At 69.8% G+C, this 55,986-nt stretch carries 54 protein-coding genes and 2 pseudogenes (1 of these 56 only partly in view); 27 read left to right on the top strand and 29 right to left on the bottom strand.

The genetic code is table 11. The features are described 5' to 3' along the window. Positions 1-18, top strand: partial view of a hypothetical protein gene (locus tag ACZ499_RS36655; RefSeq protein ID WP_468681080.1) — the 3' end only. 264 nt of this gene lie to the left of the window's left edge; only the last 18 of its 282 coding nucleotides appear in the window; its start codon lies beyond the left edge, outside the window; its stop codon occupies positions 16-18. A gap of 422 nt (positions 19-440) precedes the next feature. On the opposite strand, the gene ACZ499_RS36650 is transcribed toward ACZ499_RS36655, so the two are convergent. Continuing rightward, complete coding sequence (locus tag ACZ499_RS36650; protein WP_468681078.1) at positions 441-716, bottom strand: DUF6207 family protein; 276 nt, start codon at positions 714-716, stop codon at positions 441-443. 678 nt (positions 717-1,394) lie between these two features. On the opposite strand from ACZ499_RS36650, the gene ACZ499_RS36645 reads away from it, so the two are divergent. Beyond that, on the top strand, positions 1,395-1,763 hold the full coding sequence (locus tag ACZ499_RS36645) for a hypothetical protein (protein WP_468681077.1): 369 nt from the start codon (positions 1,395-1,397) through the stop codon (positions 1,761-1,763). 71 nt (positions 1,764-1,834) lie between these two features. Here ACZ499_RS36645 and ACZ499_RS36640 read toward each other — a convergent pair whose 3' ends face one another. The 6 genes from ACZ499_RS36640 to ACZ499_RS36615 form a co-directional block, all read right to left on the bottom strand. Next, positions 1,835-2,524 (bottom strand): hypothetical protein, encoded by a 690-nt coding sequence (locus tag ACZ499_RS36640; protein WP_468681075.1) that lies wholly within the window; start codon positions 2,522-2,524, stop codon positions 1,835-1,837. Positions 2,525-2,693: 169 nt separating this feature from the next. Continuing rightward, positions 2,694-3,500, bottom strand: coding sequence for an SCO4651 family lipoprotein (locus ACZ499_RS36635; RefSeq protein WP_468681073.1), 807 nt, complete (start codon positions 3,498-3,500; stop codon positions 2,694-2,696). A 154-nt stretch (positions 3,501-3,654) separates the two neighbouring features. Next, on the bottom strand, positions 3,655-4,320 hold the full coding sequence (locus tag ACZ499_RS36630; RefSeq protein WP_468681071.1) for a DUF4328 domain-containing protein: 666 nt from the start codon (positions 4,318-4,320) through the stop codon (positions 3,655-3,657). A gap of 430 nt (positions 4,321-4,750) precedes the next feature. Beyond that, the gene (locus ACZ499_RS36625) at positions 4,751-6,160 is read right to left on the bottom strand and encodes an IS701 family transposase (protein ID WP_468681069.1); all 1,410 of its coding nucleotides are present in this window, start codon (positions 6,158-6,160) and stop codon (positions 4,751-4,753) included. A gap of 91 nt (positions 6,161-6,251) precedes the next feature. Next, positions 6,252-7,055 (bottom strand): IS3 family transposase, encoded by an 804-nt coding sequence (locus tag ACZ499_RS36620; RefSeq protein WP_468681068.1) that lies wholly within the window; start codon positions 7,053-7,055, stop codon positions 6,252-6,254. Further along, complete coding sequence (locus ACZ499_RS36615; RefSeq protein WP_468681066.1) at positions 7,052-7,351, bottom strand: transposase; 300 nt, start codon at positions 7,349-7,351, stop codon at positions 7,052-7,054. Before ACZ499_RS36615 ends, ACZ499_RS36620 begins: the two co-directional genes overlap by 4 nt. Before the next feature lie 366 nt (positions 7,352-7,717). Here ACZ499_RS36615 and ACZ499_RS36610 point away from each other — a divergent pair, with 366 nt between their 5' ends. After that, complete coding sequence (locus tag ACZ499_RS36610; RefSeq protein ID WP_468681064.1) at positions 7,718-9,910, top strand: ATP-dependent nuclease; 2,193 nt, start codon at positions 7,718-7,720, stop codon at positions 9,908-9,910. Then, positions 9,903-11,390, top strand: a complete 1,488-nt coding sequence (locus tag ACZ499_RS36605; protein ID WP_468681063.1) for a UvrD-helicase domain-containing protein — start codon at positions 9,903-9,905, stop codon at positions 11,388-11,390. The genes ACZ499_RS36610 and ACZ499_RS36605 overlap by 8 nt, the downstream gene beginning before the upstream one ends. Positions 11,391-11,501: 111 nt before the next feature. Here the strand turns inward: ACZ499_RS36605 and ACZ499_RS36600 are convergent. The 7 genes and pseudogenes from ACZ499_RS36600 to ACZ499_RS36570 form a co-directional block, all read right to left on the bottom strand. Next, a pseudogene (locus ACZ499_RS36600) lies at positions 11,502-12,738 on the bottom strand (IS3 family transposase). A 720-nt stretch (positions 12,739-13,458) separates the two neighbouring features. After that, positions 13,459-14,067, bottom strand: a complete 609-nt coding sequence (locus tag ACZ499_RS36595; protein ID WP_468681061.1) for a hypothetical protein — start codon at positions 14,065-14,067, stop codon at positions 13,459-13,461. Positions 14,068-14,156: 89 nt separating this feature from the next. After that, the gene (locus ACZ499_RS36590) at positions 14,157-16,415 is read right to left on the bottom strand and encodes a hypothetical protein (RefSeq protein ID WP_468681058.1); all 2,259 of its coding nucleotides are present in this window, start codon (positions 16,413-16,415) and stop codon (positions 14,157-14,159) included. 54 nt (positions 16,416-16,469) lie between these two features. Then, positions 16,470-17,285: a hypothetical protein gene (locus tag ACZ499_RS36585; protein ID WP_468681056.1), complete on the bottom strand. Its 816-nt coding sequence runs from the start codon at positions 17,283-17,285 to the stop codon at positions 16,470-16,472. Positions 17,286-17,387: 102 nt separating this feature from the next. Then, a complete protein-coding gene (locus tag ACZ499_RS36580) occupies positions 17,388-18,047 on the bottom strand; it encodes a Crp/Fnr family transcriptional regulator (RefSeq protein WP_468681054.1) in 660 nt (219 codons plus the stop codon). A gap of 45 nt (positions 18,048-18,092) precedes the next feature. After that, positions 18,093-18,584 (bottom strand): Pycsar system effector family protein, encoded by a 492-nt coding sequence (locus tag ACZ499_RS36575; RefSeq protein WP_468681082.1) that lies wholly within the window; start codon positions 18,582-18,584, stop codon positions 18,093-18,095. A gap of 287 nt (positions 18,585-18,871) precedes the next feature. Continuing rightward, a pseudogene (locus ACZ499_RS36570) lies at positions 18,872-19,018 on the bottom strand (IS1380 family transposase); the annotation flags it as partial. Between the two features lie 81 nt (positions 19,019-19,099). On the opposite strand from ACZ499_RS36570, the gene ACZ499_RS36565 reads away from it, so the two are divergent. Then, positions 19,100-21,763, top strand: a complete 2,664-nt coding sequence (locus tag ACZ499_RS36565) for an ATP-dependent DNA helicase (protein ID WP_468681052.1) — start codon at positions 19,100-19,102, stop codon at positions 21,761-21,763. After that, on the top strand, positions 21,760-22,164 hold the full coding sequence (locus ACZ499_RS36560; RefSeq protein ID WP_468681051.1) for a hypothetical protein: 405 nt from the start codon (positions 21,760-21,762) through the stop codon (positions 22,162-22,164). The genes ACZ499_RS36565 and ACZ499_RS36560 overlap by 4 nt, the downstream gene beginning before the upstream one ends. Positions 22,165-22,170: 6 nt before the next feature. Here ACZ499_RS36560 and ACZ499_RS36555 read toward each other — a convergent pair whose 3' ends face one another. Then, positions 22,171-22,632, bottom strand: a complete 462-nt coding sequence (locus tag ACZ499_RS36555; RefSeq protein ID WP_468681049.1) for a hypothetical protein — start codon at positions 22,630-22,632, stop codon at positions 22,171-22,173. A gap of 344 nt (positions 22,633-22,976) precedes the next feature. Between ACZ499_RS36555 and ACZ499_RS36550 the strand changes: the two genes are divergently transcribed. Then, entirely contained in the window at positions 22,977-24,260 is a 1,284-nt protein-coding gene (locus ACZ499_RS36550; RefSeq protein WP_468681048.1) for an MFS transporter, read from the top strand. An 89-nt stretch (positions 24,261-24,349) separates the two neighbouring features. Here the strand turns inward: ACZ499_RS36550 and ACZ499_RS36545 are convergent, their stop codons facing one another. Further along, a complete protein-coding gene (locus ACZ499_RS36545) occupies positions 24,350-25,120 on the bottom strand; it encodes a nucleotidyltransferase domain-containing protein (RefSeq protein WP_468681046.1) in 771 nt (256 codons plus the stop codon). A 378-nt stretch (positions 25,121-25,498) separates the two neighbouring features. Between ACZ499_RS36545 and ACZ499_RS36540 the strand changes: the two genes are divergently transcribed. From ACZ499_RS36540 to ACZ499_RS36530, 3 genes are all read left to right on the top strand, one after another. Further along, positions 25,499-25,657, top strand: coding sequence for a hypothetical protein (locus ACZ499_RS36540; RefSeq protein ID WP_468681045.1), 159 nt, complete (start codon positions 25,499-25,501; stop codon positions 25,655-25,657). Between the two features lie 261 nt (positions 25,658-25,918). Next, the gene (locus ACZ499_RS36535) at positions 25,919-26,122 is read left to right on the top strand and encodes a hypothetical protein (RefSeq protein WP_468681044.1); all 204 of its coding nucleotides are present in this window, start codon (positions 25,919-25,921) and stop codon (positions 26,120-26,122) included. Positions 26,123-26,331: 209 nt separating this feature from the next. Continuing rightward, complete coding sequence (locus ACZ499_RS36530) at positions 26,332-26,886, top strand: hypothetical protein (protein WP_468681042.1); 555 nt, start codon at positions 26,332-26,334, stop codon at positions 26,884-26,886. An 18-nt stretch (positions 26,887-26,904) separates the two neighbouring features. Here the strand turns inward: ACZ499_RS36530 and ACZ499_RS36525 are convergent, their stop codons facing one another. Then, complete coding sequence (locus tag ACZ499_RS36525) at positions 26,905-27,261, bottom strand: hypothetical protein (RefSeq protein WP_389897262.1); 357 nt, start codon at positions 27,259-27,261, stop codon at positions 26,905-26,907. 736 nt (positions 27,262-27,997) lie between these two features. On the opposite strand from ACZ499_RS36525, the gene ACZ499_RS36520 reads away from it, so the two are divergent. The 5 genes from ACZ499_RS36520 to ACZ499_RS36500 all read left to right on the top strand — a co-directional run bounded on the left by ACZ499_RS36520 (position 27,998) and on the right by ACZ499_RS36500 (position 32,497). Further along, entirely contained in the window at positions 27,998-28,999 is a 1,002-nt protein-coding gene (locus tag ACZ499_RS36520) for a hypothetical protein (RefSeq protein WP_468681040.1), read from the top strand. Between the two features lie 84 nt (positions 29,000-29,083). Next, positions 29,084-29,620 (top strand): XF1762 family protein, encoded by a 537-nt coding sequence (locus ACZ499_RS36515; RefSeq protein WP_468681038.1) that lies wholly within the window; start codon positions 29,084-29,086, stop codon positions 29,618-29,620. Further along, positions 29,607-30,884 carry an ATP-grasp domain-containing protein gene (locus tag ACZ499_RS36510; protein ID WP_468681037.1) on the top strand — a complete coding sequence of 426 codons (1,278 nt, stop codon included), beginning with the start codon at positions 29,607-29,609 and terminating at the stop codon, positions 30,882-30,884. The genes ACZ499_RS36515 and ACZ499_RS36510 overlap by 14 nt, the downstream gene beginning before the upstream one ends. Continuing rightward, positions 30,884-32,023, top strand: a complete 1,140-nt coding sequence (locus tag ACZ499_RS36505; protein WP_468681035.1) for a GNAT family N-acetyltransferase — start codon at positions 30,884-30,886, stop codon at positions 32,021-32,023. The genes ACZ499_RS36510 and ACZ499_RS36505 overlap by 1 nt, the downstream gene beginning before the upstream one ends. Positions 32,024-32,179: 156 nt before the next feature. Then, positions 32,180-32,497 (top strand): hypothetical protein, encoded by a 318-nt coding sequence (locus tag ACZ499_RS36500; RefSeq protein WP_468681033.1) that lies wholly within the window; start codon positions 32,180-32,182, stop codon positions 32,495-32,497. A 51-nt stretch (positions 32,498-32,548) separates the two neighbouring features. On the opposite strand, the gene ACZ499_RS36495 is transcribed toward ACZ499_RS36500, so the two are convergent. The 3 genes from ACZ499_RS36495 to ACZ499_RS36485 all read right to left on the bottom strand — a co-directional run bounded on the left by ACZ499_RS36495 (position 32,549) and on the right by ACZ499_RS36485 (position 34,912). Next, positions 32,549-33,487: a hypothetical protein gene (locus ACZ499_RS36495; RefSeq protein WP_468681032.1), complete on the bottom strand. Its 939-nt coding sequence runs from the start codon at positions 33,485-33,487 to the stop codon at positions 32,549-32,551. 6 nt (positions 33,488-33,493) lie between these two features. Beyond that, positions 33,494-33,916 (bottom strand): hypothetical protein, encoded by a 423-nt coding sequence (locus ACZ499_RS36490; protein WP_468681031.1) that lies wholly within the window; start codon positions 33,914-33,916, stop codon positions 33,494-33,496. 480 nt (positions 33,917-34,396) lie between these two features. Then, on the bottom strand, positions 34,397-34,912 hold the full coding sequence (locus ACZ499_RS36485; RefSeq protein ID WP_468681028.1) for an SMI1/KNR4 family protein: 516 nt from the start codon (positions 34,910-34,912) through the stop codon (positions 34,397-34,399). Positions 34,913-35,357: 445 nt separating this feature from the next. Here ACZ499_RS36485 and ACZ499_RS36480 point away from each other — a divergent pair, with 445 nt between their 5' ends. Both ACZ499_RS36480 and ACZ499_RS36475 read left to right on the top strand, forming a co-directional pair. Then, on the top strand, positions 35,358-35,963 hold the full coding sequence (locus ACZ499_RS36480; protein ID WP_468681027.1) for a hypothetical protein: 606 nt from the start codon (positions 35,358-35,360) through the stop codon (positions 35,961-35,963). 251 nt (positions 35,964-36,214) lie between these two features. Then, positions 36,215-36,721, top strand: coding sequence for a hypothetical protein (locus ACZ499_RS36475; RefSeq protein WP_468681025.1), 507 nt, complete (start codon positions 36,215-36,217; stop codon positions 36,719-36,721). Between the two features lie 341 nt (positions 36,722-37,062). On the opposite strand, the gene ACZ499_RS36470 is transcribed toward ACZ499_RS36475, so the two are convergent. Continuing rightward, positions 37,063-37,899: a hypothetical protein gene (locus ACZ499_RS36470; protein WP_468681024.1), complete on the bottom strand. Its 837-nt coding sequence runs from the start codon at positions 37,897-37,899 to the stop codon at positions 37,063-37,065. A gap of 287 nt (positions 37,900-38,186) precedes the next feature. Between ACZ499_RS36470 and ACZ499_RS36465 the strand changes: the two genes are divergently transcribed. The 5 genes from ACZ499_RS36465 to ACZ499_RS36445 all read left to right on the top strand — a co-directional run bounded on the left by ACZ499_RS36465 (position 38,187) and on the right by ACZ499_RS36445 (position 42,687). Then, positions 38,187-38,975, top strand: coding sequence for a hypothetical protein (locus ACZ499_RS36465; protein WP_468681021.1), 789 nt, complete (start codon positions 38,187-38,189; stop codon positions 38,973-38,975). 134 nt (positions 38,976-39,109) lie between these two features. After that, positions 39,110-40,195, top strand: a complete 1,086-nt coding sequence (locus ACZ499_RS36460) for a nucleotidyl transferase AbiEii/AbiGii toxin family protein (protein WP_468681019.1) — start codon at positions 39,110-39,112, stop codon at positions 40,193-40,195. 476 nt (positions 40,196-40,671) lie between these two features. Then, on the top strand, positions 40,672-41,154 hold the full coding sequence (locus ACZ499_RS36455) for a peptidylprolyl isomerase (protein ID WP_468681015.1): 483 nt from the start codon (positions 40,672-40,674) through the stop codon (positions 41,152-41,154). Positions 41,155-41,622: 468 nt separating this feature from the next. Further along, entirely contained in the window at positions 41,623-42,051 is a 429-nt protein-coding gene (locus ACZ499_RS36450; protein WP_468681014.1) for a hypothetical protein, read from the top strand. A 144-nt stretch (positions 42,052-42,195) separates the two neighbouring features. Next, positions 42,196-42,687, top strand: coding sequence for a hypothetical protein (locus tag ACZ499_RS36445; protein ID WP_468681012.1), 492 nt, complete (start codon positions 42,196-42,198; stop codon positions 42,685-42,687). A gap of 34 nt (positions 42,688-42,721) precedes the next feature. On the opposite strand, the gene ACZ499_RS36440 is transcribed toward ACZ499_RS36445, so the two are convergent. From ACZ499_RS36440 to ACZ499_RS36430, 3 genes are all read right to left on the bottom strand, one after another. Next, complete coding sequence (locus ACZ499_RS36440; RefSeq protein ID WP_468681010.1) at positions 42,722-42,925, bottom strand: hypothetical protein; 204 nt, start codon at positions 42,923-42,925, stop codon at positions 42,722-42,724. A 27-nt stretch (positions 42,926-42,952) separates the two neighbouring features. Further along, positions 42,953-43,192: a hypothetical protein gene (locus tag ACZ499_RS36435; RefSeq protein ID WP_468681009.1), complete on the bottom strand. Its 240-nt coding sequence runs from the start codon at positions 43,190-43,192 to the stop codon at positions 42,953-42,955. Positions 43,193-43,580: 388 nt separating this feature from the next. Continuing rightward, positions 43,581-43,742: a hypothetical protein gene (locus ACZ499_RS36430; protein WP_468681007.1), complete on the bottom strand. Its 162-nt coding sequence runs from the start codon at positions 43,740-43,742 to the stop codon at positions 43,581-43,583. Positions 43,743-44,841: 1,099 nt separating this feature from the next. On the opposite strand from ACZ499_RS36430, the gene ACZ499_RS36425 reads away from it, so the two are divergent. Continuing rightward, the gene (locus ACZ499_RS36425) at positions 44,842-45,339 is read left to right on the top strand and encodes a hypothetical protein (RefSeq protein ID WP_468681005.1); all 498 of its coding nucleotides are present in this window, start codon (positions 44,842-44,844) and stop codon (positions 45,337-45,339) included. Positions 45,340-45,369: 30 nt separating this feature from the next. Here ACZ499_RS36425 and ACZ499_RS36420 read toward each other — a convergent pair whose 3' ends face one another. The 4 genes from ACZ499_RS36420 to ACZ499_RS36405 form a co-directional block, all read right to left on the bottom strand. Next, complete coding sequence (locus tag ACZ499_RS36420) at positions 45,370-45,672, bottom strand: hypothetical protein (protein ID WP_468681003.1); 303 nt, start codon at positions 45,670-45,672, stop codon at positions 45,370-45,372. A gap of 88 nt (positions 45,673-45,760) precedes the next feature. Next, the gene (locus ACZ499_RS36415) at positions 45,761-46,105 is read right to left on the bottom strand and encodes a hypothetical protein (RefSeq protein ID WP_389898229.1); all 345 of its coding nucleotides are present in this window, start codon (positions 46,103-46,105) and stop codon (positions 45,761-45,763) included. Between the two features lie 578 nt (positions 46,106-46,683). After that, a complete protein-coding gene (locus ACZ499_RS36410) occupies positions 46,684-47,481 on the bottom strand; it encodes an SCO4651 family lipoprotein (protein WP_468681001.1) in 798 nt (265 codons plus the stop codon). 815 nt (positions 47,482-48,296) lie between these two features. Beyond that, the gene (locus ACZ499_RS36405) at positions 48,297-48,467 is read right to left on the bottom strand and encodes a hypothetical protein (protein ID WP_468680999.1); all 171 of its coding nucleotides are present in this window, start codon (positions 48,465-48,467) and stop codon (positions 48,297-48,299) included. 1,149 nt (positions 48,468-49,616) lie between these two features. On the opposite strand from ACZ499_RS36405, the gene ACZ499_RS36400 reads away from it, so the two are divergent. The 4 genes from ACZ499_RS36400 to ACZ499_RS36385 all read left to right on the top strand — a co-directional run bounded on the left by ACZ499_RS36400 (position 49,617) and on the right by ACZ499_RS36385 (position 55,014). After that, positions 49,617-49,868 (top strand): hypothetical protein, encoded by a 252-nt coding sequence (locus ACZ499_RS36400; RefSeq protein ID WP_468680997.1) that lies wholly within the window; start codon positions 49,617-49,619, stop codon positions 49,866-49,868. 1,057 nt (positions 49,869-50,925) lie between these two features. Next, positions 50,926-51,882, top strand: a complete 957-nt coding sequence (locus ACZ499_RS36395) for a DUF6461 domain-containing protein (RefSeq protein ID WP_468680996.1) — start codon at positions 50,926-50,928, stop codon at positions 51,880-51,882. 968 nt (positions 51,883-52,850) lie between these two features. Next, entirely contained in the window at positions 52,851-53,057 is a 207-nt protein-coding gene (locus ACZ499_RS36390) for a hypothetical protein (RefSeq protein ID WP_468680994.1), read from the top strand. A 739-nt stretch (positions 53,058-53,796) separates the two neighbouring features. Continuing rightward, entirely contained in the window at positions 53,797-55,014 is a 1,218-nt protein-coding gene (locus ACZ499_RS36385; protein WP_468680992.1) for a Fic family protein, read from the top strand. A gap of 742 nt (positions 55,015-55,756) precedes the next feature. Here ACZ499_RS36385 and ACZ499_RS36380 read toward each other — a convergent pair. Next, positions 55,757-55,986: hypothetical protein (locus ACZ499_RS36380; protein ID WP_468680990.1), on the bottom strand; the 230-nt coding region annotated here is incomplete at its 5' end.

Here is a 55,986-nt window from a genome sequence, read left to right as displayed (position 1 = left end):
GAACGCATGCGGGCCTAACCATTCCTCAGCGCCGAGCTCAGACTGCAGGACGCCCACGCGCCGCTCCCTGGCGACGGGCAACAGGGCAGCCGCGTGCAGTGCTGCGGCGCATGGCCACCTCGTAGCGGTGCACGTTCAAGGCTGCCCCGGCCCAGCGGCCGGCGTGACCTTCACTGACGGGAGGATGCCCCCCCGGCCCGGGGCTCGTTCTTCGGTCGTGCGAGGCTAGCTGGCCGGGGCCCGGTGGACGTGGTGCGCGCACCCGCGCGGACCATGGTCGTGACGGAACGCCGGGCCCCGGCACAGCCCTTGAACCAATCGCGCCGCTGGACGGACCTTCAGTGCGGCTTCGTGAGCAGCTGGTCGTAGCCTACGCGGCTGAGGCGGTCCAGCGTTTGCTGAAGCGTCAGGCCCGGCTGCACCCGCACGAGCATGACGTCCTAGGTCACCGGCTGAATGTATGCAACCCGGGGCTGACTCGCTCTTGGTGATCCAAACGAACCGGCGTAGTCGACGTTGGGTTGCCGTCTGGTATCGGCGTAGACCCGGGCGCGGACGCCGGACTCGCCAGGGACGCGCGAGGTGTGGGTGATGCCGGAGGTCGCCCACTGCTGCTGGAGCTGGTCCATCACGGCTCGGACGGTTTCCTCGTCGGCGCCCGTGACGTCCAGGACGACCAGGCCTGGCTCCGAGATGTGCACCTCGCCGATCAGCATGCTCTCAAAGACGGCTCCGGCCGGCCGCGGGGTTGTCTCGCCGGGACAGAAGCATCCGTACGGGGGAACGCATCGCACTGACGTGCCCCGCCCAGTCGCGCGGACTGGGACGGGGCCGTAGACATGGAAGGGGCAGCCGCGTCCGCTGACAGGCCGGCCCGGTCTGCTCCCTTAGGGGGAGCCGTGACAGCCCCGAGCGTCACGGCTCCCTGCCCAGAGCAGGTCCGCCGGCTGACTGCCGCGCCGCGCTCACGCTGGTGCAGACGCCCACGCCCCGTTCCTTGGTGAACGGGTCACCCAGGACACCATCAACTCGACGATCAGCGTGTCCCGCTAGACCTCCACGGTGCGCCCGCCGACCCGCTACACCAACCCTCTCCGGGGCTGATCGCCGCCTACGGCGACAGCGATACCTCCACCGCTAGGAGAGGACCACCTGGTTCCGCTGGAGCTCGGCGCCGAGCCTCAGGTTCGCCATAGCCTGTGGCCCGAGCCGCGGTACAGCGCCGGCGGGATGAGCGCGGAGATCAGGGACATGGTGGAGAACCGGCTCAAGAGCGCTGGGATGCCGCCGGGCACGCGATCGCTGCCGACTGGATCACCGCGCTGGCCGCTGCTTTGAGGTGAGTAGTGTGGTGGCTGCCCGGAAGCCGGAAGATACATGGAGAGGCCCGCGTCATGCCCACCGCGAGATTCTTCTTCGACGCGGGTTCAGGCCGTGTCCTGTGGACGGTTCCGGAGGACCGGGGGGCGTGGGGCTATGCGGTCGACCTGGATCGACTGCCCATAGGTGAGGACCTCCGACGCGACCTGGTGGCGCTCATCGCGCGCTACGACACGTCGTTGAACTGGGACTACCCTCCACACCCGGGACCGTGGCGCGAAGCGGAGTGCGCCGACTTCAACGAGGCCGTACACGAAGCGCTCGGCCGGCTGCGCGCCGAACTCCGATCGGAATGGCAGATTTACAACGAGTTCCACGCGCTTCACGAGGACCCGGACCTCGACCGCTATCTCGCCAACCCCACCGGATTCGTTCGCACCTGACCGGAGTGGACCCAGTCGCCACGGGCGCCCCCGTCTTCGGAGTGTTGGCTCAAGGTCCGGCCGGGGGCGGTCTACTGGGAGTAGTACGCCTTGATGCTGACCGCTGGGCCCTGGGAGTTGTGCGCCACGGCGGTGGCTGCTTCGCCCTTGACCTCGATGGTGGTGGTGCCATGGGAGGGGACGCGGGTGAGGCCCCCGATGGGGGTGGCGGAGACGACCTGCTGGCTTTGATCCTCAGGCGGCTGGTCGTAGACCAGGTAGGAGACCCGGACATAGGTCGGCCACGCGTTGGGGTTGGTGAGGCGGACTTTGGAGAAGTGTTCGAACCGGGATACCTCACGACCCGCGTCGTCCAGCGTCTGCGTGGTGACCGGCTCACGGCCTGCCACCACCCGGGGGTCTGTCGCCACGACCTTGTTGACCTTCACCTGGACGTCGGCAACCTCGTGCTGTCTGGGCCCGGAGAACCGCAGAATGTCATAGCCGCCTTCGCCGAAGGGGACCGCCAGAGTTCCGCGGTCACTGCCATACACAGTGCTCACCTTGACCTGCGGCATCGGCTGATGGGCTCGGTCCAGCGCGGTGAACGACAAGAGTGTGACCACCGACTGCCGATAGGTGTTGTGGATCGCCAGCGTCTGGTTGATCGTCTCTTTCTGGCTGGAGATCCCGGTGTAGGTGAACGACAAGTCGAGCTCAGTCGGCCCGTAATCGGGTCCCGCCTCAGCCTGCAGGCCGCACCCTGCGGTCAGCACGCCCATGACCCAAACCGCCCCACCGGCAACCGCCGCTCGTCGTCTGAACCCCGATATGCCACGCATGTTTCCGCCCCCTGGTGTTGATCTGTTGGGAGCAACCTGAGCACAGTTCCCCTGCAGCTGGCAAAGGCCTTGACGCCGGGCGTTCCGGCGAGGACGCGTGCAGTGAATGTCAGCCGGTCAAGCCAGTGGGCAGCTGATCGTGCAGGGGGGCGGTGTCCGCGTCAGCGGACGGCGGAGCGACCCGTACGGGGGTCCCCAGTTCGGTGAAGGACAGCGTCATCACGGCGTGCGTGACCGTGCGGTCCTTCAGGGTGAAGCGGGCTTGGACAAGGCGCCCGCGGTGATCCACCCAGGCCTGAGCTGCGATGGGAAGGTCGCTGCCGTACGCGTCGCGCAGGAGGTCGGCGTTCTCCCGGCTCTGCGCGGCCAGGCGCAGGGTGAGCGTGCGATGGTCAAGGGTGCCCTGGTAGCGCCTGGTGGGCACACCGTGAACCGTCTCTGCGCCCTCTGCCCGTACGTCCTTCATCTGCGCGACCTGCTGCAGGGTGTACGCGGGGTCGTTGAGGGGAGGCCGGAAGGGCGTGTGGGTTTCGGCGGTGCGGCGGAGGTCCACTCCCCACCGCTTGTCCAGCTCCACCGCGACATGGGTGGGGAGGGCGGGCCGCATGTAGACGCGCTCTTTGAAGAGGATTTCCTCCGCGCCGACTGCGGTTGCGTTGTGTGTCACGGTCATCCGGCCGTTGCCGGTGGCCAGATCGATACTGCCCGAGACCTTCACCTGCGGCGGTTTGGCGGGGTCGACGACGGGGGTTGTCAGTGCGGATGTGAAGCGGGCGCTGGTGTGACTGGTCGCGGTGACCGCGTCGCGTACGGCAGAGGCCGCCTCCGCACTGGGCTTCTCGTCATCGCTGGCGCGGGTGCAGGCGGCGCACAGCACCGCCGTAGCAGCAAGGAGGGGGAAGAGGGAGCGGCGCATCAAAACCTCACGTGGGCATGTCATGTGTCATATGGGGCGCTTCTTCAGGGTCGGAGGCCGGAGGAGGCGGTTCTGCCCCTGAATCCGTAGGGAGAGGAAGGTGTTGGCCCGGCGGTGTGCCGGGCCAACGCTGGGTGGGATGTGCGGGCGTGGGTCAGACGGCGGCGAGGGGACCGTAGGTCGCCTTGGTGTGCTGCATCGCCGTCAGTTTCCGCACGAAGACGATGGCGAGGACCGCGGCGGTGAGCAGGAGCCCGTCCGCGAGGATGACGACGTCCGTCGCGTGCTGGAGCGCCTGGGGTTCCTTCGCGTGGTTCTGCCACTGGGTGCCGAGCCGGAGCGTCACCAGGGCGGAGACCCACACGGTCCACCAGGTCTTGATGGGCGCGGCGGACACCTCGCGCCATGATCCGTCCGGTGCGCGCTGGATGCTCGCCGTCCAGATCTCCCGGGCGATGGTGAATGGGATCCACAGGTTGCCGAGGGGGATGAACCACCCGGCGATGGCCCACCCCTGGCTGCGGGTGCACACGTCCTGCGCGAACACGTCGGCGTTGCCCCGGACTCGGTGGAACCAGCTGATGAACACGATGGCGGTGGCGGCCATGACCAGCAGCTGGAGCATGCCGACGGTGTCGCACAGGTTGTCGGAGCGGCTGATCTCCTGGCTGCTGCGGGCGAGCAGGTCACCGGTCACCTGGTGCCGCACGACCCCCGCGTATACGGCGAGGAGGTCGGTCGAGGCCGCCACACCGAGCAGGATGGTGGTGGCCCTGGCCAGAGCGATCGGCGAGCGCAATACGGTGTTCGGCGGCGGCATGACGCCACCATGAGGCAACATGATCGGAAACCCCCCAAGGGCATGAAGATCCCCGCAAACCAGACGGCGGGGTATCGCAGGACCGTACGCCATACGGCATGTCCCGGCCAAACCGTTTCCCGTGCCCCGGGGAATCGGGGGGCAGTTGCCGGGCGGGGGAGTGGGCGTCTCGTGGCGGCGCCAGTAGGTGGGCCGCCACCACAGAAGCTCTGCCAGGTCATCCGGGAAGGGCGCGCTGCCGTGGACGAACTCGACCGGGTCGCGCTCGGGGTCGATGGGGCGCCAGCCCCGGCCCAGGGGTTCGTCAGGGCCCGCGGCCCGTACGTGGCGGACCATGTCTTCGCGTACGGCGCCGGCCCGCTGGTAGTCGGCCTGGGCCTCGATCAGGCTGACGCCGTTACCGGTAGTTCGTTAAATCCGGCAGTAGAGATCAAGACCGTGTCCGGTGGTGACCGCGTCGATCAGGGCCTGGAGTTCGGAGGGTGGGTCCGTGTCCGTCCAGGCTCGCCACCATCGGTTGAGGGTGACGGCGGGGGTGAGCCAGGAACGGATGGCTCGTAAGGCCCTGGGCCAGCAGGGCTGTTGGGGCTGGTGGGGTTCGGCTGGGCCCCCTCTCTGCCCCCTCGTCGGGGCACGGGTCCGGTGCGGTGGCGTCCAGGGGTCCGGGTGGGGCGAACCATTGGTCCCAGCAGAAGGAGAAGGCGCAGTTGACCAGGGTCTGGTGGCGGCGGATGGCGCGGTCGGAGCGGACTTGGAAGTCGGCCCAGCCGAGTTCGTCCTTGATCTGTTTGTAGCTCTGCTCGATCCATGGCCGCAGGCCGTAGAGGCGGATGATCTCGGCGAGGCTGGCCGGCGGGTGCGGGCTGTTGGTGGCGTGGGGTGCGTCGGGGTGGGGCAGGTTGGTGGCCAGGTACCAGGTGGCCTTCGGTGGCAGCCGGGCCGGGTCGGTGGTGGCCACGACCAGACGGCAGGGCGAGTCGGAGCTGTAGCCGCCCAGGCAGGCGTCGGCAGCCCACCAGGTCTCGGTGTGCCCGTCGCGGAAGTGACGCTCCACGGGTGTCCAGTCGCCGGGGTTCTTGGCATCCTTCCAGGTCAGGGCGTGGGCCGCTTCGATGGGAGTGTGCGGATGGTCGGCCGGGGCCCATGTGCCGCGGTGCGGCTTGAGCGCGACCACGTAGGCCAGGCCGGCCTCGCGCAGAGCGAGGTACCAGTCGTCACTGACGGAGTAGGCGCAGTCGGCGACCACTGCCCGGCAGCCGAAGCCAGCCTCCTTGCCTCGGGTCGCGAGGGCAGCGGACAGTTGCGGTTTCGTGCGGAAGGCGGGATCGGATCGGCCGCGGGCGAAGTGGTGGGCGGTGGTGTAGGGAGTCGCGTGCAGCGGGTAGTACACGCGGCCGTCGGTCCACACTGTGGTCACCGTGACGATGCCGTTGTCCGTCTTGCCGTACCGGCCCAGCCATTGCCGGCCCACATGTGCGGTCGCCCTGCCGTCCTTGCGGTCCCCGGAATCGTCGATCACGATGACCCCGCCGTCGTGCGGAGCCGTCGCCGGCTGCTCGCGCAGCAGCTCAAGCCGCCGGTCGTTGACCAGCTCGGCCTCCCAGGGTGATTCGGACAGGAAGAACTGCAGCCGCTGCACTCCCGGCTTCCCCGCGCCTGCTACCGGTTCCACCCCGGCCAGACAGGTGATCGTCTTATTCCGCTCCCGCGGCGCCAGCAGCCCGGTCAGGTACTCGCGAAACCCTCGCCGCTGGGCCAGACTGAAGAAGAGGTCGTCGAACCGGGCCGCGTATTCCTCCAACGGACCCGGCGCAGGCGGACACGGACGGCGAGCGGTCATCTTCAGCCCCCAGCAAGGCAGTTGACTCCTACCACCGGCCTACGACCAACCCGACCTGCCGTCAACCCACAACACCACCGGATTTAACGAACTACCGGTATAGAAGGTCTCGGAAGTCGAAGACCTCGGCGCGGGCGGTGGCCGGGTCGGGCCGGATTCGGGTGCTGATCTCTTCTTTGAGCAGGGCCCAGAAGCTCTCCGCGGCGGCGTTGTCGAAGCAGGATCCGGTGCGTCCGCAGCTTTGCCGGAGCCCCAACTCACTTATCTCATGCTGGAATTGGGCGGATGTGTATTCGCTGCCGCGGTCCGAGTGTGCTATGCAACCGGGCTGGAGGCGGCCGCGGCCGGCGGCCATCTTCAGGGCATCGACGACGAGGGTGGCGCGGTGGTGGCCGGCCATCGCGTAACCGACGACCTCGCGGGTGGCCAGGTCCAGCCAGCAGGCGAGGTAGAGCCAGCCCTCGCCGGTGGGCAGGGCGGTGATGTCGCCGACCAGCTTCGTGCCGGGGGTCTCGGCGCGGAAGCCGCGGCTGATCAGGTCCGGCGCCGGCTTCGCCTTCTTGTCCGGCTGGGTCAACGACCGCCGCCGGCGGCGGTGGGCTCCCTGGATTCCGTGCTCGCCCATCAGGCGGGCGACCCGCTTGCGGTTCACGCGCCGGCCCAGACGCCGCAGTTCGGCATGGATACGCGGGACGCCGTAAGTAAGGCGGGAGGCGACGTGGATGACAGTGATCTCGTGAGCCAGGGCCTCATCGGCGGCCTGCCGTGCGGCCCGGGTCTTCGAGGCGGCAAGCCAGGCGCAGAACGAGGAGCGGGCCACGTTCAGCAGCCTGCACAGGAAAGCAGCGCCATGGGTGGTCTTCTCCGCCTCGATGAACGCGTACGTGTCGTTCACCGGTCGCTCTCCTTCGCGAAGAAGACCGCGGCTTTTCGCAGCACCTCGATCGTCTTGGCCTGCTCGGCGTTCTGCCTGCGCAGCCGCTTGAGCTCCTCACGCTCGGCCGTGGTGAACTCACCGGGCCGGCCCTCGCCCCGGTCTGCCTTGGCCTTGCGGTACCAGCCGCGCAGGCACTCGGAACTGATGCCGAGTTCCCGGGCGACGGCGGTGACCGTCTTGCCCGTGGAGTCGACGAGCGCGATGGCGTCCCCTTTGAACTCCTCGGTGTACCGCTTCGTGTACCGGTTTCCCACCTGGCGCTACTTCCTCTGGAACCTCAGGTCCCAGTCTCCAGGTGTCCACGATCAAGGGGAAGGCTCATACGGTTCCTTGGAGAGGGATGGGCCAGCAATGGTCCGGATCCTGGTGCATGTGGTGCCCGCGGGTGGCGGGGAACTGGTGCGATGGGATTTGGTGGGTGCGAACGGGAGTGGGGCGGCCCAGGATATGGGGCGTTCGGATCCGAGCCGCGCAGGAGCAGCGTGAGCCGGCGACCCCTGGCCGAGCCCGCCACAAGGGAACCCGAGCAACATCCAGACCGTAAGTGAGCACGAAGAGCTGGGCGTTGTCAGTATCGGGAGCGATGATGACTACTGACCTACTTCTTGTCCAAGGGGGGCATGGTGCACCTGAGTCGCATCGCGGTGAGCGGGTTCCGGGCGAGTACGGAGGGCGAGATGGTCTGCCACTTGCCCGGCCGTTTCAGTGTTCTGATCGGGGCCAACGGCGCAGGAAAGACGACGCTCACGGATGCGCTCTACCTCGCGCATCCCGGTTCCCGCTTCCCGATCCTACCGAGGTACGGATCCGCCACGCTTGCGCCCGAAGGCTCCAGCCGCACCATTGAAGTGGCGTACAAGCTGGCCGACAGCCTCACCGAGGAAGGGCGCCTCGGACGGCAGCTGCACGCGGTTGGCCACCAACGCCTCGGTGAGGTTACTCAGAGCTGGGGCGTCTCACTGAGCCGCAGGCTCGGTAGCGTCGCCACGAAGGTCAATGCGGCTCACGGCAGGTCACTGGACTTGGACCCGTACAAACTCATCTATCTGCCGGCCTGGCGGCATCCGCTGGACGAGCTGGCCCGCCGCGAGGCAAGGATCTTGGTGGAACTGCTCCGTGCCGAACAACAGCGTCTGAGCGGCACCCGTAACCTGGTGGGCCTCCGGGCGCGGGCCTCCCAATTTCTGGAGGAGCTGGCCAAGGAAAGCATCATCGATGCGGTCGAGGCGCGGATTCGCGGCGACATGACAGATCTGTCGGCCGGGGTGAGTGCCCAGTGGCCGTACATACGCGGCCAGGTCATCGACGACAGCTACCTTGCCCGCGTGCTGGAGCTCATGCTTGCCGTGATGGAGGGGCGCACCTTCGCCCGGCCTCTTGAAGTATCCGGGTTGGGATACGTGAACCTGTTGCACATAGCCGTGACCCTGGCGGCGATACCTGACTCCACCGAGCTTCCGCAGGATACGGCTTGGCCTCACTCGGATGCCCTTGATCTGCCGCCCCTCACGGCGGAGGAGGAGATCCAGCAAGCGGCCCGGAACCTCGAACAGGCGCAGGCCGACGCCGAGTCGGAAGAGGACTCCTTCTTCGGTACGAAGCCCTTCCACGCAACGGTCGTCATCGAGGAGCCCGAGGCGCACCTCCATCCGCAGTTGCAGCACGCCCTCGTCCGATACTTGCGTCGGACCGTCAAGGATCGGCCGGAGCTGCAGGTCATCCTCTCCAGCCACGCGGCGGACGTCATCACGTCCTGTGCCCCGGAGGAACTCGTCGTCGTGCGCCGGTCGGCGCAAGGAAGGGTGTGCCGCACCGTCGCCGACGTCGTGCCGGACAAGCACCGTGACGTCACCTTGCGGAAGACCCGGCTCCATCTGGATGCGAGCCGGTCCGCCGCTCTCTTCGCGGATCGTCTCGTACTGGTCGAGGGTGTTACCGACGCCGCTATCGTTCGGGAGTTCGGCAGGACCTGGGCCGGTCAGGACACGCTCAAACATGCATTCATCGACGCACTAAGCATCGTGCACATGGGATGGAAGGTCGGACAGTGGCCGGTCCATCTCCTGGCGACCCGGGGCAGCGAATTGAGCACCAAGCTGGCGGTCCTCGTCGACAGCGACCTGCCCTTCGAGAGCGAGGAGCGCAAGAAGCCGGGATGGCTCTCCGACCACGACCCTTCGGTCGTCGACGCCTTCGTCAGTCACCCGACCCTGGAACCGTCCATCACCACAGGCAACGAGCACTTGATCGCTGCGGCCCTGCGCGAGGTCGGCCTGGATGAGGAAGACGTGACGGCCCGGACGGTGTACGAGCTGTTTCGCAGCGCGAGGAAGGGCACGAAGGACGAGCCCGGGACCAAGGCAGGCCGGGGTTCCGGCAAGAAGGGCGAGTTCGCGCTGGCATTCGCCAGTCTGCTCGCGGAGGCCAACGAGGCGGACCTCGGGGAGGGAGTCGACCCGCCAACAGTCCCCGAGCACATGCGGCACCTTTTCGACTTCCTATACCCCTCAGATCCGGCAACGGACGACACCGCCGCGGAGAGCAGCGACCCTCTCGAGGCTCTCGACGAACTGGACTGGTTCAAGGCGGACAGCGAACAGGACACAGACGATGTCACGACGGCCAACGCCGAGCCCCTCTTCTGGCCCGATGAGTTGGAGAGCCTGGAGTGGACGGGCGAGGCGACGTACGACTCAGATCCCGACGGACCAGCGACGGAGGATCTGCCATGGGAGAGCCTCCGACTGCAGCGTCCCTCACCCGGCGCCTGGCCCACGGCTGCCATACAGCGAGTGACGGGCGAGCATGAGTAACTATGAGCCTGGCACACGCCTCCTCACACCCGAACAGGTCCTCGCCGCAGCGAGCCCGCACCGCCTTCTCTACATAGAGGCTTTTCCTGGTTCAGGTAAGACGACCGTGTCGAACCAACGATATGGCCTGCACCGATACGCACGCACGACCGATCACCGGGCAGTCGTGGCGGTCAGTTTCACCCGCTCGGCCACCGAGGAGATACGCAGCCGCGTGTCCCGGCAATGGGGCCCGTCGGCACTGACATGGCCCCATCGCATTGTCACGCTCGACACGATCCTGAACGATCTCCTCGCCCACCTCCTGCGGTTCGGGATCCTCCAGTGGCCCGGCGGCCACCAGGAACTCGAGGTGCTGGACACATGGCGGTCCTATCTGCCCACCATCTACGCCCTCGACAAGCCGGTCCTCGCCCTGAGGGGCACGCATATCGTCACCGACTCTGTACGGCAAGCGCGGCGGGGAAGCTACGTAAAGTCCGCTTCCTTCGAGTCGGCCGTCGGTGAAGGGCGGTGCACGCACGACAACGTACGTGAGGTACTGCAGGCTGCTCTCCGTGTCGAGGACGTCCGCGCCTCCGTGATGGCCTACTTCGCCACGACGATCCGGTCCTTGCTCGTCGACGAGGTCTATGACGCGAACGACCTGGACCTTGGAATCATCCGCCTTGCGGCAGAGGCGGGGCTCGTCATCACTCTCGTGGGGGACCCCTGGCAGGCTCTCTACGGCTTTCGTGGCGCACGCCCCGAGAGCGTCCCGCGCCTTCTGAGCCGGCTGGGCTTCGAGCGCAGTGAGCTCCAGACCTCGTTCCGTTGGCGTGGCAGTGCTGCCCAGACATCGTTGGCAGGCCAGCTGCGGGGCAGGGAGCGTACAGTCCTTCGCGCAGGGGCGCCAAGGGACGTCGATGTCGTCCTTGCACGGCAGTGGAGGCTGTTGTGGGATGCTGACCCTCATATTCTTCCTCTGGCCGTCAGACCCAAGACAGGCCAGTTCCAGGAAGCAGTGTGCACTCTGCTTCTGAACGAACTCGCCCAGAGCGCCTTCGGCCGGCCGGCTGTCGACCTCATTGATGCCCGGGCCAGCTTGGGCATCATGGAAAGCGACACTGTTGCAGAGCTGCGTCCGCATCTGCGTAGCGCTCTTGAGCGCCTGGCAGGCCAGGGCAATCTCGCCGGGATCTGGACCGACTTGGCAGCCATGATGGTCTCCGTGACGTCCGTCGAACCGTCGGAGGGCCAGAAGCGGACACCCCGGGCCGCCCTCACCTATCTGCGGACGAGGCTGGAGGCCGCCAGCGAGGGGCTGATCCCCGGCATGACCTGCCACCAGGCGAAGGGGCGGGAGTGGGACCGTGTCGGCGTCAGGCTGGAGGAGGCCGACGCAGCCGCGCTCCGGAGAGGCCTCGACCCCACCGACGAGGCTCACCGCGCGCTCTACGTCGCGCTCACCAGGGCACGTCACCTCAGTGTCGCGGTGTGAGAGGTCCTGACAAAGGCGTTGACTCCTTGGTCGTTCGTTATCTCCGCAGGGCGCAGTTCGCTCGCGACACCCTCGGGCCTTCCCCCATGAAGGTGGGCACGCGGTTATTGATCACGCGGCGAGCGTGAGTTTAGCGGTGTGGTGTCGGTGTTCGTATGCGTTGGGGCTGAGGTGGCCGTTGGCGGAGTGCCGCCGGCGGGTGTTGTAGCGGGTCAGCCAGGCGAAGACGGTCCGGCGGCAGGTGTCGGCGTCGCCGGAGTCGTGGGCGCCGCGGAGAGTCTCGCGTTTGAGCGATGCGTGGAAGCTTTCACAGGCCGCGTTGTCTGCGCTGGTGCCGACTGCGCCCATCGACCGGGTGACCCCGAGCTGGTCGCAGAGGCCGGCGAAGGCCCGGGAACCGTATTGCGCCCCGTGGTCGGAGTGGAACACGGAGCCCTCCAGGCCGCCGCGGGTTCCGGCGGCCATCCGCAGTGCGTCGGCAACCAGGCCGGTGCGCATGTGGTCGGCGATGGACCAGCCGACGACCTTGCGGCTGAAGCAGTCCAGCACGGTCGCGAGATAGAGAAATTCTCCGCCTGCGAGCGGGAGATACGTGATGTCGCCCATGTACTTCCGGCCGGCTCGGTGGCGGTGAAGTCCCGCTGGAACAGGTCGGGAACCGGTGAGGCTGCCGGGTCGGGGACGGTGGTGCGGACGCGTCTGCGCAGGTGGATGCCGGTGATGGAGAACGTCCGCATGTTCCGGGCGACCCGCTTCTCGTTGACCAGCCGTCCTTTCTCGCGGAGCTCGGCGGTCACGCGCGTGGAGCCGTAGGCGCCGCCGGACTCGGCGTGGACCTCGCGGATCTCCGTGGCCAGGATCCGGTCCTCCCGCTGCCGGATGGCCCGGGCCTCGGCGCCGGCGAGCCACTTGTAGTAGCTGGACCGGTTCACATCCAGCACGTGGCAGAGCCGCTTCACCTCGTAGGTGTTCCGGTGGTCGTCAACGAACTGGAAGCGGCTCCTCACCAGTTCGTCTCTCGGGCGAAATACTTGGCCGCCTTGCGGAGTATGTCCCGCTCGGTGGCGAGCTTGCGCTCACTCGCCTCGAGCTCGGCCACCCGAGCCTCCAACTGCCGGACCCGCTCGTCCGGATCGGCGGACGGCACCACCCCCCGAGATTGGGCGGACGGCTTCCGAGCCGCGGCGGTGACGCCACGGCGTTCGCGGTCCCGCAGCACCCACTCCCGCAGGGTTGCCCGGTTGACGCCCAGGTCCGCGGCGATGCTCTTGTACGTCGCCCCGGGTGTCGACTCGTACAGGGCCACAGCATCAGCCTTGAACTCGTCCGAATAGTCCTTCATCGCCATCGGCGGTCTTCTCGCTTCCTCCGGATCAAGCAGATCCAGTATCAGCGTGTCCACCACTCAGGGGGAGGCCCCCTCTTCCTGCCTGGTGGTGGTGCTCTTCGAGGCGCGCTGGGAGCCTGTGGCTATATCGAGAAGTCGGGTGGTTGGGGCCCGGGGAGGTCGAGGGCGGAAAGGAGTTGGAGTGCCAGTTTGAAGGGCTGGTTGCGGGGCCGTGGGGTACAGAGGCGGCGGCTTCGAAGTTGCGCTGAGCGGCGAGAGCTCGGGGGCCGACCAGACCGGTGAGTCGATGGTGCCGCCAGAGCGGAGTGGTGGGGCGGCGGGCGTCCAGCACGATGAGGTCGGGTCGACGCCAGATGACCAGCGCCCAGGCTCCGCTGCCGGAGTCCGAGCTGGCCCAGGCGCGGACCAGGGGCGCGTCTTCGGCTGCGCCGACGGCTTCGAGAGCTACGCGTGGTGCAGAGGACACTCAGGTCAGGGGCGCTGGTCGGTCGGCCCGTCGTTCCTAGGCGGTATGACGGGTGCCCGGGCACCGGCAGCCTGTTCGGGGGGCGTGGCGGCCTTGGTGGCCGTGGAGTCGGTAGACCAATTCATCGGGACAGCGATCCAGGCGGGCTCGGCGCCACGCAGCGTCGTACGACATGGCGGTTGCACTGCGCCGTTGGATGACCAGGGCTCGAAGGCTGGTGAGGGGCGCCAGCAGTACCCGCCACAGGACGAGCTTCATGGATGCGCCCTTCGAGACGCCCCGTCGGACCCGGATATGTCCATCGGTGCCATGCCGCTGGGCAAGCTGCCGCCGTTGAGAGCCTTGAGGGAGTCGGACAGCACGAGCATGGCCTGCTGTCGCTTCTCGATATTCGTGAACCCTTGGCCGACCTGCTCCCATTGCTGCAGGAGTGGGAACCACCAGCGGTCGCAGGAGCAGATCAGGCGAGCAAGTCGCTGAAGCTCGGCAACGTGTTCGTCGCCCAGGACACCGGCGGCGTGGTGTTCAAGTTGGTCCAGGACGACGAGATCCGGGTGATCGTAGAGGTTCGTCTTCAAGAACCGCAGACGGCGGATACGCTGCTCGTCCGCCGCCCGCTGCGCCAGTAGCTCCTGCGCTGCGCTGGGCAGACCAAGAGCCGCGCGGACGTTCAGGAGACAGTAGTTCGGGGCGCGACGAGGCAGGCAGCCGAGGGTGGCATTGACGGCGTCTTGTGCGGCGGGCAGGTCTGAGGCTCCCTGACGCACCGCAGTCCCAGCGGCTGTGGCATGCACGGTGGCGCGTACTGTCTCCTCCAGATTGGGAGGTACACGCCAGAGTGGTCGCCAGGTGATCGTGTACACGGCCTCGAACGCGATGGTGTCGGTGGCACTGGGCAGCAGACGCGGCTGGGCAGACCTACTTGTACGGGCAGCGCGGCGCCATGGCCACCTCATACGAGGTTCGCTTCGAGCGGGAAGACCATGCGCAGTCGGCTGTCGACGAGGTGGTTGTAGAAGTCGTCAGCCACGGTGACGCCCTCAGCGGTGGAGATGCCACGCAACTCGTTCATGAGCTTCATGCCGGCCTCGAACATGTTGTGGCCGCTCAGCGCAGGCAGGAGTTGGTCGCGCATCTGCGTGTAGGCGCTGGGATCGCCGGCACAAGAACAGATCCAGTCCCTCAGGCGTGAGATGACTTCGGCGGAAGTCTCCGAAGAGGAGAGCAGGTCGTGGATGGCTCGCTGTACGTCGATGCCCGCCGGAGGGTTGCACACGAGCCACGGCGTGCCGTCGCGGCGGACGGTCATCAATGCGAGGAAAGCCAGTGCGCCGCCGCGTGCGGAGCCCTTGCCCTGTTGCCAGCCCTGGACCTCACCCACCAGTCGCTGGGCCACGGTGGGGTGTTCGACCAGAGCGTCGAAGGCATCCCGGACTTGGCTGACTACGCTGTCGTCGGTGTTCTTGTGCGCGACGCGGCGCAGGCGCACCATTGCCCGCTTGGTCAGGGAAGTATCGACGGAGGAGTCCTCCAGGATGCGTCGGCACAGTGCAATCACGGTGGGCGCGTAACTCTTCTGCTCCGCCCACCCGTAGAGCGCCTCCCAGGCCAGGCGTCCGACGTGTTCGTTGCGCACGGCCCTTTCCATGACCGCACCGAGCACCTGTGGCTGACTGCTGCCGACAAGTTCACCCAGTGTGGTGAGGTAGCCCACCGATCCGTGCCGCACGGTGAGTTCGGCCAGCGCGGCCACTGCATGGTCTTCCGGATCGGCGCCTTGGGCTGTCGCGACGAGCCAGGTCAGCAAGGGCTTGCGCATGACGTCGTAGTTGTCCCAGACGTACTCCAGCACCGCGCGTCCGTAGGCGGGCCGGTCGAAGACCACGGTGTCCTGCATGTCGACTCGTCCCCCGACATCCTGGATACGCCGACGCATTCCCCGTCCGGCCAGCGCGCTGAGAGTCGGTGAAAAACCTGCTGCTGCGCCAGGAACGGCGGGCACGGCTCCGATGGCTTCCAGCAGAGCAGCTGCACTGCGCGCGACGACGGGCATGGGCGCTGACTGCTGCACGGCCAGGGCAAGCAGCAGACAACGGTCCTCCACGGTGAGCGAGGGGTTCTCGTGGTTGTGCAGACCGTTCATCTCGCCGAACCTGCTGTCGAGTTCCCCGCGCCAGTCGGTCAGCGCCGCGATGATGCGTTCTTCCAGGGGGGCCGGGGTTCCACCCTCACCGTCGGCCTGTACGAGCGGCCGCTGGGAGTTGGCGTGGACGTGTTCCTTCCAGGCCATCACGGCGGCCTCCGCAGCCCGCACGGCGGCCACCGCAGTCAGTCCGCGCAGGGAAGCGGTGGCCTTGGGGAGGGACTTCAGCGACGTGACCAGTTGTCCGTAGCCGTTGGCGTCCAGATGCGCCTCTACCACTGCCTGGGCATCGGGAGCCTCGTGCAACCGGACCACTTGGATGCCGTCACGATCGCTTAGGCGGTGATCTTTCCACAGGTCCTGTGCCACGGTCAGCGCCAGATAGGAACCGCAGCCCCGGAGGTGGGTGGCGTGTTCCGACAGCGCGTTTAGGAAGTCGGCCGACACTTGATCCTTCTCCGGGTGCTTGAGGTCAAGCTGGTAGGCGTGCGTCTTCTCCAGCGGCAGGCGGCCCTTGCGGGGGGTCCTCCAGTCCGCGTCCAACTTGACCACGGTGGTGTGGCCAGCAGTGTGTTCGGCCAGAAGGCGCAGTGCGAGGGTTGTCGAGCCGCATGAGCGGGGCGCGACAATGATGACCACGGGTTGGTGGGGGCGGCCGGTGGAGGGATTGACGATCTGCTCCCAGACCGTGTCCCAGTGCGCGCTGCGAACGAACGGCTGATCGAGCAGCCGCTCACGACTTTGTTCGACTCCCTCCAGCAAGTCCCGCGTTCGGGTCTCCAGGATCAGCTGTTCGATGAAGTGGGCGACGACGTCGGGATCCCCATACACGTGCGTCGCTCCACCGTCGGTCTCGTGCACCCGCGGCGTGGGCGGGACAGCATCCGGCGGTGCGGGAACCGGAGTGGGAGATGGTTCGTCAGGGTTCCCGTCCGGCCGATCGAGAGCGCCGGTTCCAGGGCGCAAGCGATGCAGCCAGCCGCCGGAGCCGTTGGACTGGTTCTCGCCAGCCTCGCTGGTCGGTGGGGTGGTGTCGGAGCGGGTGGGGTCGAACGGTACGTCAGACATGCGGGTACTCCAGGGTGAGTGCGGGAAGAGCGGCCGGGTGGAAGCCCAGGCGCCTCACCGCTGGCGGCGATCGATTCGCAGGGTTTCGATGCTGTTGGCGATCGTGGCGTCGCTCACCCGACCGTGAAACTGGAACGTGCCGCCGCTGCTGGCAGCCGGTGTCGCCGACGCATCGCTCGGCTGCGCGGTAGAGGAGGAAGCAGCAGCCGACGATGCGGCGTCTGTGACGTAGGGGCGTACGGCCGGTCCGGTCAGTCCCGGCACGTGGATCCGGCAGGGCTGCTCGAAGCCCGGCTTGTCGCTGACGCGGGCAACCGCCTCAAGGAAGTGCTGCGGGCCAAGATCCGGCGTGCGTCCTGCGTGCACGGTGCGCTGGTAGACGATCTCGGAGAGCGCGGCAGCAAGGAAGGAGCCGCTGTCCTTCGCGGCGGACAGCGCTTGGCGAGTTGCCTGACTGTCGAGCAGCCGCGTGTGGTCGTTGATGGCGTTACCGCGGTGGTCGGGCAGGGACAGCGGGCCGACGTGCACACTGGTCCGCAGTCGCAGGACGGGACTGCTGGCCAGCCGCTGCTGTTCATAACGCACCAGCGCCGCATTGAGCCGGCCCAGCAGCGGGTCCACGAGCCGAGCCAGCACCGAGGGTGGGAACAGCAGGATCGCCCCGTCGCCGTTGTCCTTGTAACCCCCGGGGAAATCCTGCGGAGCAGGCAGCCGGCATTCGGCGAGCACGTTCGCCACGATGTCGTCCACGTCGCACCGCGCGGCGGCCATCTTCGCCTCGGGGATCTGGCTGTACTTTTCCATGTCGATCGCCACGAGGGCGAGTTCAGCGGGCACACCCAGGGGCTCTGCGTGCAGCGGCGCATCCATCGGGCACCGTCCTTTCAGCACAGGCGGTCAGGGAAATGCCCATGCTGACCGGGCTGGACGGCCGCCGCTGCCCAGCAGTGGGCACGCCTGAAGTGCGGCCCGTCACGCCTGCGCACGTGCGTGCGACTGAATCGAATGGATGTCGCGAACGAGGAGCCCACCACCAGAGGTGGTGCGGACCCAGTCCTGCTCGCGCCACGGCTTGAGCGCGTTGACCACCGCGTTGCGCGAAGCTCCGATCATCTGAGAGAGCTCCGTCTGTGTCAGACGCACGGCGAGATCCGAGGCCGAAGAGGATGCGAGGTCGACCAGGCGCGACAGAGCCGATGCCAGACGCAGCGGAACCGACGCTGTGGCCAGTTCGAGCCGGACGGCCTCCGACTCCCTGACGCGGGCGATGGCATGCCGCAACAGAGGGGCGAGCAGGTCATGCTCGTCGACGAAAGTGAGAAAGGCAGCAGCCGGAACGATGTGGATGTGGCAGGGCTCGGCAGCAATGACTGTGGCTGTGCGTGGCTGAGAGTCCAGCACCGCCAACTCTCCAAGCAACTCACCGGCGCCGCGCACGGCGAGCAGCGTCCTTTCCCCACCCGCCCCGGCCAAGGTGATCAGTGCCGACCCGGATTCCAGCACGATGACATGTGTTGCCGCGTCTCCTTGGCGCAGCAGCACACTCCGGGCGGGACGGATGCGCTGCGGTGCCAACGCCCTCAGGCAGGCCCATAACTCGTTACCGATCACCATGGCATGCGGCTGATACACGTCGCCCCCTGCTGCGCGGTCCCGACAGACACTGAGGCGATCGTCTCAATTAACCAGAAAGCAACTCAACAGGCATATTCCAGCCATCAGAAGAGCCGCCAGGGCAAAGTCCACAGCCAAGCGGGCTGCGCGTAGCTTTCGGTCCGCCAGCCAGGTAAGAACCCACAAGCGGCGTGCCTCGACATGTCGTTCAAGCTCCCCATGTGCGGCTGCACTCACGCCGAACCTGAGGTGTACGACTGCCTCGGCCATCAGTTCGGCCCGCAATCCCGCCCCTGGCACCACGGGGCGCAGTACGAGCAACGCGGCCCCTATCGCGAACAGCAACAACAGGCACATCAGCACTAGGGAGAAAACCCCAATGGGGGGCAGGCCGTCTGTACTCGACAGTACGGCGACCCCTGCAGCCAGCAGTCCGCCGACTATTCCACACAACGCCGTTGCTTTTGTGTCCGCCCGCTGCACCTCGACGAAGGCGCGTTCGGCGTGCCCTCGCAGTCGCTGTATGTCTGTCGGAATGCCCCATGGCTCCTGCATATCGGCCACGTCCTCCGCTGTCGTCGCCTGCTTGTCATGGCACTAGCCAGCCTGCTCGCGAAGGCCAAGGAGCGTTGCCTATCGCAGGGCACGAGGCGCGCTGGTTCCCTCACTCCTCGGCGCTAGCCTCGATCTTTCGCGGGGGTCCGCCGACGGAGTCGGTGGACGCTTTCGCTTTCCGGAGCGGACCGTGGGCAGGCCGACGGCCCGGCTGTCGCATCGGGTGGGCGCCGGGTTCCACTGGCCGGGGGGTGATGTTGTCGTCGGGGCGGTTGGCAGGTTGCTGGTCAGCCGGGGGTGGCCAGGAGCGCGAGCCGTTCGAGGGCGGTGGTGATCTCGCGGGTCCAGGGCCAGTGCTGGGTGAGGCGGAGGATCCTGCGTCGGCCGGTGGTGACGAGCTGAGCCGCCGCGGAGAAGAGGCGGAATCGCAGGCGCGGCCCCGCCACACCCGGACCTACACCACACCCGCGGTACTGGCAGCGGAAGACGCGCTGCTGGCGGCGGCCCGCACCGTAGTGATCCCGCCGGTCAGCGGCGCGGTCTTCGACGCGGTCGCCGACCTTCACGACCAGCACTCCGCCATGCCGCTGGATGCGGGGCAGCGGGCGCTGGCACGGGCGTTCGCCTGCGGGGAGCGCCTGCTGGGCGCGGGCATCGGCCCGGCCGGATCGGGCAAGACCACCGCGCTGAAGGCCGTCGCCCGGGCGGTGGCTGCCTCCGGCGGCCGCCTCATCGCCCTGGCGCCCTCCTCCCGGGCTGCGAAGGTGCTGTCCGCGCACCTGGACGGCGCGCATACCCTGCACGGCTGGATGATCATGCGGGACAAGGCGGCCCGCGGCGAACCGGTCCCTGCCGCCTACCAGTTGCGCCCCGGCGATGTGGTGGTCGCCGACGAAGCCGGGATGGCAGGCACCGTCCTGTTGCGGCGCGTCCTGGACGACGCCCAAGCCGCCGGCGCCCATGTGCGGCTCTTGGGGGACCCGGCGCAGCTGGCCGCCGTCGAGGCGGGCGGCGCCCTGCGGCTGGTGGCCCGCGAAGTCGGCGCGGCGGAACTGAGCGCCCTGCACCGCTTCACCACCGACGGGGAAGCCGCCGCCACCCTCGCGCTGCGCGACGGGCCGCCCGAGGACGCCTTCGCCTGGCACCTGGAACACCACCGCCTGCTGGGCGGAGACGAGGAGGCGATGCTCCACGCCGTCTTCGCCGCCTGGCAGCACGACATCACCCGCCACCGCACCTCCCTGATGACCGCCGAAGAGGCCGGCACCGTCACCGCGCTCAACCAGCGGGCCCAGGCCTGGCTCGCAGCGTCCGGGCACCTGGACACCCGCCACGGGCGCACGCTCCGCGACGGGCTCAGCGCGCATGTGGGCGACCGCGTCGTCACCCGCGACAACGCCCGCCACCTGCTCACCCGCGGCACCCGCGACTTCGTGAAGAACGGCGACGTATGGACCGTGGTCGCCCTGTGCGAAGACGGCGCCATGGTGGTACGCCACAGCGAACACGCTGGCCGGGTACGCCTGCCCGCCACCTACGTCGACACCAGCCTCGACCTCGGATACAGCGCCACCGTGCACCGCGCCCAGGGCATCACCATGGACACCAGCCACGGCCTGGCCACCGCCCGCACCAGCCGGGAAAGCGCCTACGTCCAGCTCACCCGGGGCGCGCGCACCAACCGCCTCTACGTGGCGTGCGAGAGCGGCATCCCGCTCGCCGCGACCGTGCAGAACATCGCCGAGAACTCGCGGGCGTCGCGCTCGGCGACTGAGACCCTGCGCACCCTGCAGGAAGCCGCCACCGCCCCCGCACGCCTGGCCCAGGAGTTCGCGGACGTCGCCCGCCGCGCCTGGGAACAGCTACTGGCGACGGCGGTGCGGCAGGTGAGCGGCCCCACAGCCGCGCTGTTCACTGAGGCGGACGGCTGGCCCATCCTGGCCCGCACCCTGCGGCGCGCTGTCACGGGGGGCTGGGACGCGGCCCGCCTCATCAACGCGGTGCGCCCCCAGCGCTCCCTGGCCGACGCCGAGGATCCCTCCGTCGTGCTGGCCTGGCGCATCGACCGCTACCTGGAACGCTGCGCGGACAAGACCGCGCACGCCCACCGCACCCATCCCACCCGGCCACTCGCCGGCCTCAGCGACACCCAGCTGCACCGCCTGCGCGAGCGGGCTGATGCCCGGCGTACCCGGGCCCTGGACGAAGTTGCCGCCGCCCAGGCCGCCGTCGCCTCCCAGCCCGCCCCGATCACCGTCGACGGCCTGCCCCACCCGGCCTGGCCGCAGCGTCCCTACGGGACGGCCACCCTGGGCGCACTGGCTGGTGAACTCGCCCGCCACCGCACCGAATCCGCCCTCGCCCACACCCCCGCCCAGGCCCGAGAGGCAGCCGCCGCCCACGCGGCGCTGCACCAGGAGATCGCCCTGCGCCGCGCCATGCCCTGGCGCCTTCGCGCCCGCGAGGACTGGCAGCGCGAACGCGGCCCGCTCGCCGCACACACCGCCTACCAGGACGCCGACACCACCCGGGCTGAGTTGAGTGGCAACCGGCTGCGTGAGGAAGCCGCCCGGGGTGCGCTGGCCCGCGCCGACATCATCTGCGCCCGCATCGACGCCGAACTGCGCCTGCGCACCCACCTGCCCGACCGCCCCCCTCACCGGGCCGACGACACCGGCCCGCTGCCCCACTGGCTCGCCGACACCACGGTGCTGGCCGAACCCCAGCTGGAGGCCTCCTGGCGCAGCCAGCTCGCCGAGCGGCACCGCATGCTCGCCACCGCACTCACCCACCGCGGCCTCGCACTCGCGACGAGCGTGCCCGCCTGGACCCGCCCGCTGGGACCCGTGCCCGAAAAGGGCCACCGGCTGCGGCCCGTGTGGGAGCACACGGCCGCCCTGACCGAAGCGTGGCGCGACCGCAGAAGCGTCCCGGCAGGCATGGAAGGACTGGGCGAGCGCCCCACCACAGAGCGGGAGGCAGCCGCCTGGGACGAGATGACCACCCGCATCCGGGCCCTGTCCCGCCGCACCCACTCAACCGCCCAGGCACAACGGCGCGGCGACGACCCGGCCACCTTCGTGCGCGCAGCCCACCGGCGCCTGGACGCAGCCGCATCCTTTGCCGCTCCCGCCGGCCACCCGATCCAGCCCGCCCCCCAGGACAGAACGCTGCATTGACGGCAGAGGCCGCCTTCGCGCTGAGCGAGCTGCTGACCACCGGCCAGGCCCCCGAGCCCTGGATGGACCACATCCCCGCCCCCGACGCCGACGACGAGGACCAGCAGCACCTGTGGACGCGCCTGACCCACCACATCAGCGACTGGCGCAAACGCCGCCACCACACCGGCACCGACCCCCTCGGCCCCCGCCCCAGCGACGCCGCCGCCACCGAATGGCAGCACCTGAGCGAGGCCCTCAACCACTACCGGCACGCCCGCATCACCCAGCGCCTGGCCGCCGTCCAGCACCCCCAGGCCCACGGCCCCACCGCCCACGGCCGCACCGCCGCCCGTCCGTACTACGCCCCCCACCCCCTGCCGGGACGCCAGCTCCCGCAGCGCCCGCCCCCGGGCAAATGACCCTGCTCAGTCCCACCAGTTGAACATCAGCTCGCCGACCGTGCCGGGGCGCCAGTAGGCCACCTGTTCCAGCTCTTCTCCGGCGAGCTCACTGGTGTCGGCCGAGGCCAACGGCATGCTCAGCTCATCGACGTCCAGCAGCCGGAAGCCGACCCGCTCAAACGCGGCCGCCCATGCCGGCGGGGGCGTGAAAGCCGCCAACGGCGCACCAGCCGGTGGCGGGCTCGCCATGAAGGCGACAACCGGTAGCACCACGTGGCACAAGACGGTGAACCGGCCGGACGAGGTGGTGATCACAGCCGTGTGGAAGCTCGGCGTGGATCCCGCCGGGGTCACTTCGCCGACCGTGCCCCGCATCGATCGGGCAGCAGCGTGGCAGGCCGTCCTGAAGGCCACCACGTCCGCCCGCGGCAACGGGTCACCGCCATGCCCCCAGAACCCGGTGGCTCCCCGCACGACACCGATCAACGCACGACTCCACTTCCCCCGGGCCGTCAACTCCGCTGACCAGGATGCCACCCGGCCCAGCGCAGTGATCACCCACCCAGTTCTGCCACCAACACAGTGGACGGCCCGCTTCGTCGCGAGGGTGGAGAACTTCGCGAACCTCCCCGGGGGACGTACGGCTACACCCCCGGCATCCGCGGGTTGCCTCCCATGGGAGGGGAGGCCTACGCGGTCCCTCCCGCCAGGCGGGAGCAGCCACCCCGCCGCAGGGCCGCCGCCTTGCCGGGCCAGGGCCGGGCCTTGAAGTCTCCTCGGCGCACGCATCCGGCACACCCCTTTGCCGTCGTGCTGATCGGAGAGGACCCATGGGCCTGCCCCGCCCCGCCCCCGTCCCGCCCGCCACCCGGCTGCCCGCTCCCTACTGGGTGCTGGTAGCGGGGTTCACGCTGTGCCGCAGCGGCGCGGTCGTCGTGCCGTTCCTGTCCCTGTATCTGGTCACGCACCTGCACCACAGCCCGGCCGAAGCCGCCCACGTCAGCGCCGCGTTCGGGGCGGGCTGGCTGGTGGGCCCCCTGGTCGCGGGCAGCTTCACGGACCGCATCGGCCAGCGCACCACCTTGCGCCTCACCCTGGTGAGCACCGCGCTCTCCTGCCTCCTGCTGAGCCAGGTCCGCAGCCTGTGGGCGCTGGGCGGATGCGCCTTCGCGGTCGGCCTCTTCTTCGACGCGCCCCGCCCCGCCATCGCCGCCCTCATCACCGACCTGGTGCCGCCCGCTTTGCGCAGCCGCGCCTTCGGGCGCCTTTACCGGGCGATGAACCTGGGCGCGGCGTTTGCCGCCGCTGCCGGATCTCTCCTGGCGGATGGCCACTTCGCGCTGCTGTTCCTCCTGGACGCCGCAGCCAACGTGGCCTTCGCGCTCGTCCTCGGCGCCGTACGCGAGCCGCCCCGCCCGCCCGTGAGCGAGCCTGGGGGAAAAGGCCGGGGCGCCGTGGCCGCCCTGCTGCGGGACGGGCCGTTCATGGCGCTGTGCGCCATCACCCTGGCCTGGCTGCTGGTGTATCAGCAGGTGCTGTTCGGCCTGCCGCTGGCGATGGACCGCGCGGGTCTTGCGCCCAGTGCCTACGGGGTGGTGTGTCTGGTGAACGCGGCCTGCGTCCTGGTGTACCAGCCGCTGCTGCAGCCGCTCATCGACCGCTTCAGCCCCACCGCGGTGTGCACGGCGGGCGCCCTGTTCACCGGGGCGGGCATGGGCGCCCATTTGCTGAGCCGGGGCACGCTCGGATACGCCGCGGCGGCAGGGATATGGACGATGGGGGAGGTGCTGTTCTTCGCGGCCGCCATGACGGCTGTGGCCGACCTTGCACCCGCCTCCGCCCGCGGACGCTACGCCGGGGTATGGGGCTGCACGCTGGGCCTGTCCGCGCTGGGGGCACCGCAGATGGCGGCCTGGGCGATGAACGCCGGCGGCAGCACGGCCCTGTGGTCGGCCTGCGCACTCCTTGGTGCCGCGGCCGCCACGGCATGCGCGGCGCTGCGCCCGGCCATCGAAGGCCGACGCGAGGGCGCGGGGCAGGAGTGCGCCCGTTGCCGCTGTGATTCTGTAAGTGAGAGCGGGCAACGTTTGTCGTCGGGTTCGGGCAGCACTTAGCGATCACAGGGCTCGGAAATGTCGATGAGAATCAGCAACGCTGCCGAGCGTGTAGGCCCGTCCCCGGTGCCGTGATGATGCCCGCAGGGTCAGCGGTCGACATAGCCCTCACGGAGGGGGCCGCCTGTCAGGTCCAGCACTTGGATGACTGAGGCCGTCAACGGTGCCGGGTCAGCGCGCCTGGCGAGAACTAGATGTCCGTCGAGTAGCTTCTCGCCGAGGACGGCATCAGCGGCTCTCAGGCGTCTGGGCAACCACTTCCCAGCTCCGTTCCAGACGCGGTGGTGCGCGGTGAGCAGGTGTGCGGTTTCGCGCAGGATGCGGTCTGCGATGGCCAGTTGTTCGTGAGGGTCGGTGTCAGGGCCAGTGTCGGTGAGATCGTCCAAGAGGTCGGTGAGCAGGGCTCGTTGGGCATCGCATTCATGGCTGGTCAGGGGATCTGGTCCTGCTGCCAACAGGGCTTTCGCCTCCCGGCGAAGTACCTCGACGTGGCCGTCAGGATCGTGGAGAACAATGGATTCGGCGAAGAGGAAGAGCGCCGTTGCCCGGCGCGTGGCACGGCTTTCTGCGAAGGCCGTCCGCAGGTCGGCGCGGCTGTTGAGGAAGACTTCAGCCAGGCGCTCATCGTGACGAAGCACCTCACGACGTCTTGTCCCGTGATCAGGGAGGAGCACCGTGATGTCGAGGTCGCTGCTGGCAGTGGACTGGCCCCGTGCAGCGGATCCGCCCAGCACCGCGCCGATCGCCTCTGGATACCGCGTGGCAACAAGTCGGCTGGCTTCACGAACGTGTTCGGCTGTCTGGTCGGAATCGACGCGGTGAACCTCGTCTTTTGCATGAGGCTGCGGCTGGGAAGTCATGCCTGGCATCGTTGCAGGTCGGGCTAGAATCTCTTCGTCCAGTTGTCGGTGCAGGACGCCTGCGGGCCGCCTGTCAAGTCAGCTGCTGGCTCAGGCTTGCTCGGCGGCCCGGGCATCACGGCGGATCGCCGCGTACAGATCGACCTTGGACTTCGGTGGCACCATCGCCCCCTCACCACGAAGAGCACTTCGATGCTCCCACCGCAAGCCCCCCGGTGTTGTCAGAACTCAGAGACATCGCTCTCACGTGAATCCGGGCGCTCTCCGCTCTGAGCGACAAGTGGTCTCAGGTCCCACGTACAAGACCACCACTGCCTCCTGACCGGTGACGGGGGCTCGCACAAGACCCTGGCCCCCAGGGTTGTAGCGTCAGGCACTGTGAGTACGGACATCGACGGCGGGATCGAGTTCCGTCATCCCGGCGTCGGCACGGACTTCTACGAGGGTGAGCCGTGGGTCTGCGCCATGGACCTGTGGCCTCTGTACGACCAGAGCGACGACGCGGCCTTCGGATGCCTCTTCGGGGTGCGCAACTAGGCGGGTTACCGGCCCCTGGCCGCGGAACGCGGCCTGCCCGACGACATGTCGAGCCAACTGCGCGAGCGACTGCAGCCCTGGGTGGCAGACGGCCACCTCTCCGGTGCCACCTGGATCCTCTGGGCGGAGATCGCGGCTCTGGATCCCGCAACCGCTCCAGAGCACTACATCGGCCGCCTCACATGGTCATCCCGCGTAAAGCCTTCCACTCTGCATCAGCAACTTGTCCCGGCCCAGTGGTCCCCGCAGCTCATTGCCACGGTGGGACGACGACCGGAGGACCTCGACCAAAGCGACCACGACGCCGAGTGGATCAGCGGCGACCTGCTGTGCCAGTACGAGTCGCTGACAGCCGGTTCCATCCTGGGGCCCAGGTCTCACTGGCCGCATGTGTTCGCCGTGATGAAGGCTCTGGCCGACCGCTTCGGTGAGGACGCCGTGCGACTCGTCGTGGCCTTCGACTGACCCCAAGCTCCTCAACTGGTCGCGAACGAGGCAAGAGCCATCCGCGCCGACCCCTTTGTCACCGGCCCCTGTTGCGGCACCCGGGGCCGGGCAGCGCGGATTCCCCCCGGGCGCAACAGGCGACCTTCAAGGCTTCTGCTTTTCCCGCCCGGCGGAACCAGCACGCCCCGCAGGCACGCGCAGATCACCGGCGTGGCCACACTCCACGCATGCCTGTCTACAACGATCCGTGCGGGGCGATCGCTGCCGTCCTGTATCCGCAGCTGGTTCCCGCCCTCACCGCCACGGAACCCCTGCCCGCCTGCTGCCCGCAACGCGCGGGCGCCAACGACGAGATGACTCCGCCGGGCCTTGCCGTGGTCGCCGACCCCGTCCAGGACTTGGAGCCGCCGGACTCCTCCTGTGGCCCGTCCGATCCCTACGCCGAGATCTACGCCAGCCAGGTGGCGCAGTGGAAACGGATCGTCGGCGAGCTCCACGAGGTCCGCGACTGGGGAGCGGACCCCCTGCTGCATGCCCTGGACGCGGCCCGCCGCCGCCGCGCCGAGGCCGAGGAGGACATCCGTCTGCTGATCACGCTGGGGCGGGAGTTCACCGCCCCCCGCCCCTACGACTGCTGCGCCCTTGCCCGGGCGTCGGGGATGAGCGAGTACCTGGTGCGCCGGTGCTACAGCGGGCAGGACATCGAATCCGTCCAGCAGATCACCGGACTTGCGCCCCGCACCCTGGCTGCGGACCCGGACGACCGGGTGGCCAGTTGCTGAACCTGCGGCCGTGTTTTTTCAGCGCAGGCGGCTGAATGTGCCGTGGACGGTGGTGTCGAGAGCGGCCTCGCCGCGCCATCGCGCGAGTGTCTGGGCGATCTGTGCGGGGGTCGCTGCGGAGTATTCCTGCCATCGGCTCTCGTAGCCGTGGGGATAGCCGAGCAGCATGTTCAGCACGTTGTTCACCGCGTCGTCCTGCTCGCCGGGGTCCAAGGACTGAGGCCAGGCGGCCGCGATCGAGGCGACCTCGTCCCGGGTGAAGCCCATGAGCGTGTGGAACTGTCCGTCGGGGAAGAACGGACCGTTTACGGCAGCGTCCAGGCACTCCTTGATGATCTGCAGGTCGTGTTCCGTCATCCGCTCCACTGCGCTCATGCCCGGATGGTCTCACTCCTGTCCACGGCGCGGCTGCCCCCGCACCCCGGCCGCTTGTGTGCGGAAGGTGTGCGCGACATGCCCGCCGACCGGCTGTCACAGCGTCGCGCTGGCGACGGCAACGCCCGCCCGAGGCATCTGCTGCACTCCCGTGCTGGGGGAGCGCGCGAAGGACTCTCCCGCCTCTCGGGAGCAGCAGCCGACATCGTCGGCCGCGCGTTGCCTGCTCCTGTACGGGGCCCCGAGTCTGACACCACGGGCCGCCGCCCGCGGGCCCCCGCCGCCCCGGGCGCGCGGCCCACCACGTGACAGAGGTCCCGACGATGTCCACGGCCCGGCGCCTCCCCAGATCCAGGAGTCTCCGATGTCCCCGCACCCCCGCCTTGCGCATCCTGCCCGCCGCCTCACCGCCTCTGTCCTGTGCATGGCCCTGGCCGCCGTCGCGGCTGGTACCGCTGTCCACGCCATGCACCCCGCTGCCGGGCGCGCGCTGTCCGCACACCTGCCTGCGCAAAGCCGCCTCGTGCGCCCTGCGCCCGCCCCGGGCCACCCCCAACAGGCCGCGCCCGCCCGGGAGCGGGCCCTACCCGGCGCCGGTGTCCCACGGGCGGCCTCGACCGGCTCGGCGCGCGACCCGGGATGGGACTAGGGCCGCCGCGCACACCCCCGCCCGCGCACGCGCCGGGCAGGACCACCCACCGCTCCCGCCGTGGCGACCTGGAGATGACCCGAACCGATGAGCCTGTTCGCTCTGATCGACGCCTTCGCCGCCCTGCCGCTCGAGGCGACGCCGCCCGCCCGGGCGGCGGCCGCCCGGGCAATGCTGGCTCTGCCCGGCGCGGAGGCCGCCCTCGTCTACGCCCTGGACCAGCCTTCACGGCGCGCCGCAGCCCTCCAGATCGCCCGCGTCCACGTCCGTGATGCCCCCGGCGCGTCCTGGCAGCTGACCGCCCTGCAGTGGATGCGCGTGGCGGGCGCTACCTGGCAGGAGTTGGCGAGTTTCTGCGCCGATGTGGCCTGGAGCGCCCGCCAGGAAGGGCGCCCTGCCTCCCGGCCCGGCCCGGGCGCCTTCACCGCGCACGCGCCTGACCCCCTCACCGCGCGCACCCTGCGCCACCTGTATCTGTCCGGGCTGCGCTACGAGTTCCGGTGCGCCGACATCCAGGCCGTCCTGCCCCGCGACAGCAGCGCCCTGGACCCCTACACCCGGGCCCTGGGCGTCTTCGCCGCCCTGGGCCTGTCCCAGGCAACCGGCGTTGCGGCCATGCACTGGCTGCTGGACATCCCGGCAGCCGCCGCGGATGTCAAGACGGCCCATGCCGTGCTGCACGGCCTGTGGCTGGGCGAACGCCTGCCCCGCCAGGGCGAGTTGATGCTCGCCGTGCTGCGCCTGCCGCCCCTCGCCGATCGTGAGGATCCCCTCGCCCTCTACCGCGAGGCCCGGGCATGGCGCAGGCTCGGCGATCTCGATTCAGCCCTGGAATGCGTCGAGCGGGCCTTTGGCCTGCTGCCACAGGCCAGCCTGGACCTGCACGCCGACCTGGTCCGTGAACGCGGCCTGATCACCATGGCCCGGGACCTGCAGATCCGCGGTGCCCGCCAGGAGTGGGGCAGTACCCGGCCCTCACCGGGCTCCCGAACAGCCGCCCATGCCCTGGCCGGACCGGACGCAGGCGCCGGTCTGCGAGGGCGCTGGGCTCTGGACTTGGCGCCCTGCAGCGCGGACTTCCCGGGGTGAGATGCCGTTGACACCCCTGCCCCTGGCCATCAGACCCCGGCCCGGCACCGCCACTTGGCCGGTGCCCGCCTGTGGCGGTGGTCGATGAGTCTGCACCTCGTACCCGTCCGCTCCCGCGAAGCAGCCGCCTTCGTCCGCCAATGGCACCGCCACCACGCTCCGCCCGCCGGACAGATCTTCGCCGTGGGCGCCGCAGACGGCGACGGCGTCCTGCACGCCGTCGCCATCGCAGGCCGCCCCCTCGCGCGCCACCTGGACGACGGCATCACCCTGGAGGTCACCCGAACCTGCAGTGACGGAGCACGCAACGCCAATTCGATGCTCTATGGCGCTGCGTGGCGAGCGGCCCAGGCCCTCGGCTACCGCCGCCTGGTCACCTACACCCAGGCAGGGGAGAGCGGTGCGAGCCTGCGCGGCGCCGGATGGAAGGTCCTGGCCCAGCGCCCGCCGCGCCCCGGATGGCACACACCCGCGCGCCCCCGCACCACCCGCGGCACCGAGAGGGTGGCCCGCACCCTGTGGCAGGCCGGGCCCCTGCCCCTCGCCACCGGCCCGACGGCCCCGGCCCGCTACCCAAGCCCGGCGCCCAGTGAAGGAGGCCATCACCATGCCACCCACTGATCACCTGCCAGATCCCTCTGTGCTTGTGCTGCTGGGCTCCGGCGAGCGCCATCACCACGGCTACGCCTGGCAGTCGCTGGCGGCCCAGCACCGTGTGGTTCTCCTGGATGCGGCCGAACCCACCTGGCAGCGCCCCTTCGTGGCCGGCTACCAGGCGGTGCGGGTGCGCGACGGGGCTGCCGTGCGCGCGGCCGTGCGCGAGGTGGCGGCCCGCCATCGGATAGCAGGGGTGCTGACCTGGGACGAGCACGCGGCTACCGCCGCAGCGTCGGCAGCGCGGGAAGCAGGCTGCGCGGGCGCGGACCCGGCGGCGGTGCGCGCCTGCCGCAACAAGAGCCTGGCCCGCGCCGCCATGGAGGCCCAGGGGATCGCCACCCGCTGGGCGCAGTGCTTCGACCTCGCCCAGGCGCGCGCGGCCGCCGAATGGATCGGCTACCCCCTCGTCCTGAAACCGGCCGCCTCCTCCGGCCGCGACGGAGTGGTCAAGATCGAGACGCCCGAACAGCTGGCGGACGCCTACGCGTTCACCGCCCGGGCCGCCTCACGGCAGAGCCCAGAAGGCGCGGGCATGCTCATCGAGGAGTACCTGGACGGCCCCGAGATCAGTATCGAGACCATCTCCTGCCGCGGCCACCACACCGCCGTCGCCCGCACCCACACCCAGCTGGGCGAACTGCCCCTGGCCCCGGTGACCGCCCACATGGTCGCCCCAGACCTGGGAGCCCCCGCCACCGACGAAGCCGCCCGGATGGCCGCCACCGCCCTGACCGCCCTCGGCATCACCCACGGCGCAAGCCACGTCGAGCTGCGCCTCACCGCGACGGGTCCCCGCGTCATCGAGGTCAGCCCCTGCCTGGCCGACGACCTGATCCCGCACCTGGTACGCCTCGCCACCGGCGTCGACCTCGTCGCGGCCGCCGCCGACCTCGCCCGCGGCCGCACCCCCGACCTGCGCCCCACCCGCCGCCACGCCGCCGCGATCGGGTTCCTCAACGCGCCCGCGACCGGACGCCTGCAGGCGATGACGATCAACGCCCAGCTCGCCGCCCGCCCCTGGTGCGAGCGGGCCGTGGCCGAACACCCCACCGGAGCACCCCTACCGGTGGCCACGGCAGGCGCGGAACGGGCAGCCCGCCTGGCCCACGTGGTGGTGACCGCGACCACCCCCGCCCAGTGCCGCACCCGCCTCGAACGCGCCCTGGCCGCCGTCCACCTCGACATCACGCCCGACAGCACCCAAGCGAGCACGACGGGAGCACCGTGATGCCCGCCCCTCTCCTGCACCGCCCTGCGGCGGGCGCCGCCCCGGCCCCGATGCCACGGCTGCGGGCCTGCCGCTGCACCAAAGGGCCGGTGCGCGTCGCCGACTTCACGGCAGGCGCCGCCATGACGTTCCTCGACCGCTCATGGCCCGGCCTGTACAGGGCAGATGAGCTGGCCACGGCCTACCAGTCACCCCTATGGCTGGCCGCGTGGGCCCGGCAACGTGCCCCCGGCTGCGAGCCGCTCATCGTGAGCGTCCAGGCCCGCTCCGGCCCCGTCGCCGCCCTGGCCCTGACCCGCCGCATCGACAGCGACGGCCGCGTCCAGATCACCGCCCTGTCCTCACCCGCAGCCGAATGCATCCGCCCCCTCGGCCCCGGCGCCGAACACCCCGCCGTCGCCCACGCACTGGCCCGGCACCTGCACCACCTCGCCGACGACCGCACCGAGGTATGCCTGCCCGATCTCCCGGCCGACAGCGCCCTGGCCCAGCACGCCCAGCGACTGTGGAACGGGCCCTGCACCCACACCCCCTACGCCACCGTGCCCCTGCCCCTCGACCTCACCGGCCTCTCCCGCTCCACCCGCCGCGACCACCAGCGCCGCCGACGGGCCCTGCACACCCTCGGCGACCGCATCACCTACCACCGCACCCACACCACCGAGCAACTCCTGGCCTCCTACCGCGTGCTGGAACAGCTCCACCACCAGCGCAACGCCGACCGCCCGGCGGCAGACGCCCTGACCGCCAACACGAGCCTGCCCTGGCCCGCGGTACTCGCCTCCTGCGCGCCGATGGCATTCATCGCCAGCCTCACCCTCGACGGCCAGGCCGTCGCCGCGCAGCTGTGCCTGCACCAGGACAGGCGCGCCTACTCGCTGCTGGCGGGGATGGATCCCCGCCACCGGGCCCTCGCCCCCGGGCACAGCCTGCTCCGCCGCCTCGCCGAGGACCTCACCGCCGCCGGATTCACCACACTGGATCTGGGCCGTACGACCGCGGACCCCGGCCAGCACGCCTACAAGGCCGCCTACGGCGCCACCTGGCAGCTCAGCAGCTCCCTATCCACCCATCCGACGAGCTCGCTCTTTCCTCCCGCCGCACCCGGGGCGCCGTGCCGCAGCACACCGGCTGCCTAATGCCCTGCCAAGGGCGTTCCGGGAGAGCGGTGTTTCTCGGGATGTTCGAGTCCCGGATGGAGAAACCGTTCTCGGCGCCCCCGCGCCGACTCAGGCAGGCTGTGTGAGTGCCGCCACGCCTTGCCCAGAACAACAGCGGCAGCCGATCATCCGGGCATGAGAGCAGAAGTGCAGAGGTTCGTCGCCGATGGTCCGCTCCCGGACGGGGACGCGAGTGAGGAAGAGATCGACCATCGTGTCGGACAGCTCGCGGCGATTGCCGGGCCGGTGACGGCCGAGGAGGCCACGGCCCTGACCGCCTGCTTCGGCCCCGGCGACTGCTACGGAGTCGCCTGGACCCTGCTGCACCTCATCGAGACAGGCCCGAACCCGGTCCTGACCACCGTGCCCACACCCGACGCGAATGACTGGCACCACATCCTGTGGACCCGGGCCGCGAACGCCGGACTCGTGCCAGCAGACGTGGCGAGTTAGCAAGGTGAGGTCGTTGACGTTCACCCGGGGCGGCCGTCGTGGCAGGGGTGGTCACGGCCGGGGGCCGGGGCCTTGCGCGGGCGGCGGGGGCTGGTGACGGTGCCGCTCATCAACGGGGGCTCGGTGCGGGGGCGCTGTGTCCGGCCGGGCGGGCGGGGGCGTCAGGCGGGCGAGGAGCTGCTCGCTGGCTCCCGGCTGGGCCAGGCGCGCGGCGAGTGCGGCCCGCTGCTCCTCGGACAGGCCGGAGAGCTGCTGCAGTCCGCCGGTGGAACTCTGCGGCTGGGGGCGGGCGGCCCAGATCCGGCCGGCGATGGCCTGGACTTGCATGCGGATCTGCTCGGCCTGGCCGTCGGTGACGCCGTAAGCGCTGAAGTGGAGCTGGGTGACACGCTGGACGAGCGTGAGTGCCCGGCGCGCCAGCAGGTAGGGCGCGGTGGGATCACTCTGCGGCCCCGCATGGGACTGCGCCTCGGCCTCCAGGCTTCTGGCGGCCAGCTTGGTGAACGCCATCTGTCCCCAGTGCTGTTCCTGCAGGGTTAGGTCGATGTAGTCGCGTGCATCCACGCGGGACATAGCCTGCTGGAGCGTCTGGATGGTGCAGGTGGCCATCGAGCTGACCACCATGCCCTCAAGGAGAACGGGGGGCGTGTACTGCGGCATGCGGGCCAGGACCAGCCGCACCGGCGGTTCCTCTCGCGCACCGGCGCCCCGGGAGGCGATGTGCAGGGCCCGCAGCAGCCCCTGCCCGGAGGCCTGTTCGGCCTGAACCTCATATCCGAGCTGGCGCAGCGCGACGGCGGCCACCGCGGTGACGCGGTCCGGATTGTAAGCCTCGGGGGTGGTCAGCGTGATCTCGACGGCCTTGCGGCGCAGCACCCCGTGCAGATGCAGGGCCAGGTCGCCGCCGAGCGCGAAGCGGGTCTGGGTCTGGCCCAGGGCCGCCAGGACGATGTCCGCATCCCGTACCGCACGCGCGACGTTCCAGATCACCGCATGTCACCGCCCCAGCTCGGGAAACCGGTCCTGCCACACGAAGACCACCGCCTCGGGCAGCACGTCCCGCAGCTGCTCCCACACGGTGACCAGCTGCCCCGCGTGCAGCATGCGGGCCTGCTCGTCGGCGGTGCCGTACAGCAGGGCCCGCTGATACAGGTCCACCACGCTGCGCGGCCCCGCCGCCATCCCCCAGCTGGCGGGCGCCTGTACTGCGCCGTCGAGGGGACCCGCGAGGTCGCTGAGCCGGGCCACGAGCTGTGGCGGCCGCGCCAGCAGCCAGTCCGGGGTCCCGGGACGCTGCAGCGCGGCTGCGACGTCCGGGGCGATCTGCCCGGCCAGGTCGGCGCGCATGGCCTCACGGGTGGCCTTGGCCCCGGCAAAATCGATGGCGTCTATCTCCGCGTCTGCGTCCCCGTGCTCCACGCTGGCCAACTCCCGTCCGCAGCAGCCTCTTTGGCCGCCCTTGTGCTCCAGCGTACGACGGCCGTACGCGAAACAGAGGAGCTGGACGGCGCCCCGCAGCGAGGCCGGAGGAGCACACGGCACAGAGGAGAGGGGGGCAGGAACCACATCCGGCTGCCGTGTGCGTACTTCCCCGGGCGCGGGGGCCTGAGCTCGGGGGAGGGCCAGGCCCCCGGCGATTCGCGTATCCGGGGGGACCGGGTGCACACACGCGATGCTCCGTTCAACGCCCGCCAGGCCAGCACGGTTACGCTCCGGCGGCCGGGCACCCCCGTCTCCTGCAGCCGGTGCCGCAGGTCCGCCTCCTGCGCTGCTGGAAATAGCTCGCGACCCGGGTCGGCATGCATGCCCCTGATCGGCGGGTTGTGGGCTGTCGAGCCCGGCACTTGCTCCTGCTGCCCGTAGGAGCGGCCCGGCAGAACGCTCTTCAGGGCGGCCCTCTCAGGCCGGTTGGACCCCGGCCTCGGGTCCGTCGGCGGCGGCAAGCCCTGCGACAAACGACTGGAAGTCCGCGGCAAGGTCCAGTTCTGTGCCCGTGTCGGTGTCGAACCAGGTGAGGGACGGCTCGCCGTGTGGGCCGCAGACGCGGTAGTCGAGCGCGATCCAGCAGTGTCCGTCACCGGACAGCAGCACGATGGGCGACGGAAGGTCCCACTCCTCGACCAGCTCGGGTGTGTCCAGGATCGACGTCATCCGCTCGCGCCGGCCGATCCCCATGAGGGCGTCGAACGGCACATGGTCCGCACTCCACAACGTGGGAACGCGGGTGGGGAACGCGTTCCAGCGAGCTGCCACCTGGCCGCCGTTCTGCACCCGCAGCACCGACAGGAGCGAAGCGGGGAGCGAGACGCCCAGCCGGACTTCGGCATCGAGCAGCGCCGCGTCGGTCAGGGGCGGCTGGACACCGTAGTCGCCCTTGCTCCACAACGATGCCCTGACCTCATCGAAACCCGTCACGACCAGAATCGTATGGCTCCCCCCGGCGGCCCACCGCAGGAGCCCCCGGGCATACGGGCGGACGCAACTCGGCCCCATCCGCGGGTCCGTCGGGCCTCACGGGGCATCGCAACTCAGCGACAGGACTCACACTCACCCAGGCCACGCGGTTCGAGGAGCGGTCCCCCCTCGCCCCGGCCCGCTGATCGCCGGCCGAGTGCTGCTGTGAGGGAACTGCGGGGCAGGTCTTCCTGCGCAGGGCACCCTCAAACGGCGGCAGAAAAATCACACCGGACAAGGCAGCTGTCCGCCGGGACGGACCTGGGGCATGGCCGCTCACCCGGATGCTCCGCTGACCACGCACAGGAGTGCCGTGGCCTCCTTCTCGGGGGTGTGTCACTGGCGGGTGCGATGATCGCCCTGGTCGGCGTGAGCATGCCGGTTTCGGAACGTGGGGAGGAGCCACATGAGCACGTGGCAGGAGCTTTCGGCCTCGGTCGAGGAACGCTTGGCGGCCATGTCATCCGGTGAACGTGGCGTGTTCGCCGCCGGCGTCGCCGAACGGCTCATGAGCTGGCACGAGGGGCTCGCCGAGGAAGAACGAGCGCCGTTCACGCTGAGCCTGCGCCCGCTGCTGGACTCCGTCTGGGAGGGCGTCCTCGGGAACTCGACGGCGTTCACCGCCGTCACGCGCGGTGTAGCCGAGTACCTGCTCAGCGACTACTGCCACAACGACGGCCAGGACGGACCCGATGACGCCGACGAGTCCGCAGCCTCGGCAACCCTGCACGCCGCGCACGCCTACCTGTTCGGCTGCAGCGACTTCGCCCTCTGGGCCAGCCGCCGGGCCCTCGACGCCGTCGACGAGCAGCTTGAGCACCTCGCCGAGCACGAGGAGGACCTCCCCGAACCCGATGACGCGTTCGCCCAGGAGATCCAGCGCCAGCTGCAAGATATCGACCTCATCGCGGCCCACGCGAAGGACCTGCGCCGTGCCGGGCTGGGACTGCCCCTCGACACATCGATCCGCCTGCGCGTGGAGCTGCGGGCCCCGCTCTCGGCCAGAGGCTGAGCGTCTCGGCCCTCACACCGTTCATTAGTTGGGCGTGCCCCCGTGCTGCGCGCCGGGGCATGATGACGGCGCGTGCTCGCGGTGCCAGGCCCAGGACCCGGGCCCAGGACGGGAAGAGCTGTGTGGTGAGTTCACCTTCCCCCTCACCGGGGCCTCCCGCGTCGCTGCGGGCGCGCTGGCGTGACGTTCCCGGCTACGCGCGTCTGCTGCAGCGGCGCCTGAGCCCGCCTGCCGCGACCAGGATCAGTGCCGTGACCGGGGTGCTGATGTGGCTGCTGGTGCTCGCCTTTTGGCAAGCCGATGGCCGTCTGCTCGGCCAGGGCAGCGCCGTCCTGGCCGTCCAGGGCCCGCGCATCCGTCTTCGGCGCCGTCTGGCCGCGCTGGGCATGCTGCTGGCCGCCGCCCTGGTGCTCGCCCTGCTCGCGCTTGGTCTGGGCACTGCCGCGGCACTGCTGGCGGCAGTCTGCGGGCTGCCTGTGGCGCTGGCCGGAAACAGCGTGGCCATAGCCTTCGGTGTCCTTCTCGTGGCGGAGCTGTCCCGCACACTGCGCGGCGTCTCCAGCTCGGTGGCCGTGACACGGGCCCGCCACGCGCACCGCCGGACGGGCGGCACGTGGTGGGAGGTGGGGCAGCTGGCCGCCGCCGAGGACGATCCCGTATCCGCCGGCTGCCTCGTGCGCGCGGCGCTGCAGCACGCCGAGACCCACGGCATCGCCCTGGTGGCCGCCGCCCGCACCCCCGCGCTGGAACGCGCCTAGCAGCGGCTCGGATTCTGCCCCGCCCCCGCCCACCCGCCCGCCCTGATCCGCCTGCCGGGTGCTGCACACCGCACTCGTCGGTGAGGCCGACCGGCAAGGCGGCCTCTCGCTACACCAGCAAGGAAGGAGCGTCGGCTCTGTTGGGTGCAGTTCCTCTGGAGGGAAGCCCTGACCTGCAGTGGGGATGGGGGGAGAGGCTGCCCGAACACCCGGATGATCAGGGACTTTCTTCTCCAATCTTGTGTACGTGTTGGGCTGTTGCCCGTCCACCCGATGAGCCACATCAGGCAGGTAGGCGCATTCAATCCAGAACCCAGCTCGCCCCATTCTCGCCGGAGGAGCTACACCTTCCTCAGCTTGTACAGGTCCCAGGAGTCGGGGTCGCCGATGTACTGGTAGAGGGTGGTCCGTTCCTGCGTGCCGCCCACGTTCCAGGGCAGCCACTGGCAGTCCTGGACGCTGACTTTGACCTCCTGGCTCCAGGCGTCCTGTCCAGTATCGAACGTCCAAGTGCCCTCGCCTGTGCACTCCTTCATCACGGAGTTGAAGTCTTCGTCGAGACGATGCTCTTTGACGCCGGACGCGGTGACCCTGCCGTCCGCGGTGAAGGTAAGTGTGGCGCCCTTGCCGTCGGTCCAGGTGCCGACAAGGGCCGGGACGGAGATCGTCGGCGGGTGGTACGCCTTGAGGAGATTCGCTTGGAGGGCTACGCCGCCCAGGACACCGACGCTGATCACGATCAACACGCCCCGCCATGCCATGGTGCCAAGCAGTCCCCGCCGCTGCGACCGGCTGGCCAGGGCCGGGACGGTGAGCGCGACGGTGGTCAACATCCACAGGGTTGTAGCCAGCGCCCAGTCCGCGGCACCCGCGAGAGCGGCCCCCATCGATATGGGCGCGAGGGTCGCCGCCATGACCAGCGGTACCCACCACCAGGCCTCCCGGCCGCCGAACCTCCGCCCCAGCGCTCTGGCCAGCCGGATTGTGGGCAGCACGAAGACTGCCGAGAGCGTGGCTGCGAGGAAGGCGCCTGCCGCTGCCAGGAAGGGCAAGGCCAGCAGACCGAGCGCGTAATTGCCGCCTACATTGGGCGACTCCTGCGTCTGGCCATACACCACAGCCACCACGAGAGCGAGCGCAGTCTCCAGGAACAGCACCACCATCGAGATCCAAAGCATCCGGCCAGCAGACCGCTCGTGCCCCACAGCAAGGCCCTCTCGTGATGCGACATATGAACGCGGCTCCCATCGGCCGACCGTCATACTGCCAGGAGAGTTGAACGTGTTCAATATGAATGTCGTCGCGCTCACCACGGACCCGAACCTCTCAGCACGCTGCAGAAAAGGGCCCCTGATGATCCGGGCGCTCGGGCAGCCCCGCACCCATCCCCACGACAGCCCCAGAGCCTCCCCCCAGAGGAACTGCACCCAGCTCTGTTGGAGGCCGCTCTGCGATGATGCGCAGTGTGGACCACACGGACGCTCTGGTGAGGCTGGGCAGTTGGACTGCCGGGCAGTGGGGCCTGGTGACACAGGCGCAGGCCGCCCAGGAAGGCGTCGATGCTCCCCGGCTGACCCATCTGGTGCAGGCGGGTCTGCTGAGGGCGGTGGACGACGGGATCTATCAGCTGGCCGGGGCGCCCGAGCCGCGGCACGGCGACATCAAGGCCGCCTGGCTTGCGATGGATCCCCAAACGCCCGCATGGCGCCGGCTGCAGCCCGCCCGCCCGGGCGCGGTCATCTCCCACGCGTCCGCCTGCCGCCTGCACCAGCTCGGTGATCTGCCCGCACCGGTGGTGGAGATGATCGTGCCGCCCGGGACGCCCGGTTCGGGGCCGGGCCGGTGCCTGCATGACGGGCCGGTCCTGGATGCCGGGCACATCGCGCTCGTGGACGGACTGCCCGTCACCACGCCCACGCGCACCATCACCGACCTGCTGCACGCCGGAGTCGACGGCGCACACATCGGCGCGGTGATCGCGGACGCGGCCGGCCGCCACCTGGTCAGGCCCGACACCCTCGCCCCTCATCTCCAGCCCTTCACCGCCGCCTACGGGCTGGCTCTCTCGGCGACGGGCCACGACCTGATCGACCACCTCACAGCCCAGGCGGGTGAACGGGTGGGCGCCGAGCAGGTGAGGCGGGTCCTCGTCCAGGCGCGTGTGGAGGACGTCGCCGCCGCCCTGACCCGCCAGCCGGCCGCATGGCGTCAGCAGCTCCGCCAGCACCTGGCGCCCGGCGCGGACGGCGCGTGAGCCCCCAGACGCCGTCCGCGCGTGATGGGCCGGGGCCGGTCCTGGAAGGCGCCTTGGCGCTTCGGCGGGCACGGTGGGCGTCGCACGTACGCTTGAATCCCTGGCCGCCGACCGCCGCTGCTTCGAGGAGCCAGATGGACCAGGCGTACACAACTCCGGCAGCCTTCCACGGCGCACTCAAACACAAGGCCCAACTCACCGCCCGGCACGGCGAGATGGGCGTGGCCGACCTGCTGACGTCCTTCTATTTCAGCCGCCTGGTGGCCCGGGTGTTCCAGGCCCAGCCCGAGCGCTGGATCCTCAAGGGCGGCCACGCGCTGCTCACGCGCTACCACCGCGCGGCCCGCCTCAGCCAGGACGTCGACATCCAGCACGACGGCGTCGCCGGCATCGAGGAAGCCGTCACCGCGCTGTGCGCGGCCGCCCGCAGCGACCTGGGCGACTACCTGCACTTCGAGCCCGCGCGATTATCCACCCACCAAAACGGCGCCGCCGGAGCCAAACAGAAATTTGACGTGTATATGGGCGCCCACCAGGTCGACACCCTGCGCGTCGACGTCGTCGCCGCACTGCGCCCCATCACCGCACCCGACCTGCGCACGGTCACACCGCTGATCGACCTGGGCTGGCCCGCCGACTGGCCCCAGGCACGCCTCTACCCGATCGCCGACCACCTCGCCGACAAAGTCTGCGCGCTGTACGAACGCCACCGAGGCATCCCCTCGACCCGCTGGCGCGACCTGGCCGACATCCTCCTCATCAGCCGGCGCGAAGCCCTCGACGGCCACGCCTGCCAGATGGCGCTGCGTGCCGAGGCCCAGCGCCGCCAGCAGGCAGGAACCGACCTCGACCTCCCCGACAGGTTCGAGCCCCCCGGCCCCGCCTGGCCTGAGCGCTTCCCTGCGGCAGCACTCCAGGTGCCCGGGCTGAACGGCTGCACCACGTGGCCCCAGGCGGCCACCGCAGCGGGCGCCTTCCTCACCCCGCTCCTCGCCGCCCATCCGCCCGGCCACTGGAACCCGGCCGAGGCCGTATGGCACCCCCAGCCACAGCAGGGTCTTGCGTTGACGCCCGCCCGCCTCGCCCGGCTGCGTGCCATCACCGGCGCCGTGACACAGCGGACCACGGCAGCCCCGGCGCCCGCGGCACTACGGCCAGCGCGCCCCCGCCCCGACATCCCGCCCCCGGCCGACGGCCCCTCAAGAACGCCCGGCCGCTGACCAGCGGGCACAGACATCGGTGCAGGCGCCCGCGAGTACACGCAGCGGCATCACCCGCGGGCCGACGATTCAACGCACAGGCAGCCGAAGCGCCAGTCAGCCCCAGAGTCAGACTGTGACTTTGCGCAGTAGCTGTCACCGCGAGGACGGCTCGACCTGGGCTTCTGCTTCGACATGAGCGCGGTAGTTGTCACCAGATTTGCGCCGTGCTTGTCACCGGCGCCCCGACGGCTTTGCAGCCTTGTGGTCATGTGTCGGATGGCGGCCTCGACCCCCTCGACCTCCTGGATCGCGACCCTGCGTCCGCTGGGCACTTCGGGAGGTCGGGGGCGCGCTAATGGTGGGTCCAAACACGGATTGTCGATGACTCCGTGACGCTGCGTAGGTAGGCTGCGCTTGTCCGTGTCCAGTCCGGTCGGAGCGCGAGCCCACGAGGGCGGCTGCCGGGCTGGGCCTGCTGCGTCAGTGGGAGAGTCATGACCAACGTCCTGCTCAAGACCAACTTTGGTGACATCGAGCTCGAACTCGATGCCGAGAGGGCACCCAAGACGGTTGCGAACTTCCTTGCATACGTCGAGAGCCGTCACTACGACGGCACGATCTTCCATCGGGTGATCGAGGGCTTCATGATCCAAGGAGGAGGCTTCGACAAGAGCATGCGGGAGAAGCCGGCTCCGAACAGGGTCGAGAACGAGGCGAAGAACGGGCTGAAGAACGTCAAATACAGCGTGACCATGGCCCGAACGTCAGACCCGCAGTCGGCCTCCGCGCAGTTCTTCATCAACGCCAAGGACAACCAGTTCCTCGACTACCCCGGCCAGGACGGGTGGGGCTACGCAGTGTTCGGCAAGACGGTGCGAGGCACGGACGTCGTTGACAGGATCAACAAGGTTAAGACAGGCACCCAGGACGTGCCTGTCCAGCCGGTCGTCATCGAGTCGGCCGCCGTGGTGGCGTGATCTTAAACTAACCCGACCCGGTCAATCGAGCTGAATCCTCCAGCGCTGGCCGATGATGTCGCGCTTCGGTGCAGATGATCACTTTGAGTCGCGAGGCGGCTGGTGACAACAATCTTGCTCAGGTGACACCTAGCGTGCTCAGTCACACAGACCCCCGAGTGATGCCGCGTACATCCTCACTGTCAGACCCTCCTGCGAGGATAGGAATACATGTTCGCTCACCGCCTGTGGCCAGGGGTGATCCTCAACGCAAGGGGTCGGTATGCGGAACTTCAAAGTGGTGTGGCGGACCGGTGGTGACGCGAGGGTGCGGACCTCTGCCGTGTCGTACTCGGAATCAGCTGCGGAGCACCGTCGCCAGCGGCTGGAAGCCGACGGGGCCGTGGTGCGTGTTGTCGAGGCGGAGCCGGGTGGGGATGTTCCTGGGAGCGTCATCGAGGAGGTACGGGCCGGGGCCGGATCGGCGGCATGACCGGGGACGGCCTGGCGTTCGATCGTCTGGAGATCAGGGTGCTGCCGCCCACTCCCCGCTTCCCTGCCCAGCTGCGGTTGTGGGGCAATGACAAGGACGTGGTCGACGTCGCGGTCGGTGAAGGCGGCCGCGGACCGTACGCGGCTGATGCGCTGCCGGCCGACCGCCCCAGCCCACTGCGGGCGACCGCCCGGGCGCGCCGCCTGGAGCTGGGAGAGCCCCAGTGCACGGGAGGCTGCTGCGGCGTCCTGACCGTGCTTGTGCAGCGGTTCGGGGAGATCGTGTGGTGGTCGCACTGGGAGGTTCCGCGGGCGGCGGACACTCCCGCGCCCTGCCCTGTCCCGGAGTTCCACTTCGAGGCGCGTCAGTACGACGCGGAAGTGGCTCGTGCTGAGGCGGACCGCTGGTGGCAGATTCACCCGTAGTCCAGGACGTGCGGACCCCTGCGGAAGGAGAACGAGGGATGAAGATCAGCCCTGCAGGTGAGATGGCCAGTTGAATGTGACGGTGCAGGGTGGAGGCCGGGTGTCCTGCCGGTGCCCGCCGCGTCTCGGGGAGGGGCAGACGGTATGCCTGAGTACGGTTTTGTCCGCGCGTCGGATGAGGTTCTGGCGGTCCGCTACGAGCTTGCGGCGCGGGTGGTTACGGCGCTGCGGCGCGCCGGTCTGCCCGCTTTCATCGAGGGGGAGGAGAGTTCGCAGGAGGGGGCGGGAGCCAGGGGCGAGGTGAACGCTGACGCGGAGATGGGTGCGGCTGTGTCCGTGTTCTGGGCCTGCGATCCCGCCATGGTCCAGGCCGCCGTCGACAGTCTCCAGGCCGGGCAGGTCGATACGCCGGCCTTCCGGTATGTCGGCACGATGGGTCTGCACATGCAGAGCGCGCTGATCAAGATTCTGTTGTCGTCGGGGATCATTGCCACGCTGGAGAACGACACCATGAACCCGGACGCTGTCCTGGTGTTCGGGACGATGTCCGACCTGCCACCAGCGCTCAGGCCCGCGTTCGTTGTACCGGAACCCGCCGGCCAGCCGTCCCCTGACGGCCCGTCCTCCGCCGTCTGACCAGCCCGGTGCACCGGATACGGCGCCCCCTGCCTCACCCGTCGTCGGTGCCGTTCCCGCACGAGGTGGGGGATACGGCACCGGGCAGGGCCCCCGCGTTCGCCCCCGCACCCGCCCGGCCCCTCTCCTCGTGCTGCGGGGCGTCCGCGCCGTACAGGCCGAACGGGCCCCATTCCCCTGGGTGGCGCGCCCCCAACTGGAGGGTGGCACCCTTCATCCGGTAAGGCCGCGGAATCATGTCCCCTCCGTCCCGTGCGCACCGCCGTCAGGCCACGGTCGGCTGCGCATCGAGCGTAAGGGAAGAGGAGTTCACCGGCACGAGACGACCGGCATCCTCTGGCGCGCTGCCTGCGGATACGGGGCCGTGGTCTGCGAAGCGGGATCGGCTGACGTCCGCGAACTCACTGAGGGTCAGCACGATGAAGCCAAGGCCAAGCTGGCCGGGGTCCGGGCGAGGATCGGCTTCACCCCGTTCCAGGACGGCGTGCACGTCCTGGACTGCCATCTGCAGCGCCCCCGGCCTGATGGCCGCGCGGCAGCGGGAGTTCCGCGCCCACTGTGAGAAGTGACGTCAACAGCACACCTGATGATGCGCTGTGGCCTGCGGGATCGACGCTGGCCCGCGTCTGGCTCGTGCAACCGCGCAGGCGGCCGAGCTGGCCTGGCGTGGGTGACCGGCCGCCGAGCGGGCTGTGTCCAGGGTGGACCGGGCCCGCGTACGTGCGAAGTGGCCGCGGGCCCGGCATGCCGTCGGCCTGTCAGCGACAGCGCTCCCACGCTAAGGGACGGGCGAGCGGGCCGCGCGCTACGGCGCCGACCAACCCGGTGGTGTTGAGGGGACTGGCTCCACGCGGCGGTCGGCGCGCGCTCTCGCAGCGCGCCCCAACTCCTGGTCACTCCTGGAGCCGGGTCGGGACGATGTTGTGCTTCATGGCGAAGGCCACGTCAGCGATCCTCACCGAGGACTGCCGGCGGTATTCACGGACGAAGGCGAGATACTCGTCAGGGTCTTCAGGGGGAACATCGCCGTCCACTTTCGCGTAGTCGGCGCGCACGGTCTTCCCGTTCGCCAGGAGGTCAGCGGCTCCATGCTGCCAGACCGCCTTGCCCGGCTTCCATCAGTGCCGAAACGGCATTCTGAAACGTCATCTCGCCCGTGTCCACAGCGTGCCCGCAGGGGCGCGGGCGTGGCACCGGTGCGGGGGCATTCGTGCGGGTGGTGCTGGTCGGGCTCCATGTGCCGGAGGGCGAGCTGCTGTTCGCGGGGCAGCTCGTCGAAGAAGCGGGCCGCTGCGAAGCGAGTCTGTTTCTCCGTGAGGGCCTCGTCGCGGTCGGTGGCGTCCAAGGCGGCCCACGCGGCTGTGCACCAGGGGGTGCTGGCCTGGGGAAAGGCGTGAAGTGTCCCGTGGTCGAAGCACCAGGCGTAGGTGACCGGTCCGGTGGTAGGCATGAACATTCTCGCGTGTACGGGGCTGCTCAGGCCTCTGCCGCGCTGATCTGCCGGTGCGGCGGGCCGGGGTCGGTTCAGCGGGAAGGGGCCGGGTGGTGGTGGCGGGGCGGGTAGCGTCGCCGGCGTGGCGGTGGGCGAGGCGAGTGCGAGCAGCAGCGCGGCGGGACCGGGGGCCGGCGGGCGGGCGTTGGCGGTGTGCCGGGGGCAGCAGCGGCTGGAGGCCGGCCTGTGGCGGGCTCTGCGGGACCAGGACGAGATCATGGACGAAGCCCTGGCGGAGGAGGAGTTGGGTCTGCTGGCGGCCTGCGCGGGCCGCGCCTGCCTGCACCTGCGCGTCGACCCGATCCTGCTGGGCTGGTTGATGGCGGTGATGCCACCGGCCCTGATCGGGCCGGGCGCGGATGCGGAGCTGGCGGGCCTTGCGGGACTGCGGGTCCTGGCATGCACCGACGTCATCGAGTTGCGGCTGATCGACGGCCACGGCCGCCTGGTCCTGCCCACCGATAGCGAAGGGCACCGAACCGTACGCGAGTGGGGCCGCGATCAGGACTACACCCTGTGCGAGCGGGGCTGCCCGCCCCTGCCCTGCCTCTCCGGCGTCGAGAGCACCGGACACCGCGACCTGATGCACCCGTTGGGCACCGCCCCGGTCCTGCACCGGGCCGAGCGTGCGGCACTCCTGCAGGAGGAGGACCCCCTGAGCGATGCCCAGGACAGCCGCCGCCTGTGCGCCCGTCTGGCCCGCCTGCCAAGCCTGCGGACCGCCCACACCCTGCCGCCCGTCCTCGCCCTCGGCCCGCCCCCAACCAGCCTGCCCCGCCCGCGCACCGCCCACCATCCGCGCATCTGCCGCATCCTGGGGCCGGACCTGTTCACCCCGGTGCCCGGGTCCGCGCTGCGCGGCGGAACTGGGCGACGCGCTCGCCCTGCAGCTGCTTCAGCTGCTGGAGGCGGGCACCGTCGCGCCTGGAGACGTCCTGCTCGATGTGACCGGCATCGTGACCCGGCTGCGCGACCGCAGCGCCGCCATCCAGTGGGGCCAGCTGGTCCTTCAGCATGTCGCCCAGCGCCACCACCTGCTGCGCTACCGCCCCCGCAGCCCCAGCGATCCCGGCTCTGTGCGCCGGGGGCATGTGTGGGCGGTCAGCGAGGCGGCGCTGACGATGGCACCTCTCGCCCGGCGCAGCCTCGCCCCCGGGTAGGACAGCGGGGCGGGCGCCGGGCGCACGGCGTCAGCTCCTGGCGAATGCGGTGCAGGCCAGCACGGCTGTGGCGTCGGCGTTGAGGAAGAGCATGAACGGCCATGCCCTGTCCGCGCTGTTGAGACGACCGATCCGGATGCCTTGGCCGGCTGCGTGGTCGAGGACGTCGACGGTGTGGGTGAGGGCGATCGTCGGCTGGCCGCGCTTTTCGGTGAGCCGTAGTCTCCTGCGGTAGGTGGCGGCGAGCCGGTCCGCCGGGACCAGGCAGCCGCAGCACCCGGCGGGTGGGAGTGGCCACGGTGAAGGGGCCGTGGCAAGGCGCGCCGTCCACACGGCGTCAGGACGCGCCGCTGGCCGTCTGCGTCTTCCACTCCTTCACCTGGACCATTCCCTCGGGAACTTCCCGTGTCCTCCGACCTGTTCAGCCCTTGATCTCCCGGACCAGGTTGCGGTCGTCGTCGTAGAGCTCAAGGGTGAAGCGCAGGTCGAACCGTGTGAGCAGTGCTGCGAGATCGTCGAGCCGGTCCGGGGCGATGACGCCGTTCAGCAAGGTGGCAGAGCCGTCGAACGGGTCGGCTTCGAAGCAGCACCAGCTGGTCTCGATTTCGTACCCTTCCCAGGAGGACGACCGCGACCGCCACCCGGCCCGCACGAAACGCTCGGCCACCCGCGAGGCGTCCCGGCTGCCCGGCAGCAGCCCGCACAGGTTGTTGTCGCTCTGCGCCCACCTGTCATCCAGGGCCGGGCCGTCATCCGATAGGTCCACATCCGGATTATGGATCACCAGCCGGCTGCTGACCCAACAGGCTTCCTCGCCAATGATCCATGAAATGGGGCCTGTTGCGGCCGCAGGTTCGCGCGGACGCGCCGAGACAGCGCTCTCGCCATGGCTGGGGCGGAGCGGTCCCTGATGCCATGAAGGGCTCCACCGCCGTTGACGATCAGCTCCAGGCTGTGGCCGCTCACACCTCGCAGGCGCTCGAAGCCGTGCTCGGCCCCGGCCGGGCGAGGGAGCTCGACAACCTGCCGGACTTGGTACACGACCATCCGTCGTTGCTGTACGAAGCCAAGGAGCGCGGCCGCATGCAGGTCTGCCAGCACCTGGCGAGCCCGACTCAAGGCGTCTGTTCGGCGAGCAGCCCGATGTCCTGCGCTGCGGAGCATGCGCGTTCGAGGACGGCGCGGACCGCCGGTGCTCCCCGTGCGGCAGCGAGGCCGGCCCAAACGCCGCAAGGAACGTGTTCCCGTACGAGTCGTTGTGTTCTCCCTCCACCGCTGTCCATCCTGTTAAGCGGCGGGCGGACGCTCTCCAGGACACCTTCTGATCCATGCCACGGAGGTGGGTCAGCCGGGCAGGACGCCGCCGGTGACGGTGACCGGCTGGGCGTCGGTCGCGGGCGCGGTGACGTCGACGGGTTTGCCGTGGTCGCTGAGGTTGAGGGTGGTGTTGAGGTGGAGGGTGTCGAAGTCGAAGGAGAGCCGGGCGCGGACGAGTTGGCCGTGCGGGTTGATCCAGGCTTCGGCGTAGACGGGAAGGTCGGTGCCGAGCGCGTCGCGTATCGCGTCGGCCTGTTCGCGGGCCTTGGCCGCTTGGCGGAGGGTGATGGTGGCGTGGTCGAGGATGCCCCGGTAGCGCACGCACCGGGCGCCGCTGATGGTGTCCTCGCCGCCCTTGGTGACGCGTCGCATCGCGGCGATCTGCACCAGGACGTGCTCGGGATCGTTGACGGGCGCGCGCAGCAGGTAGTGGGACTGTGCAGCCGTGCGCTCCAGCCTGCTCCACGTGCGCGAGGTGTTCTTGTTGTTGCGCAGGTAGACGGTGCCCGAGGTGAAGACCTCGTCGAGGTGGCTGATGGCGCCGCCGGGGAAGTCGACCGCCAGGCGGCCCTTGTCCGCGGCCATGTCGAAGCTGCCGGTCACCGTGAGGGGGAAAGAGCCGCGGTCGTCACCGACTTCGACCTTCTCGTCGATGCGCGCCGTGGTCGCGCGGGTTGCGGCGACGGCAGCCCGTACGAGAGCTCCGGCATCGCCGGGGGAGGGGGAAACGGCGCGCGGGTGCGCCGTATCGGGCGTAGCCGGGGAGCGGGAGTCCGTGGACTGGGAGCAGCCCGCGCACAGCAGTACGGCAGCACTGGCAGACACAAGCACACGGCGCACGACAACCCCCAAGATCCCGTAGCTGGGCCGCCCCCCACACCCCGCAGCCCACAGCAGACGCACAGGATGTCATGCCCGCCTCACTCCGAGTGGAGCGGGGCAGACAGCTGAGGCAGCCTCCAACCGCAGCAGAGCGGGCCAGGACCTTCCACGTGGCTGCCGCCAGCCGCGGACTACCGGTGCCAGTACGTCACCGAATGGGTGGCCGACAAGATCCGCTGGGGCCTGAGTATCGACCCGGCCGAACAAGCGGCCCTGGGCGAGACGCTGACGGGCTGTCCCGACGAGTAGATCAGCGTCACCCGCGCCCGCTGACGCCCTCGGCCGGGTCCGCCGCGCGTGGCTTCTTGATGGCAGGAGCACCCTGACGCCGCCGTTGAAAGGCTGGCCGCATCGGCCCGCCTCGACGCGTGCTGCGCACCGTCGAGAGCCACCCACGCCCTTTTGCCGACTTCCGCGCGACCGGGCGGGTGTCCAGGGGTGTCGTGGCAGAGGGGGGTTACATGCCGCGGTCCGGACTGCTCCACGGTTGTGTGCGTTCGTCGGGGGTCATGGGAAGGGGGCGCAGTTGTACGGGGCCGGGGTAGAAGGCGGATGTGTGGGGGCCGGCCATGTCTTCGCCGGTGAGGTAGTGGTAGAGCCATTCGGCGAAGCCCATGTCGTATCGTGCCCAGCCGCCTTCCCCGTCTTCGGTCAGGAGCCAGGGGGCTGTGTCCTGCGCGGCGGCGAGGAAGAGCGTCTCGCCCCGGTCGGTTCCCGTGAGCGGCCACAGTCCCTCGCGGTGCCGAAGTTCAGCTCCTTCAGCCCGAACAGCACACGCGGGTCTTCGTCCGGGTCGAGGTCCCCCAGGACACCTGGGACCAGGCATGCACCGTGTCCCGTATCTTGCGGCGCAGGTTCCAGCGTTCGGTCGCGGGGTGGTGCAGGTACAGGTGGCCGTTGAGCTGGACGGGCGCGTACGCGTCCACCACGACGTGATAGTCGGCGGGCAGCTGGATGGCGAGCTCTGCGTGGAGGCGGTCCCAGGCGGCGGGGTCCGCGTAGCGGTTTCGGGCCCGGGCCGAGCATCGCCATGGCGGCCTTCAGATAGTCGGTCATGGGGATCCCTTGCTGGTGTACGCGCCGTCTTTGCGGCAGGCAAGCCCGCTATGGGGCGTCTGGTTACGGTAGGAATCATCCCAACCTGCGAGCCGGTTGCGGGTGCCGGGTTCCAGCGGGGTCTGCTCAGGACGCTGATCGTGCGACACGCATGCGGTCGCCGCCTGCACCGCCTCTGACTCCCGCTGGTCGGGCCCGCAGGCCTGGCGGCACGGGCAGGGCCGCAGCCAGCTTCTCGCCCATCGAGGCGTGTCTCTTTCGCTGCCGCTGCTGGGGGCTCGTTGGGGCCGAGGTTGATCGCGACCGGCCCTGACGCCCGGTGGCGCCTGCCGGGGCGGCAAGGACGCTACCGCGCGAGGACGTTGACCGGCCGAACTCGCGGCCGCAGCACACCGGTACAGGCGCGGCCGCCCGCCACCGGCCGCCTATGAGCGGGGCTGCTGAACGCAGTTCCCGGCGGGGCATCGGCTTCATCAATGGGCCCCGCCGGGCGTTCCCAGCCTGTCATACGCCCCGCTCACCAGCTGGTGAGGTGGGGAGCGTTGCCGCTGGGAGCGGCACCGGGACCGGCCCGGGGCGCGCGCCGGGTCAGTCCTGCTCGGCGCGGGGCAGAGCGCGTCCCCAGCCCGGGTCACGGTGCAGGTCCCCGTTCGGGTTGGCGCCTCGTACGCCCCAGACTCTGTCGCGGCGGATCATCTGCTGCTCCCTCCCGTCACGCGCGCGGTGGGGCGCGGCTCCCGCAACCGCAACGACGCGGTGATCATCTGTCACGGCAGATGTTCCTCCATGCCGTGCGGTGGGATCCCTTCCTGATGGCACAGGAGCTCCGTGCGACCGTGTCTCCTTCCCCGGTCTGCCTCTGTGCGGCAGTGGCCCCTCAAATGGCTGGAGTTGCTGGCGGGCACGTGGTGGAGTTGCCGGTATGAGCTTGTTGCGGCACCCGGGACTACCTGGATGCTCCCGATGGTGTCTCGGAGACGGCCGGTTTCGAGCGGTGGCGTACGAGTGTGTGGGGTTCGCCCATGGTCCGCTCGCTCGGCGCGCGGTTCTTTCCCCGCCTGGCCGGCGGCGACCTCTACGTCGAGCCGGACGAGGCCGGTGCCTTCCTCGACGAGTGCGCACTGCTCGCTTCCCGCGTGCCGCTGATCGTCGCGGGCATGGACCCCGGCCGCAGTGTTGAGGAGCACACGCACCACCTGACCTCGAAGCTGGCCCACATCAGCCACGCCGCCCGCCGCGCAGTTCAGGCTGGTGGCGGCATCGTGATCTGGTAGGGACCGGGGAGCGCTGTGGGTTGCGCGGGGCTGGGCAGGTATTCGCACGGCTCTAGTTCCGCGAGGAGCGGCCCCTCACCTTGCGGGCCTTGGCCGGGCCGCGCCGGTACCGCTGTCAGTTCGCTGCCGCTGCCGGGGCTTGTTGAGGCCGAGGATGGTCAGCAGGGGGAAGCCATTGAGTGCCCGGGGAGGAACCGGATTGGCTTGGTGTGCGGCCTTGGCGGGTTCTCGTCGTCTGCCGGGCGCCGCTCATGACGACGAGGGTGGCGGCCGCACGCTGTGCGGGCAGAGACCCCTTGGTGTTCGCTGGCCGTTCTTGGGAGACTGACGATACGGCGCCTCCGGAAGGCCGGTCGGGTCAAGAAGCGGTGTGGGTGCCAGCCGCACGCGTGGCATGCGAGCGGTGCCTTCGCGAACCCGTCGGACCCATCAAACACCACCACACTCATGACCTCGCTCACATACGCACGCGATCAGGCGCACGGTGTTGCTGATGTCGCCATCCCCGGCACCGTGCACTCCCGGTTGTCAGCAGCGCGCCCTGATGTCGGAGGATGAACTCCTTGCCGATCCCGCGCCCGAACGACCATTGGCTGATCAGGGTCACCGTCCGGGCAGCGCGCACCGGGAACACCCACGGGAGCGAGCAGCTGGCTGTGCTGCGTTCCGTGGCCTCCTACGATCCCGCCTCTCAGACCTGGTGCACCCTCATCGGCGCGCTCGACCTGGAGGGTCTGCGCACGCTGCAGGCTCTCTTCGATGCGGCACGACTGTTCGGGGCGGACATCCAGCTGGAGCCCTCGCCGGTCAGGGGCCGACGTTCACGAGCGACGGCCAGATATCGGCTCTTGTCGTGGCGTACTTCGACCAGGGGCGTCCCCTGGGCCAACTGCTGTCCTGAGCCGTCCGGCACGCTCGCGGCGGTTGATCGGCATGCGAGGTGACCTGGTCCGGGATGCCGCGCAGGGCCAGCCTTGGATGCAGGGGCGCGGGGTGGTGTCGGAGCCGTGTGGGAGTGTGGGGGTGGAGTCGTTGGGCGGGGTGGGGGAGGGGCACGATGGCGGCGCAGGATGGTTGGGCGGGGATGGGCTGGGACTGGACGGATCACGGCGACATCCGGGAGCGTCTGGAGCGGGGTGCTGATCCGGAGGCGTGGAGCGGGGGGCGGCCTCTGCACCGGGCGGCGGTGCTCGGCTCGGCGCAGGTGGTCGCGGAGCTGGCCGGGCGGGTCGCGGACGTGGATGCGCTGGAGATGGGGGTGACGGCGTTGTGGGAGGCCGTTGTGTCCCGGCGGCCGGACAATGCGCTGGCTCTGGCTGCTGCTGGGGCTGATCCGTGGCGGGAGTTGATCGGCGGCTGGTCGGCGGGGCGGTTGAGTCTGGCCGGGCCGACGCCGCACCTGTTCGCGCTGCCGGCCGGTGAACGCGGCCTGACCGAAGCAGAGCGCACCACGGCCGCGGAGGGCCTGCGGCTCGTGGACGCACTCGGCAGGTTTCACTACGAAGGCACGGGGCTGGCCTGTGTGGCCGGGATCGATGCGGCCGAAGCGGTGAGCCGTCTGCAGGCCACGCCAGCCGATCACGGCCTGGTCGCGGAAGTGCTGGAAGCCCCGTACGCACACGAGATGGACGACATCTTGCAGATCATCGGTGTGACGTCCGTGCCGGGCGGCTGCGTGGTGACCCAGCCCTGGGGATACGCGCCGAGCACGCCCGGCGTGCTGACCCGGCTGTCCGCCGGCACCCGCTGCTACGGCCTGTACGCCAACGCCAAGAGCGGCAACCAGGGCAGCATCGCCCGCGACGGCACCATCGCCGGCCGGGACCTGAGCCCCGGCGGCGGACCCCACGAGAGCGACACCGCCGAGGAAGTCCTGGCTGCCTATCTCTACCAGTACCACGCGGTGGCCTACGCCTGCGCCTTCGCGGGACTGCGTCCCGCCGATGCGCGCGCGGTCACCGGGCCCCCTGACGTGTGGGTCCAGCTGCCCCGCCGTGACTACTGGAGCCAGTGACACGGGCGAGGCCGAGGGGGTGCGAGCTCCGGCGCCCGGTGGCTCGGCGAGGTGGGGTGTTGCGCGGCCAGGTCGGCGCAGAGGCGCGGGATGAGGGCGCAGGTGTCGGCGTACTGTGCTGTGAGTGCTCCACCAAGTACGTAGATATGTGCGCCAGTAGGCAGTGTGAGCCAGTCACGTCATCCCGTGGGCACGGCGGTGGCAGGGCGATGAACGTCCAGGATGACTGCGGTGCCGGCCACGGTTCGGTCCTCGTGCATGGTGATGTGCTGGCCGGGCTGGACGTGCGCGGATGTTCACGACTCCGGGAAGCGGCGCAGGCGCCCAGGAGGCAGGGCTGTGACACGAGCGTCCGCGGCCTGCGGTGCGCTGAGGACAAAAAAGCCCGGCTACGGACGCAGGTCGTCGGCCGTGGCCGTGCCGTCGCCGACTGCCACACCCGCGCCGCTCCTGCCTTGATAGATTTGAACTCGTTCAAGTCTATTGGTTGAGGGTCGCTGGGGGCTGCTCATGGCGGTGGGTGTGCTCGTGGGTGGGGCGCTGCTGACGGTATTCGCGGTGGGGGTGACAGGGGCGGTCTTGGGCCTGCACGGGTTTCTGCTCGGCCGGTTGCCGGGCCGGTGGCTACAGCGTCACGTTCACCGTCCCCGGGTGTGGGGAGCGGGCGCCCTGCTCATGGCGGCCGGCTGGGGCTCCCCGTCCCTGTGTGTTGTCGGCCTGGGGCTGGTGGCTGTGGGGCATGTTGCGACGCCGGTTCCATGATCCGGCAGGAGAGGGCTCCGGTTTGGGGCGCGCTCACGCCAATCCCCCGCTGGCCGCCCCCGTACGACCACGCCGCTACGTCCGTCCTGAACCCGCCGTCCCGCCTCTCGTCTCGGCGGGGGCGGGTTGTCAGACCCGCCCGCCAGAATGGGAGTACACGTTCGAGCCACTGTGGTGGCGGCCGGTAATGATCCCCGGGGGTATAGATGCGGAACTTCAAAGTGGTGTGGCGGGACAGCGAGGGAGGAGTGCGCTCGTCTGCCGTGTCGTACTCGGCCACTGCGGTCGAGGACCGCAAGCAGCAGCTTGAGGGCGACGTAGCCGTGGTGCGCGTCGTCGAGGTGGCGCCCGGCGCAGACGTCCCCACAGGCGTCGTTGAGGAGATGCGGGCGGGACTGCCGTCGGCAGCCTGACCCTGCGGGCAGGCACGGGCTCCGCGGAGCGGTGGTGGGCGCGGACGTGTCGATCCGTGGCCGTCACCGCTGTACACGTCCTGACCCGGCCTGATGTGATCACGTGATGGTCGTGCTGATGCTTGTCTTTGCCGGTTTCGCGGTGTTCGGCCTGTTCGGCCTGGTGTTGATCAGGGATTTTCGTGGGGTGCGGTCGTGGTTCGAGGCCGAGGGGAACCCGGACGCGTACACCCGCACGTGGCGCAGGCGCGGCATGCTGGGGTTCGCCTGGATGGCCGTGTTCGGTTCGTGTACGTCGTCGTCGGCTTCGGTATCCGCGCCCTCGTGTGATCCCGTGCGGCAGGGTCCCCTCTGCCGCCGCACCCCGGCAGGGCACTCGGGCCATCGCCATACGGAAGCGCCCCCGGGCGCGTGCAGGGCCCGTCGTCGACGCCCCCTGTGCCGGATCTCGCCGGTGACCTGCGCGCGGTCATGTGACTGCGGGAGGATGGATACCCCCAAGTCCCCGTCCCCCGCCCCGGCGGCTCATGCTGTGGAGTAATCCATTTGCCTGGCAGCAGGGTGGGCGTGGCAGGCTTACGCGGTGTTTTCTCCCCTGTGGCCTCGCGATCTGATCTGGGACGAGGTGGACCCCGCGCGTCATTGCTTCAACAGTGAGACGGCGGCGCGAGTGGTGCGCTCGCTGGCTCCGGCCGGCTGCGTACCCAGCCGCCCGGACGTACCCCTCATCGATCCCGCGATGAGTGACTGGAGCCGGGGCGAGGCCGAGCTCTGGGCGGATGCCATGTCGTATGCCTTGATGCAGCACTACGGCCGCTGGGCCGTGGGCTGGCGCTGGGCGCACGACGAAGGGGACTTCGACGGCGGGCCTGTGGGGAGCTGGTGCTGCCCGCGCGACTCGGTCACCACCCCGCAGGAGACACTGGACCGGGTCATCGCGGCGCTCTGCGAGTGGCGGTCGTGGCTGGAGAGCCTCGCCGGGTGGTTCGAGGCCTACCCGCTGGACCTCGACGGCATCGAAGACCAGCGGATCTTGTGGGAGCGCACCGTCCGGAATCTGATCCTGCAGGTCGTCGACCGCACCGGCTGCGGCAGCGGGTGGTACGGGCATTGCCGACAGGTGCTCACCTGGTTCCTCGACCATTCGGGGGTCGCGCCGGACGTTGCGCGAGAGCTCGTGGACGAGGCGATCGGCGGGCGGTTCCGCAGCTGGAGCGGCCCCGACACGGTGCTGGTCGACGACGTCGCGGAACGCGTCACGCAGAGGCTGTCGCCGGACAACCGGCCGCGGCTGCCCGCTCAGCCTGCCCTCGACCACCTGGAGCGGTGGCTCGCCGTACGCGAAACGGTGGCCTGGCACGAGGCCCAGGACCGCGGAGGGCATGAACCGGTGACGCCGACACGCGACGGCGCCGCCGAAGACATCCGCGCCTTCGACGGCGCCTTGGACTCCGCCCGCGCAGAGGGCCTGCTCGCCGCACTCGCACGGCTCCGGGCCGACGCGGCGCGCGGCGCCCCCCTCGACTTCGCACTGCTTCAGGGCTGGCAGCAGCACGTCCTGGGTACACCTCGCCTGCCGGCGTTCCGCTCCCTGCCCGCCTTCGCCAAGGGAGGCCGGGAGCGCTACGGCATCGCCTCGGACACACACTCCCGCCTCGACGCCTGCCTGGCCGAGAGCGCCAAGGGCAACGGCACGCCGCTCCGCCTGGCCGCCCGGGCCGCACGCGCCTATCTCGACGTGTGCTTCCTCCACCCCTTCGACGACGGGAACGCCCGCTCCGCCTTCCTCACCCTCGCCTTCGTCCTTGCTCGCGAAGGCGTCGCCCTCGACAACGTTGGCCTGCTCCGCCGTATCTCCTTCCAGGCCGCCGACACCCAGGACGCAGTGATCCTGACCCGCTATATCGACCTCCACATCGCGGAAACACGGCGCCGCACCCTCTCCGCCAGTTCGTAGCACGCCCCGCCGTCGGCGCGAGCGCGGCGTCCGCGGCGCCCTCCCGTATGTCCTGCGCTGCCCGGTCCACAGGAGCGCTGGTGTACGCATCCGCGCTGATGTCGTGAATCAGTGATTCTGGTCAGTGGGGGAGGCTATGACCTGCGGGTCGTTCAGTTGCACTGGGCGGTGCTCGGCGCCGCTCGGTGAAGGTGAGCACCGGGGTGGCGTGTTCGGCGGAGTGGGCGCCTGTCACCTGAGTTTTGTCGGTGTTGCGGGCGGGTGTGCAGGTTGGATGAGTGGGTGTGCGCCTTCACTGGTTTTGGACATCCAGGGTCATGCTGGGGATCGGTATCCAGATGGGGCATGGGGCAAAGGGATCGGCCTACCAGGGTGTGTGGTTCGGGTTGACAGGCGTGCTCGGTGGCCTCCCTGGCCCCTTCAAGGGACATGGCGGTGGCCACCTCCGTATGACCCTCCGCCACCCGTACGAGGACCGGCAGCTGACCTTCGATCGGCACGCCGAGTGGTACAGGCCAACGCATATTCTGCTCCTCGCCGAGCTGATGGCGCAGACAGTCGCTGTTGGCGATGCTCACCGGCTCGGCGACGGCGACTGGCTTGCATTGGGCGGTCGGGCGCCGGGAGCTCGTGACGTCCTGGCCGATCGGCCGTCAGCCCGCGGCAGTGGTGCAAGCGGCCCTGAAGGACTAACCAGCTCTGGCCAGGAGAGGCAGACGGCTCTTCCTCTCCGCCTATGTGATCAAAAGGGAGCGTAGAGGAAGGCACTGACAGTCAACGAACGGCTGATGGCTTTGTTCGCGAGTTTGTTTCGACAGCGGTTGTTCATCGTCTCGGGAGGCACCCGGATCGCGTCGAGGTTGATGTTCACGAAGAGGGACAGCACCCCGCCGTCGAGATTCCAGTCGGGCAGGGCGGGTCTCGGCATCAGGGGTGCACGCCGCCGCCCGAGCCGGTTCTGTGGGCTGCCCG

Source organism: Streptomyces sp. NPDC031265 (genome assembly GCF_055570295.1).
The sequence above is the reverse complement of the archived record's forward strand: the minus strand, read 5'-3'. Positions and strand labels throughout refer to the sequence as shown.

What these genes read in the sequence shown, in the direction of transcription:
- ACZ499_RS36440 (WP_468681010.1), bottom strand. Translation starts at nt 42,925, where the DNA reads ATGATTCCGCGGCCTTACCGGATGAAGGGTGCCACCCTCCAGTTGGGG.
- ACZ499_RS36630 (WP_468681071.1), bottom strand. Translation starts at nt 4,320, where the DNA reads ATGCCGCCGCCGAACACCGTATTGCGCTCGCCGATCGCTCTGGCCAGG.
- ACZ499_RS36610 (WP_468681064.1), top strand. Translation starts at nt 7,718, where the DNA reads ATGGTGCACCTGAGTCGCATCGCGGTGAGCGGGTTCCGGGCGAGTACG.
- ACZ499_RS36460 (WP_468681019.1), top strand. Translation starts at nt 39,110, where the DNA reads ATGGACCAGGCGTACACAACTCCGGCAGCCTTCCACGGCGCACTCAAA.
- ACZ499_RS36645 (WP_468681077.1), top strand. Translation starts at nt 1,395, where the DNA reads ATGCCCACCGCGAGATTCTTCTTCGACGCGGGTTCAGGCCGTGTCCTG.
- ACZ499_RS36400 (WP_468680997.1), top strand. Translation starts at nt 49,617, where the DNA reads ATGGTCCGCTCGCTCGGCGCGCGGTTCTTTCCCCGCCTGGCCGGCGGC.
- ACZ499_RS36480 (WP_468681027.1), top strand. Translation starts at nt 35,358, where the DNA reads ATGAGCACGTGGCAGGAGCTTTCGGCCTCGGTCGAGGAACGCTTGGCG.
- ACZ499_RS36385 (WP_468680992.1), top strand. Translation starts at nt 53,797, where the DNA reads ATGAGTGACTGGAGCCGGGGCGAGGCCGAGCTCTGGGCGGATGCCATG.
- ACZ499_RS36605 (WP_468681063.1), top strand. Translation starts at nt 9,903, where the DNA reads ATGAGTAACTATGAGCCTGGCACACGCCTCCTCACACCCGAACAGGTC.
- ACZ499_RS36640 (WP_468681075.1), bottom strand. Translation starts at nt 2,524, where the DNA reads ATGGGCGTGCTGACCGCAGGGTGCGGCCTGCAGGCTGAGGCGGGACCC.
- ACZ499_RS36510 (WP_468681037.1), top strand. Translation starts at nt 29,607, where the DNA reads ATGCCACCCACTGATCACCTGCCAGATCCCTCTGTGCTTGTGCTGCTG.
- ACZ499_RS36590 (WP_468681058.1), bottom strand. Translation starts at nt 16,415, where the DNA reads ATGTCTGACGTACCGTTCGACCCCACCCGCTCCGACACCACCCCACCG.
- ACZ499_RS36455 (WP_468681015.1), top strand. Translation starts at nt 40,672, where the DNA reads ATGACCAACGTCCTGCTCAAGACCAACTTTGGTGACATCGAGCTCGAA.
- ACZ499_RS36515 (WP_468681038.1), top strand. Translation starts at nt 29,084, where the DNA reads ATGAGTCTGCACCTCGTACCCGTCCGCTCCCGCGAAGCAGCCGCCTTC.
- ACZ499_RS36650 (WP_468681078.1), bottom strand. Translation starts at nt 716, where the DNA reads ATGCTGATCGGCGAGGTGCACATCTCGGAGCCAGGCCTGGTCGTCCTG.
- ACZ499_RS36520 (WP_468681040.1), top strand. Translation starts at nt 27,998, where the DNA reads ATGAGCCTGTTCGCTCTGATCGACGCCTTCGCCGCCCTGCCGCTCGAG.
- ACZ499_RS36505 (WP_468681035.1), top strand. Translation starts at nt 30,884, where the DNA reads ATGCCCGCCCCTCTCCTGCACCGCCCTGCGGCGGGCGCCGCCCCGGCC.
- ACZ499_RS36445 (WP_468681012.1), top strand. Translation starts at nt 42,196, where the DNA reads ATGCCTGAGTACGGTTTTGTCCGCGCGTCGGATGAGGTTCTGGCGGTC.
- ACZ499_RS36530 (WP_468681042.1), top strand. Translation starts at nt 26,332, where the DNA reads ATGCCTGTCTACAACGATCCGTGCGGGGCGATCGCTGCCGTCCTGTAT.
- ACZ499_RS36550 (WP_468681048.1), top strand. Translation starts at nt 22,977, where the DNA reads ATGGGCCTGCCCCGCCCCGCCCCCGTCCCGCCCGCCACCCGGCTGCCC.
- ACZ499_RS36450 (WP_468681014.1), top strand. Translation starts at nt 41,623, where the DNA reads ATGACCGGGGACGGCCTGGCGTTCGATCGTCTGGAGATCAGGGTGCTG.
- ACZ499_RS36635 (WP_468681073.1), bottom strand. Translation starts at nt 3,500, where the DNA reads ATGCGCCGCTCCCTCTTCCCCCTCCTTGCTGCTACGGCGGTGCTGTGC.
- ACZ499_RS36625 (WP_468681069.1), bottom strand. Translation starts at nt 6,160, where the DNA reads ATGACCGCTCGCCGTCCGTGTCCGCCTGCGCCGGGTCCGTTGGAGGAA.
- ACZ499_RS36525 (WP_389897262.1), bottom strand. Translation starts at nt 27,261, where the DNA reads ATGAGCGCAGTGGAGCGGATGACGGAACACGACCTGCAGATCATCAAG.
- ACZ499_RS36585 (WP_468681056.1), bottom strand. Translation starts at nt 17,285, where the DNA reads ATGGATGCGCCGCTGCACGCAGAGCCCCTGGGTGTGCCCGCTGAACTC.
- ACZ499_RS36575 (WP_468681082.1), bottom strand. Translation starts at nt 18,584, where the DNA reads ATGCAGGAGCCATGGGGCATTCCGACAGACATACAGCGACTGCGAGGG.
- ACZ499_RS36500 (WP_468681033.1), top strand. Translation starts at nt 32,180, where the DNA reads ATGAGAGCAGAAGTGCAGAGGTTCGTCGCCGATGGTCCGCTCCCGGAC.
- ACZ499_RS36435 (WP_468681009.1), bottom strand. Translation starts at nt 43,192, where the DNA reads ATGGCAGTCCAGGACGTGCACGCCGTCCTGGAACGGGGTGAAGCCGAT.
- ACZ499_RS36425 (WP_468681005.1), top strand. Translation starts at nt 44,842, where the DNA reads ATGCCCAGGACAGCCGCCGCCTGTGCGCCCGTCTGGCCCGCCTGCCAA.
- ACZ499_RS36395 (WP_468680996.1), top strand. Translation starts at nt 50,926, where the DNA reads ATGGCGGCGCAGGATGGTTGGGCGGGGATGGGCTGGGACTGGACGGAT.
- ACZ499_RS36545 (WP_468681046.1), bottom strand. Translation starts at nt 25,120, where the DNA reads ATGACTTCCCAGCCGCAGCCTCATGCAAAAGACGAGGTTCACCGCGTC.
- ACZ499_RS36390 (WP_468680994.1), top strand. Translation starts at nt 52,851, where the DNA reads ATGCGGAACTTCAAAGTGGTGTGGCGGGACAGCGAGGGAGGAGTGCGC.
- ACZ499_RS36470 (WP_468681024.1), bottom strand. Translation starts at nt 37,899, where the DNA reads ATGCTTTGGATCTCGATGGTGGTGCTGTTCCTGGAGACTGCGCTCGCT.